Here is a 57,671-nt window from a genome sequence, read left to right as displayed (position 1 = left end):
CAAGATGTACGTTATAATGCCGAGCGCGATTTATTACTGGGAGATGGATTTACCATGTGGAAATCATTTAATCATCCAACCTATGGAGAAGTTGAAATCGGAGGATTTAAAAAGAATTTTGGTAGAGCTACACCAGGATTTTTATTAGAAGAAGAATGTCACCGTAATATGGTGTTTACATTTTACCATGCGTATCATATGCCAAATATATCTGTAGATAAGATTACTAAGAAGTCTCTTGGTGGTGGTTTAACAGAAGTAACGGCTATTATTAAAAATGATCGTTTAATGCCGACACATGCGAGTCAAGATCTAAAATATAAGATTGAGCGTCCAGATTTTATTTCATTGTCTGGTGGCAAGGTAATAGCAGGAATGATTGTTAATAATGACGATTTTAATGTGACTACAGAACAAAAAGTGAATCCTGAAAAGTTGCGAATAAATAATATTAGTGGTAACAGTACTGTAAAAGTACGTTGGATTGTAAAAGGCGGAAATAACTACAAAGTTACTGTAGATAGCGCAAAAGGTGGATTAGTGAGTAAATCACTTTAAAACGCTAATGTCAGATTGAGCGTAGTCGAAATCCATATATTCTCAACTACGCTCAAATTGACAGTAATTTATATTAAGAATTCACTTCGAAATTAATACCGTTTTTAACTGTATTAACAGAAATACAACCTTGTTCAGCAATCTGTAATAATTTAGAGAATTCTTCAGGATGGCTACATTTATCATGTGAGACATTCAATGAAATATCTGTAAACCGTTTAGGAAGTGTTTCACTTAATTCTGCGGATACGGTAACACTAAGACCGTCTATTTGTATATCTCTCGCAATGGCAGCAGCAAATAAAGTGCTGCAAAAACAACCACCTACACCTGCTAACATGTATTGTCCACCCATTAAGCCTTTTCCATTTCCGCCTTTAGATACAGGTCTATCGATAGTAATATTAAATTGATCATGTTGTAGTTCTACTGAAGTTTCAGAATTCTGATGTAATTGTATTTTTATCGTTGGCATACGTTATTTTTTATAAATTTATTTAATTATACTATTAATATCTTTAGTAGTTTCTTCTTCTTTTTTAGGATATAATTTTGAAAAAATCCACCCAAATAGCATAGCAACTACAAAGGAGGGAGCAAGAACATCTAATGCTACAAAATAATCTCCTACACTTTCCATATTCTGAAACACAAACTTAACAACAATAACAGATATAAATCCAGAAATCATAGAAGCAATTGCACCTTTTTCAGAATAGTCTTTCCAAAATAAGCTGAGAATAATAACAGGGCAGAATGTAGCAGCAATACCAGACCAACCAAAGATAATAACCCAAAATACTTGCCGATCTGGAGATACTAGTGCTATTGTCATAGCAATACCTAAAGCTACAATAGCCATAATAATAGTAACAATACGAGAAATCTTGGTAAGCTCGTTATCTTTTAAATCTGGACGAAATATTTTCTGATAAAAATCTCTAGTAATAGCGCTAGAAGCAATAATAAGTAAAGAATCTATGGTAGACATAATAGCGGAAAGGACTATAGCGATATAAATAGCTACAACAATATAAGGCAGAAAATTTTCCGTCATAACATTTAAAACATCAGTAGCTCCAGTTCCAAAAACAGTTTCAGGATCTTGTCCTGTTTCCGTAAATAATACTCTGGCTAAAACCCCAATAGTTACTGCTGCAGCATCGGTAAGTAATGTAAATACAATAGCTACCCATTTGCCTTTATCGATTTCAGCTTCATTTTTTATAGACATAAAACGTACATAAACTTGTGGGGAGCCTAAAAAGCCAAGACCTATCATAGAGAAACCAAGAATAGTAAAGACATTCATCCATACATCATCATTACCTCCCCAAATATTTGTAAGCGCTGGATCTATAGTATGTAAACCTTGCACTATAGATTGTCCATGATCCATAGAGAACCAAACGACAATAGGAAGCAGAATAAGGCCAAAAAACATGAGTAAGCCTTGAAACAAGTCTGACCAAACTGCTGCTACAAAACCACCAAAAAAGATATAGATAAGAACGATAAAAAAACCAATTAAAGCTCCAGCAAAATAATTGATGCCAAGAAAGGATTCAAAAGCAATACCAGTAGCATCAATTTGAGAACTCACATATATAATAACAAAAATGGAAAGTACAGAGGCTGCAAGGATTCTTAGAGTATGCGTTGTAGACTTAAAATGGCTTTGTAAATAATCAGGTACAGTAATAGAGCCATAGGAATCAGATTGCCGTTTAAAGCGTTTTGCCATAAAAAACCAGGATACAAAGACACCTAATAATTCACCTAAAACGACCCAATAAGCAGATAGTCCTGCAATAGCGCCCATGCCCGTTAAACCAATTAATAACCAACCAGATTCTCCTGTTGCTCTTGCCGAAAATGCTACAGCCCAGAATCCCATTTTTTTACCACCGACATAAAAATCACTCATGCCTTTAATACGACGAGAAGCTACAATACCAATTAAAAATAATATAGAAACATAAATTGCAAGTACTATGATTTTAGTAGCCATGGTGGTTTAGTTAGATTAAAACAAAGGAATTATTTTTTCAAGGTCGGTTATTTATATTGTAATATCAAATGTGATTTGATAAAATGATTCTTTAGAAAAATATAGAAATTACAAGGAAGCTTTATAACTACAGTTGATTAAGATTAACCCAATCCAAAAACATCTTACCTTTTTAATGTAAAATGTCCTGAAAAAACAATTTCATCATTTAGTTTTGCACTAAACCAATAATCATTTGTTGGCATGTAAGTACCTTTATACATTCCATCCCAACCGATATCAGTATGTGATAGCTCAGTTATCAACTTCCCATATCTATCATATATTGATATTTTTGAATTAGGAAATCTACTAACACCTCTAATTTGCCAAAAATCATTAACTCCATCATTATTTGGTGTAAAGAATTTAGGATAGTCTACTAAGACAACTTCTTTTGTATCTTCACCGCAACCTTCTTTATCTCTTACAGATACAGTATATATTCCACCTCTAATGTTCTCAAATATATTACTGTCTTGATAATTTATACCGTCTATAGAATACTCAAAATCGCCATCTCCAGTAACTATTATTTCAATAAAATTATTCCCTAACTCACCTTGGTTTACTTGAAGAATCTCTGGTAGAGTAGAGCGAATCAATTCAAATGAAAATGAATTTTCACATACAATTCCATTTTCTAGTTTAGTAATTGTTAATGTATAAATACCTTGTTCAATTATTTCTGCTGAGTTACTAGAAGAAATAGAAGGGCCACCTTCATAAACCCAATCATAAGAATTATAATTCGGATCTACAGATAAGTTAATTGAAGGATCTAGATTACATATAGAATATGTTTCTTCCAGATTTATTTCAGGTAGAGGATTAACTATTAAATTAAACTCTGTTTCAGAATAGCATTGATTGTTAGTCTCATTTTCTACTCTTACAATTATTTTTTGATTCCAAGCTTCTGTATTCAGAAAATTTGTGGAAACGAAATTAGAGATAGTGTTACCATTTATATCGAGATATGTTATTGATAATCCAGATTGATTACCTATAATTTCATTTTCTATATTAGATGTGTCAAAATTCGCAAACCCATTATCCTCATCACAGGCATATATGCTTGTAGGAGTATTAATTTGCGGTTGAGATGAAGTTCTTAATGTTAATAGTGTTTCACTAAAACAATTAGTAGATGTGTTAGTAATTCGTACTGTTAATGTTTCTATATTATTTGTAGAGTTAGTATAAGGATTTGGTAAAGGACTAGGTAATATATTCCCTGAACTGTCAAAATATGATACTTGAACTCCTGTTTGGCTGCCTATAACGTCAGATTCTATATGTGATGTATCAAAGTATTCTGAAATCCCATCATTATTATCGTCACATCCAACTATATCTGATAATGGGTTTGCTATTGGAGTAGGGTTAACGATTAATTTAAAAGTGGATTCTACATGACAAGAGGTGTTGGTATTTATAGTTCTAATAGTTATGTTCTCTTCATTTATTACATTATTACTTATAAAATTCAGAGGTTCTTGAATTAGAGAACCATCTTCGTAGTAAAATTCCACATCTATATTAGTTTCATTTTCTAAAATTGATGTTTTTACTTGTTCTAGATCAAATAGAGCAAAACCATCATTATCATTATCACACTCATTTAAATCTATCACAGAAGTTAAGTTAGGTAATTTATTGACTATTAAATCAAAACTGATTTCTGAATAACAACACTGATTATTATCGTGAGCAACTCTTACTACAATAGTTTCTCTATCTATTACAGTGTTAGTGAACCCATTAGGTAAGGAATCATATTCGTTACCACTACCATCTATAAAAGTTATAACAATATCAGTTTGATTACCAACAATCTCTTGAGTAATATTTGAAAGATTAAAAGAAGAGGAAAACCCTGATCCGAAATTATCTTCACAAGCATGTACATTTTCTATCCCAAAAGCCTCTGGCGGCTCAATAACATTGATAGTTTCAGTTATAGTTTCTGTGTTTCCATTTATATCTGTTACTAATGCTGTTATAATATAGATTCCATCTTCAGAAAAATCATGAAAAGGGCTTAAATCTAATGATGTATTACTAGTTCCAGAATTTGGATCTCCAAAATTCCATTGAACTGAGGCTAGATTAGAAGGGTTTGTTATACTAAATTCTTTAAAAAATTCAGAGCATATATTAGAAATATTCATTTGAAAAGTATTAGTCAAATGATTAACACTTCCTGTTACATTTATATAGAAATTAGCATTAGGTTGACCAAATTCAGCAGTAGAAACATATTCATTATTGTCAAAGGTGGTACCACCGGCTACATTAGTACAACTTCTTTGCCAAGATATGTCATTATCTTGAGTAGAACCTGCTATGAATGCAATACCATCTCCAGAAACAATGCCTTTATGTACCTCTACTAAAATTTTTTCAACATCAGAAGGAACCAGTATGGGGGTTTCAAAGTCTACTTGTATAATTTGAGAATTACGCCTTATGTTTGAAGAAATAGTCTGATATTGACTACTCCCTATTAAATCTGATTCTGAAAATGAATTAGGAAAGTTATCGTCTATTTTATAAACATTAAAACTAATTTCTGGCAAATAACCTGTTTTATTTATTCCAACTTGACCAGAGTTTATAGTGAATTTTTCATCAGTTGAAATTCCAAAATCTGCTAATGTAAATGTTCGAGCCCAATAAATAAATGAGGACGAACAAGAATGTATATCTGTTTCTATAATATCATCACATAAATTATGAGTTAATCTTGTTGTTGAACCTAAATTGTTTACATTAAACTTTTCACCAGTAACATTTATATAAAAATTGGCATTAGGAACTGAAGGGGATAAATTAGAAGTTGGAGTTAAGCGAAAAGTATCTTCACAACCTTTATACCAAGAAACATCTGTGTCCTCTTGAGTTCCAGCAATAAAAATTTTTGCAGATGATGTATTGTTGAAATCCTCAATTTTATCAATAGATACCATAATTCTTTCAATACCAGCTGGTATTATAATTGGCTCATCAAAATTAACCTGTACAACTTCCGGTTCATTTAAAACAGGAGACCTACCCATTGGACGACTACCTATTAAATTACTAGAGAATGGTGTATCAGAAAGATTGGGGAAATTGTTGTCTGCATTATAGACCCTTAAAAACAGGTAGGCTCCATCATTAGATTCACTTAATCCTATTTGACTAGATGTAATCATAAATTGCTCATTAGGTAAAATACCATAATCAGACAGTTTAAATACACGAGACCAACTTTCATCAGTTTCACAAGAAAACATGTCTGTCTTAATAGGGGTATTACCTATATTATGACTCAGAATAACTTGTGCATTAGAATTATATATTGTAATAATTAACAACACAAACATTATATTTCTTAGTCTACAATGCATAATTATAATATTTTTAAAAGATACTTTTTTTCGAATATTGGATTATATCTATTGATTTTAAGAGCAAAAAAGCTAATAAGTATTAATATTAGTTAATATCAATGAATTATTAAAATTTATTTTTTTTAGCCGTCAATTCCGCAATCTTACAAATGACCTCAGTTGCTTTAATCATACTTTCAACAGGAACATATTCATACCGACCATGAAAATTATGTCCACCAGCAAAAATATTAGGGCAAGGTAAACCCATGTAAGACAATTGAGATCCGTCAGTGCCACCTCTAATGGCTTTTATTAAAGGTGTAATACTTAATTGTTTCATAGCTTCTTCAGCAATATCTACAATATGCATTACGGGTTCTACTTTTTCTTTCATATTAAAGTATTGATCTTTAATTTCAATTTCAAAAATAGATTTACCATACTTTTTGTTTAAATCATCTACTACATTTTGCATTAAAGCTTTACGAGCTTCAAACTTAGAAAGATCATGATCTCTAATAATATACTCTAAAGTGGTTACTTCAACAGAACCTTTAATATCATATAGATGGAAAAACCCTTCATAACCTTCAGTATGTTCAGGCACTTCTTGTTTTGGTAAAGCATTAATAAATTCTGTAGCATGGTACATACTATTTACCATTTTTCCTTTTGCATAGCCAGGGTGTACAATTTTTCCGTTGACTTTTACAATTGCTCCTGCGGCATTAAAATTTTCGTATTCTAATTCACCAATTTGACTACCATCCATAGTATATGCCCATTCTGCTCCAAATTTTTCAACATCAAACTTGTGCGCACCACGACCAATTTCTTCATCTGGTGTAAAGCCGACTTTTATAGTGCCGTGTTTAATTTCTGGATGTTGTATTAAATACTCCATAGCACTCATAATTTCAGTAATTCCAGCTTTATCATCAGCTCCTAAAAGTGTAGTGCCATCTGTTGTGATTAATGTTTGCCCTTTATATAGAAGTAAGTCTTCAAAATAATCTGGAGATAGTACAATGTCTTGTTGAGCATTTAAAACCAGATCTTGCCCTTGGTAATTCTCTACAATTTGCGGATTTATATTAGCACCTGTAAAGTCAGGCGAGGTATCAAAGTGTGAAATAAAACCAATTACAGGAACATCATGATTTACATTGCTTGGTAATGTAGCCATAATGTAGGCATTCTCATCTATGCTTACATCAGTCATACCAATTGCTTTTAATTCTTCAACAAGTTTATTGGCTAAATCCCATTGTTTCTTGGTACTTGGAGTAGTATTAGAGTTGGGATCGGATTCAGTATCTATAGTAATGTAACTTATAAATCGGTCTATGAGGCGTTGTCTATGTATCATATTAAAATCAGTGTTTCTTCAAAAATAGAGAACCTAAATAGAAGCTACAAGTCTCGTTTTAGTTTCTTTTATTTTGAAAGGATTTACAGTATTTTTGCAAAGCAAAACACAGTACATGTATAAGTTATTAATCCGACCAATTTTATTCTGTTTCGATCCAGAAAAAGTACATTATTTTACATTCTCCTTAATTAGAACAATTTCAAAAATCCCGGGCTTTAAATCATTATTTAGAAACCTTTATTTGATTAATGATGAACGTTTAGAACGTCAATTATTTGGATTAACATTTAAAAATCCTGTTGGCTTAGCTGCTGGGTTCGATAAAAATGCTGTGCTTTACAAAGAACTTTCAAACTTTGGATTTGGATTTATAGAAATAGGGACAATAACTCCTAAGCCACAAGACGGAAATCCTAAAAAACGATTATTTCGTTTAAAAGAAGATTCAGGTATTATTAATCGTATGGGATTCAATAATGGAGGAGTAGAGGTTGCTGTAGAGCAATTAAAAAAGAACAAAGGAGTACTTATTGGCGGAAACATTGGTAAAAATAAAATAACACTAAACGAAAATGCTGTTGATGATTATGTCATTTGCTTTAATGCATTATTTGACTATGTTGATTATTTTGTGGTTAATGTGAGTTCACCAAATACACCTAATTTAAGAGCTCTGCAAGATAAAGAACCGCTAACGGCACTTTTAATGGAGTTGCGAAAATTAAATGTAGTTCATACTGAGCGCAGTAGAAGTGCAAAGCCAATACTTTTAAAGATTGCACCAGATTTATCAGACGATCAATTATTAGATATTATTGAGATTGTTGCAGAAACTAAAATAGATGGAGTTATAGCTACTAACACAACAATAGCTAGAGACGACTTACAATCGTCTAATAAAAAAGAAGTTGGAGGTTTAAGTGGTAAACCTTTAACCAATAGATCTACTGAAGTGATTCGTTTCCTTTCTGAAAAATCAAACAAAGCATTCCCAATCATTGGAGTAGGAGGCATTCATTCTGTAGAAGATGCTATAGAAAAGATTGAAGCTGGCGCAGATTTGTTACAGATTTATACAGGTTTTATTTACGAAGGACCAAAACTGATAAAATCGATTAATAAAAGACTTCTTAGTGAATCGTAAAATTATATTACTTTTCTATTTTGGATTTTTAGATTAATTTAGAAGAGTGATAAACTTTAAATTCCATGCAAAATTCTCAGTTGTAATTATTATAACATTTGTATGCTTTACCATTATAGGAACGTTATCTCATGAGTTAGGACATATTCTAGTAGCTAAATCATTAGGATACGATACAAAACTGGATTATGGAAGTATGACCTATTATCCAAAAGGGTTTAATGAATTAGAAGAAGTAAAAGTACTTAAAAAACTTAATGAAACATATAAAGATGTTGACTATGAAAATTTAAGTGAAGAGGTAAAGGATAAATATAAGAGACTTCAAAGTGTAATAAATAGTAAATATAATTATGGAGAAAATGATAGTTTATTAGTGAGCATTGGTGGTCCAGCACAAACTATTTTAACCTGTTTTATTGGACTATTGATTCTATATCTAAGACGAAAAATAGTAGATTTTAAAATTATAGATTGGCTCGGTGTTTTTCTATCACTTTTTATTCTTAGAGAAGTATTCAATTATATAATGGGAATTTATGATTATTTAATTTATCCAAAATCAAATTTTAATGGTGATGAATATAGAATTTCCAGAATACTTGGTTATAATGAATGGATTATACCTTCAATAACCATGGTATTTGGATTGATGATTTCTCTTTATATTATTTTTAAAGTTATACCTCTAAAATTTCGTTTTAGTTTTATTATTTCAGGCTTAATAGGTGGCGTAGTAGGTTTCTCTGTTTGGTTTGGATTTTTAGGACGACTATTTTTTCCGATAGATTGAATTTAATTTTCAAAACCATTAGCAATACTTATCTTTGAGCTCTATGACTAACAAAGCTGTAAAACTTATTGAATGTCCTAGAGATGCTATGCAAGGCATTAAGGACTTTATACCTACAGAAAAGAAGGTGCAATACATACAATCGTTATTGCGTGTGGGCTTTGATACTATAGATTTTGGAAGTTTTGTATCTCCAAAAGCCATACCTCAAATGATAGATACTGCTGAGGTTTTGGCACAGTTAGATTTAAGTAAAACACAAAGCAAGTTATTAGCAATTATAGCTAATACTCGTGGTGCTAATGATGCATCAAAGCATGCTGAGATCGACTATTTAGGATATCCGTTTTCTATTTCAGAAAACTTTCAAATGCGTAATACGCATAAAACTATTGCACAATCGGTAGTAACTTTATCAGAAATTTTAGAGATTGCTAATGCTACTAATAAAGAAGTAGTAGTCTATATTTCTATGGGATTTGGTAATCCTTATGGTGATCCATGGAATGTTGATATTGTTGGTGATTGGACAGAACGTTTATCTAAAATGGGAGTAAAAATCTTGTCATTAAGTGATACCATAGGAAGTTCTAATCCAGAAAACATTGACTATTTATTTTCTAATTTAATCCCTGCTTATCCAACTATTGAATTTGGAGCACATTTGCATACAACACCAACCACTTGGTTTGAAAAAGTAGATGCAGCATATAAAGCAGGTTGCCATCGCTTTGATGGAGCCATTCAAGGATTTGGTGGATGTCCTATGGCAGCAGATGAACTTACAGGAAATATGCCAACCGAAAAGATGTTGTCTTACTTCACGGAAAAAAGAGTTAGTAACCTCAATGCTATGCCTTTTGAAAGTGCATATAATGAAGCTACTAAAATCTTCACGCAATACCATTAATTTTTTATTTACTCTAATTTACTTATTTAGAAAAGGTTGAAAACTTTATTTAAATTTAATCTAAATAAAGTTTGATAAACTTAAATTCTATTTTAAATTTGCAATCGAATTTTAAAATCTATTTATAATAAGTCTAAATAAAAGTAATGAAGAAAATAACATTAATACTAGTTCTATTTGTAGGTTTATATACTTACTCGCAAACTGTTAGAGATTCCATAACATTTGATCCTCAAAAACAGCAAAATGCTGCCCAGAGTATATTATCAGGAAATTATGGTAAATCGGTTATCGTTAGTGCTTATGGTGAAATTACATATAACCAACCAGAGGCTGATAACGGAGAGTTAGACATACAAAGGTTAGTACTGTTATTTGGTTATAGATTTAATGATGAAGTTCAATTTGTAACAGAAGTAGAAATAGAGCATGTTAATGAGGTATTTGTAGAACAAGCATTTGTAAATTATGCTATTGAACCTAATGTAAGTTTAAGAGGTGGATTAATGTTGGTGCCTTTTGGTATTATAAATGAGTTTCATGAGCCCACTACGTTTAATGGTGTAGAAAGGCCAGCTGTAGATAATATTATAGTTCCTACCACTTGGAGAGAGCTTGGAGTTGGTGTTGTTGGTCGTTTTAACGATTTGTCATTAGGCTATCAAGCTTATGTTTTTAACGGATTTAGATCTGCGACTCCTGATGGACAAGGAGGTGTAAACGGTCTACTAAGAGGTAGTAATGGGTTAAGAGGCGGACGCCAACGTGGTATACAATCTACTGTAAATAGTCCTACTTTTTCTGCAAAATTAGATTATTACGGATTGCCAGGACTTCGTATAGGTTTATCAGGTTATTATGGACAAACCCAACCAGAAGATGAAATTGATACTATTGACGGTACTGAAATTGGAGTAGCTATGGCTGGTTTAGATGCACGTTATGCTTATCAACGTTTTACAGCTAGAGGACAATTTGTTTACGGTTCTCTTTCAGATACTGAGGCATATAATAATTTAACAGGAAGAGATTTAGGTAGTAATTTGTTGGGTTGGTATTTAGAAGCAGGATATAATTTATTACCAATAGGAAACAAACAAAGATTATTTGCCTTTGCTCGTTATGAACAATATGATACACATGCTAGTACTTCTGGAAGCCTTGTTAGAAATGATGCTTTTAATAGAAATGACTTAACAACAGGTTTAAGTTATCATATAGCACCAGGAGTTGTTGTTAAAGGAGATTATCAGTTTAGAGATAATGCATTATCAGGAGCTGATGTGGCGGATAGACTAAACTTTGGGATAGGAGTTTGGTTCTAGAAAATGATTTAAAATAGTGTTAGTTGGTCAATATTTTATAGCTGGTATTAAAAGTAATTTTAGTATTAGCTATTTGGCTTTTAATGCTATTAAATAACTTGAACTAAATTTGCAATTCAGTAAAAAAGATAAAAATGAAAATTAAACAGCTTACCATTCTTTTATTTACAGTACTAAATTTTACATCTGGACTTCCTCCAAAGCTTCAAAAAAAAGTAGATAAAGTTATTAAATCAACATATGAAATTGAAGATTTTTCATTTAATGCTATCACTATTTCCCCTAAAGTTGCAAAAGAATTACCCTCTAAATTTGGAAACGATAACCTTTTTAAAATAGAATCTCAAAATATGGATCACGGTTATGCTTATGTTGCTAAAGCTCCGAGTAAAACAGCACAATACGATTATTTAGTATTAATAAATCCAGAGTTATCGGTAGTAAAAGCAAAAGTATTGATATATCGTGAAGAGTATGGAGGAGAAATAGGAAGTAAACGTTGGTTAAAACAATTTATTGGAAAAACTCAAAACGACCAATTTCGTTACGGAGATAATATTGATGCCATTGCTGGTGCAACAATTTCGGTAAGATCAATGACTAATGCTATGAACGATTTAATGCAGTCCTTAAAAATATTAAATGCTAAGGGTATTTTATGATAAAATTAAATGGCCTTATAGAGACTTTCCCTAAAGAATTAAAACTACTTATACTAGCTTTTATTACTGTTTTAAGCATAGGGTTTTATACAGGATTGTTATTTGTAAATGAGACATCTTCTACAAATCCTGAAGGTATAGAAACACAGTATTTGGGTAATGAAGAAAACCCTGAAGCTAAAGTAATGAAGTTCAAAAAGAATGAACAACAGATGCTTACTTTAATACATGGACATGTTCTATCAATGTCTATCATCTTTTTTTTAACAGGACTAATACTGATAACAACCCGTTTAAATATTAAATTAAAGCTTTTTTTACTTATAGAACCTTTTATTTCAGTTATACTTACATTTGGTGGGCTTTATTTCTTATGGAAGGGAATGTTATGGGTTAAATTTATAGTTATGTTTTCTGGTATTTTAATGACGTTTTCATATTCAATAGCCGTTTTAATAATTCTAAAACAATTATTAAAAACTAGAGTTAAACTCAGATAAAAAGCCTAAATTTGCACGCAATTATATTTTAATTGCACCATGACAGCACACGAAAATAAAGTTTTAGGAGAAGGTCTTACTTACGATGACGTTTTATTAGTCCCAGCTTTTTCTGAAGTACTTCCAAGAGAAGTTAGTATTCAAACAAAATTTACTAGAAATATTACAATAAACATACCTGTGATTTCTGCAGCTATGGATACTGTAACGGAGAGCAAAATGGCTATTGCTATGGCTCGAGAAGGTGGTATTGGAGTGTTGCATAAAAACATGACGATTGAGCAACAAGCTGCTAAAGTGCGTAAAGTAAAACGTGCAGAAAGCGGTATGATAATAGACCCGGTAACACTACAAATGGATGCGGTTGTAGCAGATGCGAATAATGCGATGCGAGAACATAGTATTGGAGGGATTCCTATTGTTGATGCTAATGGCACTTTAAAAGGAATTGTTACCAATAGAGATTTACGTTTTGAGCATGATAATAATCGTCCTATTGTTGAGGTAATGACGAGTCAAAATTTAGTAACAGCACCAGAAGGGACTTCATTAAAAGATGCTGAAAAAATACTTCAAGAGCATAAAATTGAAAAATTACTTATTGTTAAAGGAGATAAATTAGTAGGGCTAATTACATTTAGAGATATTACTAAAGTGACTCAAAAGCCAATTGCTAATAAAGATACTTATGGACGATTGCGAGTAGCAGCTGCAATTGGTGTAACGGGAGATGCTGTAGATAGAGCAGAAGCTTTAGTAAATGCAGAAGTAGATGCAGTAGTCATAGATACAGCTCATGGCCATACCAGAGGAGTGGTTTCAATTTTAAAATTAATTAAAGCAAAGTTTCCGACTTTAGAAGTTATTGTAGGCAATATAGCTACAGGTGAAGCTGCTAAATATTTAGTAGAAGCAGGAGCAGATGCTGTAAAAGTTGGTATTGGACCAGGTTCAATTTGTACAACACGAGTAGTCGCTGGTGTTGGTTTTCCTCAATTCTCTGCAGTATTAGAAGTTGCAGCAGCTATAAAAGGAAGTGGAGTACCAGTTATCGCAGATGGAGGTATTCGTTATACAGGTGATATACCTAAAGCTATTGCTGCTGGTGCTGATACTGTAATGTTAGGGTCACTCTTAGCAGGAACTAAAGAAAGTCCAGGAGAAACCATTATTTACGAAGGACGAAAGTTTAAATCGTATCGCGGTATGGGTTCTGTGGAAGCGATGAAACAAGGGAGTAAAGATCGTTATTTTCAGGATGTTGAAGATGATATTAAAAAGTTAGTGCCAGAAGGTATTGTTGGTCGTGTACCATATAAAGGAGATTTATACGAGAGTATTCATCAGTTTATAGGAGGTTTGCGAGCAGGAATGGGTTATTGCGGAGCAAAAGATATTGAAACATTGAAAGAAAATGGTCGTTTTGTAAAGATTACCGCAAGTGGTATTAATGAAAGTCATCCTCATGATGTAACAATTACTAAGGAAGCGCCTAATTATTCGAGATAACAAATTCCTGCGCAGGCAGGAATCTTTTATAGGTAACTTATATTTAGATTCTGAAACAAGTTCAGAATGACACAAGACACGTATTTTGGCAAAATTGATTTGTTATCCTGAATTTATTTCAACATCTCGAAGTTTGTCTAAATCACCCAGCAATATTTTTCAATGCCTTCACCAAATCATCAATATCTTTTTTGGTAATGTACATGCCAAAAGAGATACGTACTCCATTTAGTCCAAAAGTTGACATTGGCCGTGTGTCAATACCGTAATCGTTAGTTAATTGATTTTTTACATCAGCAACATTTTTACCAACCAATTCTACAGTTTGTATAGCGCAAGATAAACGATCATCTTCAGGCGATTTTAATTTAAACTTAGGATTATCTTTTAATTGATCTCTAAAATAATGCTTTAGCTCATAAGACCGTTTGGTAATTTTATCTTTTCCTATCGCATTATGAAATTCTACAGCTGCTCCCAAGCCTAAATATTCAGGTAGATTTCTAGTATTGTAGTTTTCTAGCCTACGAATAGTTTCATTCTCATAGCCATGAGCAACAATTAGAGGTTTTAAATGATGTTGGCTACTCTGTTTGGCATAAAAGACACCTATGCCTTTGGGTGCAAACAACCATTTATGCGCACTAGCTGTAAAAAAGTCACAACCTAAATCGTGTAAATCAATAGAGAACATACCTGCACTTTGGGCTCCATCTACAGCAACTAAAATGCCTTTTTTGTGTGCCATTTCACTAACTTCTTTTACAGGTAATATCATGCCATTAGTATTTACAATATGGCACATAGAAATAATTTTTGTTTTCGGTGTAATTGCTTTTTCATATACAGCAACAATTTCCTTTACTGTTTTAGGCGTAACAGGTAAAACAGGGCGCACTAATTTTACCCCTTTTGTTTCTTGCCAAGCTTTCCAAGGAATAGTGCCACTAGCGTGCTCGTGATTAGCAAGTATAATCTCGTCTCCGGCCTTTAGGTCAAAACTTTTAGCTATGAGGTTAAACCCTTCAGTAGTATTATGTGTAATTGCAATTTCTTCTTCAGAGACAGAGAATAAACCTGCTACTTTTTCACGTACCCTTTCTTTTTCATTACTCCAACCTCCCCACATATATTTAGAAGGAAATCCATTTAAGGTTGCAGTAAAAGCATCCGTAGCCTCTTTTATTGGTTTTGGAGAAGATCCTAAAGAGGCATTATTAAAGTAACGCAATCCAGGAGCAAAATGAAATTGAGATTTTATATTTTCCCAAAACGTTTCAGAATCATCTTTTGTTTTTTTAAGATCAAATGCTTCAAGAGTGCCTGTAGAACCTTGAGCAGTTAAATGTGGAAATAATATAGAAGCTGCAGTGCCTGTAGCTATAGTTTTTATAAATGAACGACGATTAGATAAATTCATAATTAAGTTTTATACGAAGCTTAAATGTATTGAATAAAATTGAATCTAATAAAACCATGACTATATTTTTAAACTAAGACATTGTATCTTTACTTCTTAAATGAAACATTCATTATTAAATTTTGATCACACAGCGAGATGGTAATTTGAATGTTACATCTGACAATTAAGAAACAATAAGTATTATCAGATGAAAGATTACGATTACATTATAACTGGGGCTGGAGCATCAGGATTATTATTAGCCTATCGTATGGCTAAAGATTCTTTTTTTGATGATAAACAGATTCTTATTATAGATCAATTAAAAGATAAAGGTAATGACAGAACTTGGTCCTATTGGGAAGAAGGTAAAGGAGAATGGGATAACCTTATTAGTAAAAGTTGGTCTAAAATCTATTTTGGAAGTCCTTGGTTTTCTAAAACCATTACATTAGAATCTTACAGCTATAAAACATTGCAAAGTGGTGTTTTTTATAAAACATTATGGAAGATAATCAATGCAAAAGATAACTTTTCATTTATTAATGATGAAATCAAATCTTTTAAGCCTTTAGATAAAGGTGTCTTAGTTTCTGGAGTAAATGGAAATTACTCTGCATACAAATTGTTTAATAGTCTTGTTTTAAATAACAGCTATTTAACACAGCAAAAATATCCAGTATTACAACAACATTTTTTAGGTTGGTTTGTAAAAACAAAGTCAAATGTTTTTGATGACACAAAAGCTACATTTATGGATTTTAGCGTAGAACAAAAACAGAATACACGCTTTATGTATGTGTTGCCATTTGCTAAAGATTATGCCTTGTTTGAATATACTTTATTTTCTAAAGATCTTTTAGAAAAATCTGAGTATGAAGATGTAATTAAAGAATATTTGCAAAAAGAAGGAGTAGAAGATTATAACATATCAGAAAAAGAATACGGCACTATACCAATGACAGCTTATAAGTTTAAGCAATACAATTCAACCCATATTTTAAATATTGGCACTGCTGGCGGTTGGACCAAAGCAAGTACAGGTTATACCTTTAATAATACTTCTAAGAAAACAAAAGAAGTTATTTCGTATTTAAAACAATCGTCCGATTTGTCAAAATTCACTAAGAAAACAAAGTTCTGGTTCTATGATCTTATTTTCTTAGATGTTTTAGCGAATCATAATAAAAGTGGAGCAAAACTGTTTTCGAGCTTATTTAAAAAAACCAATGTAAAAACCATTTTCAAATTTCTAGATGAAGAATCTTCTTTGTTACAAGATTTAAAAATTATATTGGCTGTACCTCCAAAGCATTTTATTAGTGCTTTTTTTAAGCGCCTATTTTAACTTTGATATACTTGACCGCGATGTGGTTTTAATGCATCTCGTATGGGTTTCATCTCAGATTCATCTACAACTAAAAATGCCAAACTATGCATATCACTTAGGGTTTCAACACCTGTAACTGTTATATCTAATTGCTCTGCTTTTATGTATTCTTTTAGATGAATTAAATGATGTTCTGCCACTTTTTTTGCCGTAGGACCTCTAAAATCCCAAATCAATTTTAACCTACGCATTTGCAACTGAAATTCCGTGTTCTACAAAGTTTTTAAAGTCTGTCATATATTTTAGAGATTGCTTTTTAAACGATCTAGGCATTAATAAAAGCATTAACGACATTTTTAAGTTTGTTGAACTAAACTCGATATGTGATGTCCATTTGGTAAAACCTTCTGGGGTCGTTTCAAAATAGTTGTGCTGTATATTTCTAACTCCTTTAGTGGTATAATTAACATGAAACTCATTAGGAAAGTTTCGTTTTGTAATGGTTTCTGTAAGTTCCATATTTCTTTTTCCAAAACGATAAATAAGTTTCATTTTTCCTCCAAGTTCCCTAAGCGTTCCAGACATATGTTCAACACTAATTAATCCTTCTTGCCAATGTTTAAGATTATCTGTAGCATCTAATTTTTCAATAACTTCTATTATTGGTTTTTCAATAATAATATTATGAGTGTATTTCATAGTTTATAAAGATAATTGTTTCAAAATTAAAAAGTATTAAAATATAAATTGAAAATAGTGGTTATCATTATGGTTATAAAACTAGTTTTTTTAGGTATTTATGTTATTTTTGAAGCTATAACTTATGTCGGTGTTTATTCTAATAAGATATAAGAATTACCGATATATTTTCAATATAACATAACTGAATTATTATTATGAATATTAGAAACATATGTATTGTTCTCTGTGCGTTTTTATCGTTCGTAGTATCATCTCAGAATGATAACGAAACCTTATTGACTATTGAAGGAGAAGCGATTAATGTAGGCGAGTTTTTAAGATTATATAACAAGAACTTAGACCTAGTTAAAGACGACTCACAGAAAGATATTAATACGTATTTAGAGTTATTTATAAATTATAGGCTAAAGTTAAAAGAAGCGCAACGTTTGGGTCTAGACAATGATGCCAATTATAAAAAAGAATTCACCAGTTATAGAAAACAATTGGTAAAAAATTATATATCAGAAAATAAAGTTACGGATCAATTAGTAAAAGAGGCCTATGATAGATTGCAATACGATATTAAAGCATCTCATGTACTAATATTAAAAAATCCAGAGCAGCAAGATACATTAACAGCTTATAATGAACTATTAAAGCATAGAGATTTATTACTCAAAGAAGGTTTTGAAGCAACGAAGAATAAAATCCATAATGGATCTTCAGTTTTAGTCGAAGATTTAGGGTATTTCTCTGCCTTTAAAATGGTTTATGATTTTGAGTCTGTTGCATATAAAACCAAGCCAGGTACAGTATCTATGCCTTTTAAAACAGATTTCGGGTATCATGTTGTAAGAGTAGATGAAAAAAGACCTTCTCGCGGTACGGCTACTGCAGCACATATAATGATTAGTTTAAATCAAAAAGATTCACTTGTAGATCCTGAAACTAGAATCAACGCGGTTTATAAGAAATTACAACAAGGAGAATCTTTTGAAGCATTAGCAAAGCAATTTTCGGATGATAAAAGCTCATCTAGAAATGGAGGAGAATTAAGACCTTTTAAAAGTGGTCAGCTAAGCTCAATTGCTTTTGAAGATGCAGTATTTGGTATTAAAAAACCTGGAGATTTAATTGGGCCTATACTAACAGATTACGGTTGGCATATTATTAAACTAATTAAAATAGAGCCTATACCTAATTACGAAGAAGCTAAAAGAAACATACAAGCGCAAGTTAAAAGAGACTCACGTTCTAAATTAATTAATAGCGCAATGGTAAAAGAATTATCACAGCGTTATACTATTAACAAAAATGACACTACAGAAGACTATTTTATTAACACGATTAAACCGAGTTATTTTGCAGGACAACTTCAATTACCAGAAGATTTTGATGCAAATACTTTAGTCCTTTCTGTAAACGATTCTATATATACTTATGGCGATTTTATACAACACTTAAAATCTAAACAACGAACTTATATGCGAAAAAAGGTTGCTATAAAAGACTTAGTGAGTAAAGAATTAAATTTATTTATAGAAAATAGCATATTAAAATATAGAGAAGATAATTTAGAAGATGAAGATGAAGCATTTGCAGAAGTCCTTCAAGAATATAGAGATGGATTACTACTTTTTGATTTAATGGAAAAAGAAATTTGGAACAAGGCGGCCAAAGATACTGTAGGACTTAAATCGTATTATGCAGAACACACATCTAACTATATATGGAAAGACCGTATTGATATGATAATGGCATCAACAAGTGATAATGAAACAGCTGTTAAAGTTCAAAATTATTTAAAAGTAGGTAAAAAAAATACCGAAATTGAGAAGATTTTAAACTCTGATAAATCCCAAAAAGTCATTTTCACGAAAGGAATCTTCGAAACTTCTAATGATAAACTGCCACAGACATTGGTTTTAGAAGAAGGTGTTTCTAATGTGTATGTACATAACGAAGGATTTCATGTATTACAAATTAATAAAGTTTTAAAATCTAAGCCTAAAACTTTAGAAGAGACTAAAGGAACGGTTATTAACGATTATCAAAACCATATTGAAAATCAATGGATTGATGGATTAAAAAAACGATTTAAAGTTAATGTCAATAAAGATGTATTGTTTAAACTTAAATCTAAAATCAACAATTAAATTGAAAAATTTAGTAATCATTATTTTAATACTTACTGTTTTTACTTCGTGCAATTTTTATAAAAATGAAGCTAAAGAAAATGCTATAGCCCGTGTTGGTGACAATTATTTATATACTTCTGATTTAAATGGAGTTATTCCAGAAAATGCATCTAAAACGGATAGTGCTATAATTGCTAATAGTTATATTAACAGATGGGCTAGTGCGCTATTATTAATGGATAAAGCACAAGTTAACCTTCCGGTTAGTCAACAAAATAATTTTGAAGATTTGGTGAGTCAGTATAAAAATGATTTATATACTAACGCCTATTTAGAAGCTTTGGTTACTAAAACAATAGACACTTTAGTAGGAGATAGTGAAGCTAAATTATTTTATGAAAAGAATAAAGAATCATTTAAACTAAATGATGATTTAATAAAATTCAGGTACGTTAATATTCCGCAGAATGCGGTAAATATAGAAGAGATAGAAGATAGGTTTAAAAGCTTTGAATATAAGGACAAGATGTTTTTAGATTCTATTTCGGTTCAGTTTAAAACCTATTCACTAAATGATTCAACCTGGATCAAAGCTAATCAGGTGATTGTCAAAGTTCCTGTAATAACTCAAAAAAATAAACAAGAACTGTTAAAAAAATCTAATTTTATAAGGCTCAAAGATTCATTAAACCTATATTTGATTCAAATTAATGAGGTGCTTTCGCAAAATGATTATGCACCGCTAGATTATGTTAAACCATCCATTAATCAAATTGTGATTAATAAACGTAAACTAGAGTTAATTAAGGAATTAGAAAATGATATTACCAAAGATGCTATTAAAAACAAACAATTCGAAATTTATGATTAAAGAAGTGGCGCTACTAGTTTTTGCACTTTTTTTTAATTTCAGTTTAGGGCAAGAAATTATAAAAGAAGAGAAAAAAATTGCAAGTTTAAATAAACCTAAATCTGATAGTAATAGAGTAAAAGCCGATGGTGTGGCTGCTGTTGTAGGAGGTAATATCATTTTAGAATCTGATTTAGACCGAAGTATAGCACAAATTAAGGCCCAAGGAGGTGATCTAGGAGAGACAACGAGATGCCAACTTTTTGGTAAAATTTTAGAAGACAAGCTCTATGCACATCAAGCGGTGCAAGATAGTATTACGGTTAACGAATTACAGATACGATCTCAAATAGATCAGCAAATAGAAGGCATATTGCCTAATTTCAATGGTTCAATGGCAGACTTACTTAAGTACTATAAAAAGAACTCAGAAGATGAACTTAGAGAAGAGATTTATGAGATTAATAAGAGTACTTCTTTAGCAAATCAAATGCAAGAAAAAATTCTTGCAGATATAGAGATTACACCAGAAGAAGTACGTCAATTCTATAATAATCTTAAAAAAGAAGGATTACCTACATTTGGTGTAGAACTTAATGTTGCTGAGATTGTAGTTATTCCTGAGGTTACAGAGGCTTCTAAGCAAGAAGTAATAAATAAACTCAAAGAATACAAAAGAGATATTGAAGAAAATGGTGCCAGTTTTACAACAAAAGCTTTGTTTTATTCGCAAGATGGTTCTAAAGTTGATGGAGGAAAGTTACCTACCATGAATAGAAAAAGACCAAGAATGGTTAAAGAATTTAGGGATGTTGCGTTTTCTCTTAGAGAAGGAGAAATATCAGAGCCTTTTGAGTCTCCTTTTGGATATCATATTGTTTTTCTAGAAAAAATTAGAGGACAAGAGTATGATGTGAGACATATTTTATTACGCCCTGAAATCACCCAAGACGCTATTGAAAAAGCTAAGAAAGAGATTGATGAAGTAAGAGCTAAAATTACTGATGGCTCTATAAGTTTTGCTGACGCAGCTAGAGAATTTAGTGATAGAAAAGAAACAAAGTTTGAAGGAGGGAAATTAATAAATCCTGTAACTCAAGATTTTAATTTTGAGTTAACAAAGATGGATACAGATATATATACACAAATTCAAGATTTAAAAGATAATGAGATTAGCGATGTAATTCAAGATCAAGATCGTGAAAATCCTATTTTCTTTAAATTAGTAACAGTTACAGATCGTATAGACGAACATGAAGCAGATTTTGCTAGAGATTATTTAAAAATTAAGCGTTTAGCATTGCAAAACAAACATTTTGATGCTATAGGAAAATGGCAAAAGGAGACTATAGAATCGACATTTATTAAAATAAATGGAGAATATAGAGATTGTGAGTTTACTAGTAATTGGTTAAAAAAAGAATAGTACATGTCAGATGTCTCTACTATTGAAAGCTTTGTAAAAAAATATAAAAGCTTAAAAAAGGAAATCGCTAAAATTATTGTTGGACAAGAAGATGTAGTAGATCAGATACTAATCTCAATTTTCTCAGGTGGTCACTCACTTTTAATCGGTGTACCTGGTTTAGCAAAAACTCTAATGGTTAATACTATTGCTAAAGTCTTGGGGTTAGATTTTAAACGCATTCAGTTTACACCAGATTTAATGCCGAGTGATATTCTTGGTAGCGAAATATTAGATCAGAATAGAGAATTTAAGTTTATAAAAGGGCCAATTTTCGCTAATATCATTTTAGCGGATGAAATTAATAGAACACCTCCAAAAACACAAGCTGCTTTGTTAGAAGCAATGCAAGAGAGAGCTGTTACAGTTGCAGGTCATCAATATAAATTAGCATTACCTTATTTTGTTTTAGCAACTCAAAACCCAATAGAACAAGAAGGAACTTATCCCTTACCAGAAGCACAATTAGATCGCTTTATGTTTGCAATTAATTTAGAGTATCCTTCGTTTCAAGAAGAAGTAGATGTTGTGAAAGCAACAACGACAGATATTCAGTTAGAGGTAAACGCATTGTTCACTGTGCAAGAAATTATAGATTTCCAGAATGTCATAAGGCGTATTCCTGTAGCAGATAATGTTATAGAGTATGCGGTGTCTATGGTAAGTAAAACGAGGCCAAATACATCTACTGCTGCAGATTTAGTTAAAGAGTATGTAGATTGGGGTGCAGGCCCAAGAGCATCTCAAAACCTCATACTAGCGGCAAAAACACACGCGGCAACTCACGGAAAATTTTCACCAGATATAGAAAATGTCCAAGCTGTAGCAACTTCTATATTGCGCCATAGAATTATAAAAAATTATAAGGCAGAAGCCGAAGGTATTTCAGATCAAAAGATTATAGAAAGCTTATTTTAATAGTAAAGACATAGTATTACATTTGTACTATGTTAGAATCTCGTCAACGAATATATGGTTTAGACCTAATTAGGGCATTAGCTATTATATTAGTTATTGTTTCTCACTGCACTTATATCTTACCAGAATTTAATTTACAACTAACCAGAGCTATTCGACTTTTAGGAGCGACAGGAGTTGATATATTTTTTGTTTTAAGTGGTTATTTAATAGGAGGTTTATTAATAAGAAACCTAGAAACTGGTAAGACTAGATTTAAAGATTTATTCTATTTCTGGAAACGTAGATGGCTGAGAACATTACCAAATTATTTTGTGGTTTTAATACTAAATATATTAATATTGATATTTTTAGGAGCAGATTTAGTTGAAAATTTATGGCTTTACATTCCATTTTTTCAAAATTTCACAAATGCACATCCAGATTTTTTTACTGAAGCCTGGAGTTTGTCTATAGAAGAATACGCCTATATAATATTACCTTTAATTATTTATGTAATTCTTAACTTAAGAAAATATAAAGATCCTGTAAAGTGTTTTTTTTATACCACACTTGTTGTAATTATTGTATTGTTTATTTTAAAAATAAAGTTCTATAATACTACGTATTTATCATCCTATAGTGAGTGGAGTAGTATGTTTAGGAAAGTAGTCATCTACCGTTTAGATACTATATATATTGGTTTTATTCTTGTATATTTTAATAAAACATTCTCACAGTTTTTAAGAAAAAACAAAACGGCTTTATTATTACTAGGAGTATTTATTTTTGTAGGATTACATTTATTAATAATAATCAATAACTATCAACCGGAGACTCATTTGCTTTTTTATTCGTATATCTATCTTATAGCAATAAGTATAAGTATAGCTTTGGTATTTCCTTTTGTAATTTATTTAAAAAGTCAAGAGAGGATAAGACCTTTAATTCAGTATATAAGTATAAGATCTTATGCTATTTATTTAATTAATTACTCATTGGTTTTATTAACATTAAAACGATTTTTCAATTCATCATTAATGACTTTATTTCTATATATTATGCTTACAATAGTACTGTCAGAATTATTGTTTAGATACGTAGAATTAGCATTTTTAAAATACCGAGATCGAAAATTTCCTAAATAGAGCAATTCTAAAACTAGTAATTAAAAATGATAATTTTCATAATTGAAATCATATCATTAATTATAAAATCGAAAGTGTTCATTTTCACTATTAAATAATAAAAATTATTAAATTATGTGTAATGATTTTTTGCTTCTATTAGATATTTTTTAAAACCCCATATAATTTGTAAATTTGTAAGACTAAAAATTATAAATAACCTTATTAAACCTTATATTCTATGGCATTCGATATTAACATGATTAGAAACGTTTACTCACAAATGGCAGAGCGAATAGATACAGCTCGAAATGTTGTTGGTAAACCATTAACGCTATCTGAGAAAATTTTATACAATCATTTATGGGATGGTAAAGCGACTTCGGCTTTTAAACGAGGTAAAGACTATGTTGATTTTGCACCCGATCGTGTAGCGTGTCAAGATGCGACTGCTCAAATGGCACTTTTACAGTTTATGCAAGCTGGTAAAAATAAAGTAGCTGTACCTACAACGGTACATTGTGATCATTTAATACAAGCTAAAGAAGGAGCAGCTACAGATTTAAAAAATGCAAATGATGTTAGTAGTGAAGTTTTTAACTTTTTAGAATCGGTATCTAATAAATATGGGATTGGTTTTTGGAAACCAGGAGCTGGTATTATACATCAAGTGGTTTTAGAAAATTATGCATTTCCTGGAGGAATGATGATTGGTACAGATTCTCATACAGTAAATGCAGGTGGATTAGGAATGGTAGCTATTGGTGTTGGTGGAGCAGATGCAGTAGATGTTATGGCTGGTATGCCTTGGGAGCTTAAATTTCCTAAATTAATTGGTGTAAAGTTAACAGGAAAACTTTCTGGTTGGACAGCGCCAAAAGATGTTATTTTAAAAGTAGCAGATATATTAACAGTTAAAGGTGGTACTGGAGCTATTGTAGAATATTTTGGACCAGGTGCAACAGCAATGTCATGTACAGGTAAAGGTACTATTTGTAATATGGGCGCTGAGATTGGTGCAACAACATCAACATTTGGTTATGACGAGTCTATGGAACGTTATTTACGTGCCACTGAAAGAGCAGATGTTGCAGATGCAGCCAATGAGGTAAAGAGCTACTTAACAGCTGATCCAGAAGTATATGCAAATCCTGAAAATTATTTCGATCAAGTTATTGAGATTAACCTTTCAGAATTAAATCCTCTATTAAACGGACCATTTACACCAGATTTATCAACACCTGTTGGTACTGATATGACAGAGAAAGCAGCATCTAATGAGTGGCCATTGCAAGTAGAATGGGGACTTATAGGGTCTTGTACAAATTCATCATACGAAGATTTATCAAGAGCTTCATCTATAGCACAACAAGCCATAGATAAAGGAATAAAAATGAAAGCAGATTTAGGTATTAATCCAGGTTCAGAACAAGTAAGATATACTGCTGAAAGAGATGGTATTCTTGGTATATTTGAAAACTTAGATGCTAAAATTTTCACAAATGCTTGTGGGCCATGTATTGGGCAATGGGCTAGATATAGTGACCCTAAAAATGCACCTAAAAATAGTATAGTACATTCTTTTAATAGAAACTTTGCTAAACGTGCAGATGGAAATCCTAATACACATGCTTTTGTAGCATCACCAGAGATTACAGCAGCTATTGCTATATCTGGACGTTTAGATTTTAACCCAATGACAGATAGTCTTATTAATGAAAATGGGGAAGAAGTAAGATTTGACGAGCCTACAGGATGGGAATTACCGCCTAAAGGTTTTGATGTAAAAGATAATGGGTATTTAGAACCTGTTGAAGATGGAAGTGGAGTAGAAGTTACAGTAAGCCCTACATCGGAGCGATTAGAATTATTAACACCTTTTAAACCTATTGGGAACACTATTACTGGAGCTAAATTATTAATAAAAGCTTTTGGTAAATGTACTACAGATCATATATCAATGGCGGGACCATGGTTACGTTTTAGAGGACATTTAGATAATATTTCTAATAACTGTTTAATTGGAGCTGTTAATGCTTTTGGCAAGAAAACAAATTTTGTTAAAAATCAATTAACTGGTGAGTTTGGAGGAGTTCCAGATACGGCTAGAGCATATAAAGCTGCTGAAGTGCCAAGTATTGTTATTGGCGATCATAATTACGGTGAAGGTTCTTCTAGAGAACATGCGGCAATGGAGCCTCGTCATTTAGGAGTTGTGGCAGTAATTGTAAAATCTTTTGCACGTATACACGAAACCAATTTAAAGAAACAGGGAATGTTAGGGTTAACATTTGCTAATGAAAATGATTATGACTTAATACAAGAAAATGATACATTTAATTTTAAAGATTTAGATCAGTTTGCACCAGGAAAACAATTAACATTAGAAATTGTTCATGCTGATGGAAGTGTAGATACTATATTATTGAATCATACATATAACCAATCTCAAATTGAATGGTATAATGAAGGTTCTGCATTGAACTTAATTAAAAAAGAGAACGCAGCATAAATTGATGTATTCATATAATTTAAAAAGGCTTTGATAAAATCAAAGCCTTTTTTAATACTAGAATTTTTAAAGCATAAAAAAACCTTTCAAAAAATGAAAGGCTTTTAAATTATATTTAAATATAAAACTATAAAGCAGTAACGTGCTTAGTTAATTGCGATTTTAAATTCCCAGCCTTGTTAGAATGAATAACATTCTTTTTAGCTAATTTATCAATCATACTAATAACAGAAGGTAACATACCCTGAGCTTCTTTAGCATCTGTTAATTCACGTAATTTCTTAATCGCATTACGAGTTGTTTTGTGTTGATATCTATTTAACACTCTTTTTTTCTCGTTGCTTCTAATTCTTTTTAAGGCTGACTTATGATTTGCCATTTTTTTCTTTATATTAAAATTGTAGCCCGTAGGGGAATCGAACCCCTCTTACCAGGATGAAAACCTGGCGTCCTAGCCGATAGACGAACGGGCCATTTAGTACTATAAATTCTATATTTTAGAATCTATTATTATTTAAATGAACTAGCAACGTTTCCATTGCGGATGCAAAAATACAACTATTTTTAAATGTTGCAACACTAAAACAATTTTTTTTAAAAATTAATAAGCTTTAGCAAAAAGCACGCGTTGTCTTGAAGGTTTTCCAGTATAGATGCATAATCCATCTTCAATAGGACTGTTATGCGGAATACACCTAATTGTAGCTTTTGTAAGTTCCTTTATTTTATTTTCAGTTTCAGCAGTACCATCCCAATGCGCAGATATAAAACCTGTTTTTGTTTCTAATACGGTTTTAAACTCATCAAAAGTATCTACTTTAGTAGTATGTTCTTCTCTAAAATCATAAGCCTTCTGGAATAACTCTTTCTGTATAGTTTCTAATAATTGAGGAATATGATTTTCAATTCCTTCAATATCTACAACTTCTTTTGTGAGATTATCACGTCTTGCTAATTCAATAGTGCCATTTTCAATGTCTTTAGGTCCAATTGCAATTCGTAATGGAACACCTTGTAGTTCATGCTGTGCAAATTTTGCACCAGGGCGTTGAGTATCTCTATCGTCAAATTTAACACTTACTCCATTATCTTCTAGTTTTTGTTTTAAAGTGTTTACAACATTTCTAATTATATTATGTTGTTCTTCTGTTTTGTATATAGGTACAATAACAACTTGATTTGGTGCTAAGTTAGGAGGCAATACTAAACCTTTGTCATCACTATGTGTCATAATAAGAGCTCCCATTAAACGTGTAGAAACACCCCAAGATGTCGCCCATACGTAATCTTGCTTCCCTTCGTTATTAGTAAATTTTACATCAAAAGCCTTAGCGAAATTTTGACCTAAAAAATGAGATGTTCCTGCTTGCAATGCTTTTCCATCCTGCATAAGAGCTTCTATACAGTGTGTGTCTAATGCACCAGCAAAACGTTCACTTTCAGTTTTAACTCCTTTAATTACAGGTATTGCCATAAAATTTTCAACAAAAGTTGCATATACTGTATTCATTTGCTCAGTTTCAGTAATGGCTTCAGCCATAGTGGCATGAGCAGTATGTCCTTCTTGCCATAAAAACTCGGCGGTTCTTAAAAATAAACGTGTACGCATTTCCCAACGCACCACATTAGCCCATTGATTAATAAGTATTGGCAAATCTCTGTAACTTTGTATCCAACCTTTGTATGTATTCCATATAATGGCTTCACTAGTAGGTCTTACAACAAGTTCTTCCTCTAATTTAGCTTCTGGATCTACACGTAATTTCCCTGGATTATCGGGGTCGTTTTGTAACCTATAGTGTGTAACTACTGCACATTCTTTTGCAAAACCTTCTGCGTTTTTCTCTTCGGCTTCAAATAAACTTTTAGGAACAAAAAGAGGGAAATAAGCATTTTGATGTCCAGTAGCTTTAAACATTTTATCCAATTCTGCTTGCATTTTCTCCCAAATAGCAAAGCCATATGGTTTTATAACCATACAACCTCTAACAGCAGAATTTTCTGCTAAATCAGCCTTTACTACCAGTTCGTTATACCATTTAGAATAATCTTCTGACCTTTTTGTTAAATTTTTACTCATTGGTGTTATTTTGGCACAAATATTGTGACTATGTTAAAAAATAAAATAGTCTGGCAAAACTAACTATTTTTGTATTGTTCAACAATTAAATCAAAAGAGATATGCGATTTACTACCCTACACACTAATAAAACATCAATTTTTGGAGTTTTAACATTATTTTTAATGCTCGCATCATGTGGGTCATATCAATATATTGGTTATGATAATGATGGTATATATGCTTCTGATGAAGTTACAGTAGATGTAGAACGTGCATCTAATGCTAGAGTAGGTAATCAATATTACGAAAATTATTTTGCCGATGTAGCAAGAGAGGCAGAGGAGGTTATTGAAGACTCAGAAATTTTTACAGATATAGATAGTTATACAGGTGTTGAAGTTGACTCTACAGTAGTAGTAGAAGATTTTTCAGTTAATAATGGTGGTTGGGGACAAGTTAATGAAGAAGTTATAGTATATGTTCATAATAATGGTATTTATAATACAGGGTTTTATAACGGATTTGGATACGGGCTAGGCTTTGGTTTTGGATTCTATGATCCTTTCTATTATAATGGAGGTTTTGGATTTGGTTTTAACCGTTTTGGTTTTGGAGGTTTTGGTTTCAATCGTTTTGGTTTCAATCGTTTTGGTTTTGGAGGTTTTGGATTTAATCGCTATGGGTTTGGAGGTTTTGCTGGATTTGGATATAATAGATTTGGGCAATTAGTATATAATCCAAGATTTGGTAATAGTCGTTTCGGATATAATAATGGGATAGCTTTTAATAACAGAGGAAGAGGTGTTTTCGGAAGAAATAATTCTATAAATAATAGAAGATTAGGTAGTTTGTCTGAAAGAAGATCAGTAGCGGGACGTAGTAATTCTATTTCTGAATCACGTAGATCAAGAACAACCGAGGGTAGAACTTTAACTACTACTGAAGGTAGAAGAACAAGATCTACATTATCTTCAGATGGAACTAGAACTCGTATTACTAGAAGTGGTAATGGTACAGGTATTGTTAGGTCTAATGGAACAAGAACTCGTATTACCAGAAACAGTAATGGTAACGGAACAATTAGATCTAATGGTAGTAGAGTAAGAATTAATACTAATAATGGAGGATCTAGGACAAGTACGAGAACACGCCCTAGTGTATCAAGTAATAATAGATCATCATCATCGAGAAGTAATACAGTTAGTAGAAGCTCTAATAGAAGTAGAAGTTCAAGTACAAGATCATCAAGATCATCAAGACCATCTAGTTCTAGATCATCAGGAGTTAGTCGATCTTCTTCAAGATCATCTAGCTCATCAAGATCATCAGGTGTTAGCCGATCTTCTTCAAGATCTAGCTCTGGTTCATCTAGTCGTTCATCATCATCATCTAGAGGAGGAAGAGGATAAGAAAATAGAATAGATTTTCCAAAACAAATAAGCAACCACATTAAAATCATCAATTAAAAACATTTATAAATAATATGAAGAAAGTAATTTTACTATTCATAGCTGTCTTACTTATGTCTAATGTTAACGGACAAGACATTACTGACGCAGTTCGTTATTCTATAGATGAAATAGAAGGTACAGCACGATTTAAAGCTATGGGTGGTGCTTTTGGAGCATTAGGTGGAGATTTATCAGCAATAAATATTAACCCGGCAGGTTCTTCAATTTTCACTAACAGTCATGCTTCAATTTCTTTAGGAGTTTTTGGGAAAGACAATACAGTCAGTTTTTTTAATACTACAAATTCGTCTACTGATACTAATGCAGATCTTAATCAAGGAGGAGCAGTATTTGTTTTTCAGAATGCAAATCCTAATTCTAAATGGAAAAAGTTTTCTCTTGGTATAGCATATGACCGTACTGGGAATTTTGATGATGATTGGGTGGCAAGTGGTATAAACCCGACAAATACAATAGGACAATATTTTGAAGAATTTGCTAATGGTCAACGATTAGATGAAATCTCTGCACTAGATGGAGAAACGATTGGTCAAGCTTATTCAGAAATAGGGTCTATTTTTGGATTTGGAAATCAACAAGCATTTTTAGGGTTTGAATCATTCATTCTAGACCCTGTAAATAATAGCGATGATAATACTGAGTATATAAATAATATAACAGGAGGTAATTATAATCAACGTTACTTTTTATCTAGTACAGGATTTAATGGAAAACTTGGATTTAATGTTTCTGGCCAATATGGTGAGAAGATCCACTTAGGACTGAATGTAAATACACATTTCTTAAATTATGAACGTTCTACATTATTGATTGAGAACAATTCAAATATTGGTTCTTTAATTAGTAGAGTCGGTTTTGAAAATAATTTGCGCGCAACTGGGAGTGGAGTTTCTTTTCAATTAGGTACAATTATTAAAGTTACTAATGAATTGAGATTAGGATTAGCTTATAATTCCCCAACATGGTTTCGTATTTCTGAAGAAACCTCTCAGTCAGTCGAAACTACACGTCGTTTAGATCCATTAGGACCTAATCCATTTACGGTTATAGACCCTAATGTAATTAATATTTTTCCTGAATATAGATTGCAAACACCAGGCAAACTTACTGGGAGTTTAGCTTATGTTTTTGGGAGTAGAGGGCTTTTAAGTTTTGATTATTCTCGAAAAGATTTCGGTGAAGCTAAGTTTAGACCACAATCAGACCCGTTTTTTCAATTTCAAAATGACCAGATAGAAAATGTATTAGATGTTTCTAATACTTATAGATTAGGTGGCGAGTATAGGTACAAACAAATGAGTTTTAGAGGTGGTTATAGAATGGAAGAAAGTCCTTATAAAGATGATAGTTTTTTTGGAGATCTTACAGGTTATTCTTTAGGCTTTGGATACAAATTTGGTAACACCTCATTAGATTTAGCATTTAGTCAATCAGAAAGGGAAGTTAATACATTATTATTTTCTAATTCTTCAGCTTTTACTGATGCGGCTGAAATAGATACTACATTTACTGATGTAGTATTAACACTAGCATTTAGTTTATAAAATAGCAAATATAGAATAAGGAGCTCTTAATAATTTATTAAGAGCTTTTCTTGTAAGGAAATTCATCAGTTTACGACTAGACAGCAATATTTGCTGTAGATATGAGTTCTATATGGGTTTTTGAAGATGTTAATTTATTTGGGTTATTATGCCCTCATAAATATAAGGCATATACACAAGTGCATGACTTTGATGCCTATAAAAAGCAGGATTATATTTACTTTGAAAAAGACGCAGCTAATAAAGTTTATCTTATAGAAAAAGGTAAGGTTAAAATTGGGTATTATAATGAAGATGGTAAAGAAGTTGTAAAAGCCATTTTAAAACGTGGGGAACTCTTTGGGGAAAAAGCTATTCTTGGAGATAATATAAGAGATGAATTTGCTCAATCTTTAGATAATAACACTTCAATATGTCCAGTAGATGTTAAGACTGTACATGGTTTAATGCGAAATAATCAAACACTTAGCTTTAAAATTTACAAGTTTATTGGATATAAGATAAAAAAACTAGAAAGAAGACTTCAGTTATTATTATTTAAAGATGCAAAGACACGCTTATTAGACTTCTTAGATGAATTATGTGCCGATTACGGCTATAATTGCGACGTTACAGGTGATGATATTATTTTACATCCATATACACAAAAAGATATTGCTTCACTTATAGGTATTTCTCGCCCTACATTAAATACATTACTTAATGATTTAAAAGAGAAAAAAATTATAGATTTTAATAGAAAAGAGATTAGAATATATAAAGGCATCGTATAATTATAACTAATTGATTTTTTATGATAATCATATATTGTTAAAAGCATACAAATAACTTAGTTTATGTTTGGTTAATAGTATAGTTTTGACTTAGAGATTATGTTTATTATTTATTATGAAGAAGGCTAATAAAACAAGAAGAAACAATATTATATTTTTATTGATTATTATGTTGTTAATTTTGCCGCAGACAAGGCAACCAATACAAGTAATGTTGCATAAAGGACTGTCTTATATTAATTCTGCTAGTAGTATTGATGTTTCAAAGAGAGAGTCGTTAGAAAACTATAATTGGAAATTGTTAGATGAATCAGGATCGATTTATGACCTTAATGATGCTAAAGGAAAAGTAATTGTAATTAATTTTTGGGCAACATGGTGTCCGCCATGTATAGCAGAAATGCCAAGTTTAGAGAAACTTTATGTTAAATATAAAGAAGATGTTGTGTTTCTATTTGTAACAAATGAAGATAAAGAATTAACAACAAAATTCAAAGAAAACAAAAATTACACATTTCCTTCTTATCAACCCGTTACTGATGGTTTATTTGAAGTAAAGTCTATACCTAGAACTTTTGTCATAGATAAAAAAGGTAAAATAGCTATTGATAAGTCAGGAGCTCTAGATTGGTTTAGTACATCTATACAAGAAGAAATAAAGACACTACTTAAATCGTAGAAAACTATTTAAAATATTTAAAAGGAACAATTAGCATTCCAAAATTTTCTCCTTTATGCTTTCCTAAATGTTTATGATGTATTTTATGAGCTCTGCGTACTCCTCGAGCATATTTATTATCAATATTACGTAACCATTTAAAACGCTGATGAATAAAAATATCGTGTACTATAAAATAAGCAGCGCCATAAACTAAAATACCTAGACCTATTGGTAAACAGTACCAAACGTTGTAAAAACTCCAGATATACCAACAACTCATACTAATAAGTGCATAAAATAAAAAGAAAGCATCGTTACGCTCAAACCAACTTTTATGATCTTTTTGGTGATGGTCTTTATGGAGATTCCATAAAAACCCGTGCATAATATATTTATGCGTAAACCATGCATTAAATTCCATCATTAAAAAAGTACCAATAAAAATGAGTATCCAAAAAAATGTATGCATATTTAAATGTATATATTATAATAAGTTAAGTTGGTATTTAACATAGCTTCTGGTTAAAAGCTCTACTTTTTTATAATCAGGAACTCTAATACGAGCAGATTTTATTTCTAGTGCAGGAGTCTTTTTTAATTTTTCTAGTAGCTTGTTATAGTATCTATACGCCATAAATACACCAAACTTAGCTTCTAGCGGTAATTGTTTTATGCCTACTAATCCTTTTTTAAAATCGTTTTCTATATCGTTTATAATAGCTTTTTTAGAAGTTTCATCTAATTGACTTAAATCGGTATTAGGGAAATATGTTCTGTTTAAATCTTCAAAATCGGCTTTTAAATCTCTTAGAAAATTAACCTTTTGAAAAGCTGAACCTAAACACATTGCAGATTCTTTTAAAGCATTATATTTTTCTTCATCACCTTTTACAAAAACTTTCAGGCACATTAAACCAACAACATCGGCAGAACCATAAATATATTCTTTGTATTCTAAATCAGTTAAATAATTTTGTTTATGTAAATCTTGGTGCATACTTTTCATAAAAGCATCTACCATATGTTTATCTAAACCATATTTATGATACGTTTCTTGAAAAGCATTTAAAATAGGATTTAAACTAATTTTTAAATCTAAAGCTTTCTCTAAATCTTTAGAGAAGTCATTAAATAACTGTTCTTTATTATAATCATGAAATGTATCAACAATTTCATCTGCAAAGCGAACAAAACCATAGATATTGTATATATCTTGTCTTATACTTTTAGAAAGCATTTTTGTTGCCATAGAGAACGACGTACTATAAGACGTGGTAACTATTTTACTACATTGATGAGAGACGTTATCGAAGAGTGATTTCATAATAGGGTTTAATTTGAATGATGTTTGTGTATTAAATCAGCTACAAGTTTTCCTGAAATTATTGCTGGTGGCACACCAGGTCCAGGAACGGTTAATTGTCCAGTAAAATAAAGATGATTAACTTTTTTACTTTTCAATTTAGGTCTTAAAAATGCAGTTTGTAATAGCGTATTAGCCATCCCGTATGCATTTCCTTTATATGAATTGTATTCTTTTTTAAAATCTTTCACACAAAAAGATTCTTTAAAGATAATATTATTTTTTACAGTTTGTAAGGTTTTCTTTTCAAAACGGTCAATAATTATATCGAAATATTGTTGTCTTAAGGCTTCTGTATCTTCCAAACCAGGAGCTATAGGAATAAGGAAAAATCCAGTTTCACAATTAGCAGGAGCCATAGTTTTATCTGTCACAGAAGGGAAATTGACATAAAATAAAGGATTGTCAGGCCATTTTGGGTTATCGTATATGTCTTGTGCATGTATTTCAAAATCTGTGTCAAAAAATAAATTATGATGTTCTACGTTTTTTAATTTTTTGTCAAAACCTACATAGAATAATAAGGACGATGGCGCAAATGTTTTTTTAGACCAATAAGATTCTGAATATTGTCTGTATTGATCATCTAGTAATGTTTCAGAATGGTGGTAATCAGCACCACTAAGTATATAATCTGATTCTATAATTTTACCATTTATGGTAATACTTTCAGCTTTGCCATGAGTTACGTTTATTTTATCTACTGTAGCATTGGTATGTATTTTAACACCTAAACTTTTTGCTAATGAAGACATTCCATTAATAACTTTATACATTCCACCTCTTGGGTGCCATGTACCCAAACCAAAATCAGCAAAATTCATAAAACTATAAAACGAAGGAGTATTACTAGGCTTAGCGCCTAAGAATAGCACAGGAAACTCTAAAGTTGAAATCAACTTTGGGTTTTTAAAGTTTCTACGCACTTCTGTACTTATGGTTTTGAAGAATTGATCAACTCTTGTAATGGTATCTTTAGTAACCAATTCTATAGGAGAAATACCAGGTTTTAGTACAATTTTATTTATAGCAATATTGTAATTATCTTGAGCTTTAGTTATAAATTTTCTAAGTGGTTTAGAGCTTCCTGCTTCAATACGCTCAAATTCTTGACAGATTTTATCCATGTGATCTCCAATAGTAATCACATCGTCAGAAAAGAAAATCTTATATGCAGGACTTAATTTATCTAACATATAAAAATCGCTAGTAGTTTTATTAAAATCTGAAAAAAACTTTTCAAAAATATCAGGCATCCAATACCAACTAGGACCAATATCAAAAGTAAATCCATCTTTCTTTAATTGTCTTGCTCTACCACCAATGCTTTCATTTTTTTCATAAATAGAGACATCGTAGCCTTTTTTTGCTAAATAACAAGCTGCAGATAATGATGAAAAACCAGAGCCAATAATAGAAATTTTAGTCATTTTTAAATTAAAGTATTGAGACTACTGATTTTATAGATTTAAATGTTTTGATGTTTTTAGGTAATTTCTCTATATCTATATGGTTTAGCATTTGACCAAGAATCCAGAATTCAGAATTAGAGTTTTGGAGAATAGTTTCACTAAAATTTTTAATATACTTATCTAAATCTTCTTTATAAGGTTTAACAGTAAAATAAGATAAGAAGACAATGTCATCATAATAATTAAGAACGTCTTTAAGGCTTTCTTGAGGGACACTTTGCCCTAAGAAAATACTATGATAACCTTTAGAAACAATTTCGTAATTTAAAAACATTAAACCCAATTCATGTATTTCATTACTAGGTAAATAGAGAATAAATGTTCTTTTAGATTTGTTAATTTTATTAGACTGAATATTTTCAATATTAACTAATATTTTTTGACGTATCAGTGTTGTCAAAAAATGTTCGTGAGCAGGTGTTATTGTATCCGTTTGCCACAAGAGTCCTATTTCTGTTAAAAGTGGAATGAAAATATCGTAGAAAATTGATGTAAATGATTTTTCTTTTAATAAAGACTCGTATGTATTATAAAACAAAATCTGATCGAAATTAAGCATCGATAATTTAAAAGAGTTGATAGCATGCCCTTCTACATTGTTTTGTGATGCTATCTCTCTAACTAAAACAGGTATTTGATGATTGTCTAATGTTGCTATTTTAGAAATCTTATAACCATTGCTATTTAAATAAGTAACATTTAATAGTTTCTGAAAACTAGCTAAATCGTAATACCTTATGTTTGTATCTGTACGTTTAGGTTGTAATAAATTATAGCGCTTTTCCCAAATCCTTATAGTATGTGCTTTAATACCAGTGAGATTTTCAAGGTCTTTAATGCTAAACTTATTTTTAATATTGTTCATTTATTAATAGAAATGTTTAAACAAAAATAAGTTTTTCAATCCAGAATATATGAGATTTAACAAAAAATAAATAAAATGTATATGATATAGTGCGCACGAGAAGATTCGAACTTCCACATCCTAAACGGATACTGGCCCCTCAAGCCAGCGCGTCTACCAATTCCGCCACGTGCGCATTTTTAGATAAGTAAAGGTAAAAAAAAAGTTAAGCAATATGCTTAACTTTTAGTGACCAGTCTGGGGCTCGAACCCAGGACCCTCTCCTTAAAAGGGAGATGCTCTACCAACTGAGCTAACTGGTCAAAAATGTTTTTCTCTAACGAGGCTGCAAATATAAAATGATTAATTAATAAAACAACACTTTTTTATTGATTTTTTCGTTTTTTTGTATTCAAATTATGTAGGTGTTTAACAATCAATTTATAAGTGTAAATGATTATTGTTTTAATAGGATATATGGGGTCAGGAAAATCAAGTATTGGTCAAAAATTGGCTAAAGTTTTATCCTATGATTTTATAGACTTAGACAGCTATATAGAAAGTAAAGAGGATTTATCTATTTCGGATATATTTTTTAATAAAGGAGAAATTTATTTTAGAAAAAAAGAAGGCCAATATTTAAATGAAGTATTAAAAGATTCAAAGCATACTGTTTTAGCATTAGGAGGTGGTACACCATGTTATGGATATAACATGAAAAACATTTTAGAAAAAGATAATGTTACTTCTATATATCTTAAAACTTCTATACCAGAATTAGGGAGGAGATTGATGAAAGAAAAGTCTAAAAGACCACTAATTAGCCATTTAGAAACAGAGGAGGAGCTAGTAGAGTTTATAGGTAAGCATATTTTTGAAAGAACAAGTTTTTACACACAAAGTAATAAAACGATTTCTACAGACAATCAGACAACTGATTTAATAGTAGAAAAGATAGTAATAGAATTAATTTAAGAAAGCCTCATAGGGCTTCTTGTCTAGTTTTACATTAACATGCTCACTTAAAGATGTAGATAGAGATATCCCTTTAAAATCAGCTTTTACTGGATATTTTTTATGGTTTCTATTTACTAAAACAGCAGTTTTAAACTGTTTAATAGGTACATCTAAAAAATGTTTTACACCATACATTAAGGTACTGCCAGAATTTAAAACATCGTCTACTAAAACAATAGATTTATTTTTATAATCGTCGGAATTAATAGACGTAACTATTGAATTTAAAGGTTTTTTCTTGTCAATATTTACTTTGCATAAAACAATTTTAATATCTGATATAGTAATTAAACAAGTTTTTAATTTTTTGGCTAAAAGGTAACCATTGCTTTCTATACCAGCTAGAACAAGTTCTTTTTCATTAACATTACTTTCGTATACTTGATAAGCTATGCGCTTAATTTTGTGTTCTATTTCTTGATGGTTTAGAATAATATTTTTCATTAAAATTTAATTATTTGTGTCAAAGATATAAAAGAGAAATGTAATTAAACAAAGAGATAAATTTAAATCTATTCTTCTTCATCTATATAACTTTCAATAGATCTTCGGTCTTTTTTAGTAGGCCTTCCCATTCCTTTTTTTCTATAATAATCTTTACTATATTTAAGGAGTTCTTTTGCTTCAAAGGCCTCTTTGGGAGTAATATCTATTCTATAAATATCTACTAATTTTGCTCCAACTCTATTAGTAGGCATCGCTATAATTCTTAACTTATAATTAATTTGATTTTTACGTAATTCAATAATATCGTCTATATAAACCTCTTTCCCAGGTTTAACAACATGATTATTAACCTTAATTTGACCTTTTTTACAAGCTATGGTTGCTTTATTTCTTGTTTTATAATATCTGACACACCATAAAAATTTGTCTATGCGCATACACTTTTAACTAAAAACTACGTTAATATTATTTAAAAAAAATTATAATATCGTATCTTGCAAAGCAAAAATAAGCTATAAAGAACAATAATTTACAATAAGCTATGATTGTAAATTTTAAATTTATTAATGACTATGAAAATTAAAAACTATTTTGGTTTATTTGGAGCACTAGCTATCTTGTTTATAGCTTGTTCACCTGATGACCCTTTATTTATTCCTGTTGAAGACAGAGATCGCACAGAGCAACAAGAAACAGATCGAGCATTATTACAATTTTATTTAGACACTCATTTTTATAATAGTGCTTTTCTTGAAAGTAATATTAATAGTACTGTTGATGATATTGTCATAACAGAATTGCAACAAGGATCTTCTGTTCCTGACGGACATACTTTATTATCTGAATCTCCTAATTTAATTACAAGAACATCAACGTTTGAAGACACTGAATATGAACACTATATTTTAATGATTAATAGAGGTGGTGGTGAAAGTTTAGGTTTTACAGATAAAGTTAGAGTTGAATATGAAGGAAGTTTGGTTACAGATGCTTCAGTTTTTGATAGTGCTGTTACACCGATAGATTTTGATTTAGTAGGCTTTGGTGTTGGTAGTGAAGGAGTAATAACAGGTTGGCAACGTGTTTTTCCGGAATTTAATGCAGCGGCAGATTTTTCATTTGGAGCTAATGGAGTAGAATACAATGATTATGGATTGGGAGTTATGTTTTTACCATCGGGATTGGCATTTTTTTCTAGACAATTAATAGGTATCCCATCTTATTCTAATCTTGTTTTTAAATTTTCATTATTTCAAACAGAAGCTAATGACCACGAAAACGATGGCGTACCTTCTCTTGTTGAGGATCTAAACAATAATCAAGATGTATTTGATGACGATACTGATGGAGATGGTTTAGTTAATTACGTTGATCCAGATGATGATAATGATGGTGTATTAACTATAAATGAAGATATAAATAATGATGGAGATCCTACTAACGATGATACAGATGGTGATGGTATTCCTAACTATTTAGACGAAGATTCTGCTGAGTCTAATGAAGATGATAATTAAAATTACCTAAATAATATAATATTATAAATAATAAAAAATGCCACTAAATTTTAGCGGCATTTTTTATTTTAAATCTTAATTGATAAACTAAGTATTAATTGATCAGATCTAGCATCTAATCGATCAGCACTTAAAAGATTATTATTATCTAGAAATGTAGCTTCGTTATTACTAAAGCCACGTTCGTACCTTAGGTCTAATCCAAAACTATTAAAATTGAGAGCTACTCCAAAATTAAAACCAACTGTAAAGTCATTTTCAATATCATTAACATTTAACCTTTCAAAATCACTGTCAATAATATATTCTATTGCAGGTCCAGCAAAGATACTTATAGGACCTAATACTTTAATACCTACCAGTAAAGGAGCATCTATTTTTTGAACATCAAATTCACCAGAGTCAAAATCACTTTTAGTTTTGGTATATACTAATTCTGGTCTAAAATAGAGGCGATTGCCTATTTTGCCATATATGCCTATATGATATCCAATATTTCTATCTGGAGATTCAAAATTGGTTGAAATAGATTCAAAATAATCGCCATTTCCAGTATAGTTTAAGCCAACTTTGAAGCCATAACCACTTCCAGTTTGCCCAAAAGATGTTAAAGAAAATAATGTACAGATAAATACTGTAAGAACTAATTTTTGCATAATATTCGTTTTTTTGATTTCGATTACTAGTACAAAAACGTTGCCAAACTCAACTTATTTTCTTTTCAGTACGTTTTCAGTAGCTTTTATAATAGCATTACTATTTAATCCATACTTCTCCATGAGTTGAGCTGGTGTGCCAGATTCACCAAAAGTATCATTTGTAGCAACATATTCTTGTGGAGTGGGTAAATGCTTAGCTAAAACTCTAGAGACACTTTCTCCTAAACCACCTAAATAATTATGCTCCTCAGCTGTTACAATACAACCAGTTTTGCGAACAGAATCTAAAATAGCTTTATCATCTAAAGGTTTAATGGTGTGGATATTTATAACTTCAGCGGAAATGCCTTTTTCATGTAAAACCTTAGAAGCTTTTAAAGCTTCCCAAACGAGATGACCTGTAGCTACAATAGTTACATCCGTTCCTTCGGTAAGTGTAACAGCTTTACCTATCTCAAAAGTTTGATCTTCATTAGTGAAATTGGCTACTTTAGGTCTTCCAAACCTTAAATATACAGGTCCATTATGTTCTGCAATAGCTAAAGTAGCAGCTTTTGTCTGGTTATAATCACAGGTATTAATTACAGTCATGCCAGGAAGCATTTTCATTAATCCAATATCTTCTAAAATTTGATGAGTAGCACCATCTTCTCCTAAAGTAATACCAGCATGAGAGGCACATATCTTTACATTCTTACCCGAATAAACTACACTTTGACGAATCTGATCATATACACGCCCGGTAGAGAAATTAGCAAATGTACCAGTAAAAGGAATTTTGCCACCAATAGTAAGACCAGCAGCAATGCCAATCATGTTTGCTTCAGCTATTCCTATTTGAAAAAAGCGCTCAGGATGATTGTTTTTAAAATCATCCATTTTAAGAGATCCTATAAGATCGGCACAAAGCGCTACTACATTCTCATTAGTTTTTCCTAATTCAGTGAGTCCAGCTCCAAATCCTGAACGTGTATCTTTATTACCTTGGTTTTCGTATGTTTTCATAATGTAAAAATCGTAATTTGTGTAGCTAATTGAATTAGTAATCTCCTAAAGTTTCTGGATTTTGTGCTAAACCAATAGCTAGTTGTTCGTCATTTGGTGCTTTGCCGTGCCAAGCATGCGTATGCATCATAAAATCTATACCATTACCCATTACTGTTTTTAGTAATACACAGACAGGTTTTCTTTTACCAGTTTTAGATTTTGCATCAGCCATACCTTCTAGTATTGCATCAATATTATTACCTTCTTCTATTTCAACTACGGACCATCCAAAAGCTTCAAACTTATTTTTAATACTTCCCATTGGTAAAACATCATCAGTAGCTCCATCTATTTGTTTACCATTAAGGTCTATTGTAGAAATTAAATTATCAACTTTTTTTGCTGAGGCGTACATTATGGCTTCCCAATTTTGGCCTTCTTGTAATTCACCATCTCCATGCAAACTATAAACTAAATGATTGTCTCCATTTAATTTCTTTGCTTGAGCAGCACCTAATGCAACAGACATGCCTTGGCCTAAAGAACCAGAAGCAATTCTAATACCAGGTAAACCTTCATGTGTAGTAGGATGACCTTGGAGACGAGAATCTAATAATCTGAATGTATTTAACTCATCTATAGAGAAATATCCCGAGCGTGCCAAAACACTATAATATACAGGTGAGATATGTCCGTTCGATAAAAAGAAAATATCTTCATCACGTCCATCCATGTTAAAAGTAGCATTAGTATCCATAATTTCATTATAGAGAGAAACAAAAAATTCCGCACAACCAAGAGAACCGCCTGGATGCCCAGAATTTACTTTGTGGACCATACGTAAAATGTCTCTGCGTACTTGTGTGGTTAAGTCTTTTAAATGTTTTGTGTCTGGCATGATTATTTACTTAAATTTAAAGCCCAAAAATAGACGATTATAACAGCTTAACAAAGTTAGAAGTATTACACTTATTAACGATTTATGGTAATTGCTAACAATTTTAATTTTAATTAAGATGTAATGTGTTTGAGTTATTTATATTTGCTAATTCATAGATATTTTAATGAATTTCCACCGATTAGCTAAAGATCCTAATAGTAAAGCCAGAGCAGGCGAAATTACTACTGGTCATGGTAAAATAAAGACACCTATCTTTATGCCTGTAGGCACTGTAGCTTCCGTAAAAGGAGTACACCAGCGAGAATTAAAAAATGATATTAATCCAGATATTATTTTAGGTAATACCTACCATCTTTATCTACGTCCACAAACCCCAATATTAGAAAAAGCAGGAGGTTTGCATAAATTTATGAATTGGGATCGAAATATCTTAACGGATTCTGGTGGCTATCAGGTTTATTCTTTATCAGCTAATCGTAAGATTAAGGAAGAAGGTGTTAAGTTTAAATCTCATATTGATGGGAGCACTCATATATTCACTCCTGAGAATGTTATGGAGATTCAGCGTACAATAGGAGCAGATATTATTATGGCTTTTGATGAATGTACACCGTATCCTTGTGATTATAATTATGCTAAACGCTCTATGCATATGACACATCGCTGGTTAGATCGTTGTATTAACCATCTAGAGAAGACTCCATTAAAATATGATTATAACCAAGCTTTTTTTCCTATAGTACAAGGCAGTACATATAAAGATTTAAGACAACAGTCGGCTGAATATATAGCAAATTCAGATGCAGTTGGTAATGCTATAGGTGGATTATCTGTAGGTGAACCAGCTGAAGAAATGTATGCAATGACTGACATTGTGTGTGATATTTTACCAGAAGATAAGCCACGTTATTTAATGGGTGTTGGGACTCCAATCAATATATTAGAAAATATTGCGTTAGGTGTAGATATGTTTGATTGTGTTATGCCTACACGTAATGCCAGAAATGGAATGCTCTTTACGGCTCATGGTACAATTAATATAAAGAACAGAAAATGGGCTGATGATTTTTCTCCTATAGATGATATGGCTATTACTTTTGTGGATACAGAATATAGTAAGGCTTATTTAAGGCATTTGTTTACAGTAAATGAATTATTAGGAAAACAAATAGCCACAATCCATAATTTAGGCTTTTATTTATGGTTGGTAAGAGAAGCAAGAAAACATATTCTCCAAGGTAATTTTAGAACTTGGAAAGATAAAATGATAAAGCAAATGGATAAGCGTTTGTAAAGCATGAAAATTTTAGATTGGTACATATTAAAGCGTTATTTATTAACATTTCTTACAATGTTATTGCTCTTTATACCTATAGCTATAATGGTCCATTTAGCAGAGAAAATAGGTAAAATATTAGAGAATGATGTGCCTTTTGGTGAATTAGCTTTATATCTATTAAATTTTACAATTTACTTTGCTAATTTATTGTTTCCAATGTTCTTGTTTTTATCGGTAATCTGGTTTACATCTAAACTAGCTAATAATACAGAAATTGTTGCTTTCTTAAGCTCTGGAGTTTCCTTTTCTAGATTCTTAAGACCATATATTATTGGAGCAACAATAGTCGCTTTTGCAGCGTTAATTTTAGGGTTATATCTTGCACCTAATGCTAGTAAGGGGTTTAATGAGTTTAAATACAAGTACCTTAATAAAGGTAGAAAAATTCAAGAAACTAAAAATGTGTATAGACAGATTAATGAAAATGATTATATCTATGTAAGTTCTTTCGATCCCAAACGTAATGAAGGGCAGAATTTTACATTAGAACATTTTGAAGATAGTCGATTGACGTATAAGATTTTCGCAAATAGAATTCGTTTTATAGAAAAAGATTCTATATACAAATTGACCACTTATTATAAAAGATCCTTTGATAGTTTGGGTAATGAGACAATAGAAGATAGTCGACGTAAGAATATAGATTTTGAATTTGATATTGACGATTTAACTCCTGTAAATTATATTGCAGAGACTAAATCTTATGGTGAGTTAATTGATTTTATAAAAAAAGAAAAAGCAAGAGGCTCTTCAAGTATTGGACGTTATGAGGTTGTTAAATATAAAAAATGGAGTATTCCGGTTTCAGTATTTATATTAACCATAATAGCCGTAGCCGTATCATCTATTAAAAGACGTGGTGGTATGGGAATAAATTTAGCATTTGGTATTTCTATAGCAATGATTTATGTTTTTTTCGACAAAATATTTGGGGTTTTAGCAGAGCAATCTAATTTTAGTCCTTTAATTGCTGTCTGGCTGCCTAATGTTGTTTTCGGTATTTTAGCAGTATACTTACTATACAATGCCAAACGCTAAACTTAAGCATTATTTACACTTACATTTTCTGGTATTTATTGCTGGCTTTACAGCTATTTTAGGTGAGCTTATATCTATTAGTTCATTCTCATTGGTATGGTTTAGAATGGTTATAGCTGGTATATTAATGCTTTTGTATATAATAATAACCAAAAAGCAACTTAAAATACGTCCTAAAGTTATTATACAACTTTTTGTTGCAGGAATTATAATAGCTGCACATTGGGTTACTTTTTTTGAGTCTATAAATCAATCTAATGTTTCAATTGCACTGGCTATGTTTTCTTCAGGTGCTTTTTTTGCTTCTTTTTTAGAACCTCTATTTTTTAAGAGACAAATTTTATGGTATGAAATTTTATTTGGTTTCTTAGTTATTGCTGGAGTGTTTTTAATAACTCAAGGAGAATTAAAATACATCAATGGCATTATATTAGGGCTATTATCTGCAGTATTTTCAAGTTTATTTGGTGTTATTAACGGAAAATTTATCCTCAAACACAAAGCAAGTGTTATTTCGTTATATGAATTTGCAAGCGGAATTATTTTTTTAAGCCTTTTTATATTTTTGTTTAATGATGGTTTTGATTCATCATTTTTTAGCTTATCTCAATCAGATTGGTTTTACATTTTTATATTGGCTTCAATTTGTACAGCTTATGCTTTTATAGCCGCTGTAGAAGTAATGAAATACATATCTCCTTTTACCGTAATTTTAAGTTATAATTTAGAACCCGTTTACGGAATTACTTTAGCTTTAATACTCTTCCCTGAGAAGGAACAAATGTCTTCACAATTCTATTATGGTGCTGTCTTAGTGATATGTGCAGTTGTTTTAGATGCTGTTGTTAAAAATTATAAATCAAGGAAAATAAAAGCTGTTAAGTAACCCAATTAAAGTTATTATATTTGTACCCTAACTAATGAATTAAATACCTTCAAATTTATATGGAATATTTAGAGTTTGAATTACCTATAAAAGAACTAGAAGAACAATTAGATAAGTGTAAAATTATTGGAGATGAAAGTGAAGTGGATGTAACAGAAACCTGTAAGCAAATACATAAAAAACTAGAAGACACCAAAAAAGAAATATATAAAAACTTAACTGCATGGCAACGTGTTCAGTTGTCTAGACATCCAAATAGACCTTACACATTAGACTACATAAAAGCATTATGTGGAGATACATTTTTAGAACTGCATGGTGATAGAAATGTTAAGGATGATAAAGCTATGATTGGTGGCTTAGGAAAAATTGGTGATCAGAGTTATATGTTTATTGGTCAACAAAAAGGATTTAATACTAAGACCAGACAATACAGAAATTTTGGTATGTCTAATCCAGAAGGTTATCGTAAAGCTTTGCGTTTGATGAAATCTGCTGAAAAATTCGGAATTCCTGTTGTAACATTAATAGATACCCCAGGTGCATATCCTGGTTTAGAAGCAGAAGAACGCGGTCAAGGAGAAGCTATTGCGCGTAATATATTAGAAATGGCACGGTTAAAAGTACCAATTATAACCATTATTATTGGGGAAGGAGCATCTGGAGGTGCATTAGGGATTGGAGTAGGTGATAAGGTAATGATGCTAGAGAATACTTGGTATTCTGTAATTTCACCTGAATCTTGTTCTTCAATTTTATGGAGAAGTTGGGAATATAAAGAACAAGCTGCAGAAGCTTTAAAATTAACTGCTAAAGACATGAAGCGCATGAAATTAGTAGATCAAATTATAAAAGAACCTTTAGGTGGTGCACATAATAATAGAGAAAAAACGTTTTTAACTGTTAGAGATGCAATAGAGAAATCTTACGAAGAGTTTAAAAACTTATCACCAAAAGAATTAGTGAAGAAACGTATGAATAAATACGATGAAATGGGAGTTTATAAATCCTAAATCTACTATTAACAAGGTACTTAAAAAACTGAAGCTATTTGCTTCAGTTTTTTTTAGCTCTATTAACAATATATTTAACTTATTAACAGTTCAATTGTTAACGAACTGTTGAGATTGTAAATACGTATACACATAATTTATAATACTGTTTAGTTATTTTCGTAAGCTATGAAACAACCAAACCCTATACAAGGATACAAAGTCGATAAAAGCACAATTATCAATTTAGAAAAAGGCAAAATACCACCTCAAGCAATTGATTTAGAGGAAGTTGTAATTGGAGCTATGATGATTGACAAAAAAGGGGTTGATGAAGTAATTGATATTTTAAGTCCTGATGCTTTTTATAAAGACGCACATAAATATATATTTGAAGCTATTTTTAAATTATTTGAAAATAGTGAACCTGTCGATTTATTAACGGTTTCAAGTCAGCTTAAAAAAGATTCTAAATTAGATTTGGTTGGTGGGGATTTTTATTTAATTTCTTTAACTCAACGCGTATCATCTTCGGCGCATATTGAGTTTCATGCGCGCATTATTCTTCAAAAATATATTCAACGTAGTTTAATAAAGATTTCTAACGAAATTATAGAAGAAGCTTACGATGAAACTAAAGATGTATTTGATTTATTAGACAATGCAGAAGCTAAACTATATGAAGTTACTCAAGGCAATGTAAAAAAGTCAACAGAAACTGCTCAGAGTTTAGTAATTCAAGCAAAAAAGAAAATTGAAGAAATATCAAATAAAGATGGACTTAGTGGTATACCTACTGGGTTTGATAAGTTAGATAAATTAACTTCAGGCTGGCAACCAAGTGATTTAATAATTGTAGCAGCACGTCCAGGTATGGGTAAAACAGCATTGACGTTAACTATGGCCAGAAATATTGCTGTAGATTTTAATCAAGCAGTAGCATTTTTCTCTTTAGAGATGTCTTCAGTACAATTAATTACACGGTTAATCTCTAGTGAAACTGGCTTATCTTCAGAAAAGTTGAGAACAGGAAAATTAGAAAAGCACGAGTGGGAACAGCTTAACGTTAAAGTAAAAACGTTAGAGAAGGCACCTTTGTTTATTGATGACACGCCATCGTTGTCCATCTTTGACCTTAGAGCTAAAGCGCGTAGATTAGCATCTCAGTACGGTATTAAGGTAATAATGATTGATTATTTACAATTGATGACGGCTGGTGGTAGTCAAAAAGGAGGTAATCGTGAGCAAGAAATTTCTATGATTTCACGTAATCTTAAAGCACTAGCAAAAGAATTAAGTGTACCAGTTATAGCATTATCGCAACTTTCTCGTGCTGTAGAAACACGTGGAGGAAGCAAGCGTCCATTATTATCAGATTTAAGGGAGTCTGGTGCTATTGAACAAGATGCAGATATTGTATCATTTATTTATAGACCAGAATACTATAAAATTGATGAATGGGATGATGAAGAACGCTCGCCTACAGAAGGTCAAGGAGAGTTTATTGTAGCAAAACATAGAAATGGTGGTTTAGATAATATTAGATTGAAATTTATTGGTCACTTAGGTAAATTCGATAATCTTGATGATTTTGATACTCCTTTTGGTGAATATCATTCTAAGATGAACGCTGCAGCTAATGATGATACATTTAAGACCGATCATTTCCCATCTGCTAATGATGCGTTTGATGCACCCGATGATGATGGTGTTCCATTTTAATTTTAAGTTTTTAGTAAGATAATTATGCTTTATTTAAACTAACTTTGAGTTTACTCTTTTAAAAAGTTAAGCATGCCAATGTTAGAGCAAAGACGGACAACAAATATTCTCTTAATAATTATAGTGATACCACTAGTATTTTATATTCTTAAAATACTATCCTTTATATTTATTCCATTAATATTTTCAATGTTTATTGCATTGTTGTTTTTGCCATTAATGCGTTTCTTAGGAAGGCGAAAAGTCCCTAAACTTATTAGTATTATAATTATTTTGCTATTAGTTATAGGAGGTTTAAAAATTGGGATAGAGCTCATTCAATTATCTAGCAAACAAATCTTGGCAAGTGATACGGAATTTTTTAGTAAAGCTGAAGTAAAAATTGGAGAGCTTAAGGATTACTTATCCGAAAATTTTGGGATTGAAACAGGAGAAGATAAAAATATAGTCTCGCGTTTTTTTCAAAAAGAAAACATTGGATCTACGTTAGGATTTTTGAATCGATTTTTAACTACAATTTTAATGACAGTATTTTTTGTAGTCTTATGGTTGGCAGAATCAATCAACGTCCATAAGCTGCTTAATAACACGTTGTTAAAACAAAAGTACACTTCTATAAAAGCATTTATGAAGATAGAAAAAGATCTTATCAAGTTCATTAAAGTAAAATTTTTAATGAGTTTATTGACAGGGATTTTTACAGGACTAATGTGTTTGTTCTTTGATGTCAGTTTTCCAATATTTTGGGGTTTATTTGCCTTTGTTATTAATTTTGTGCAAATGGTAGGCTCGTTTATTTCTGTAATATTGCTTTCTATTTTTGCTTTTGTAGAACTCGATCCAACAAGTAGTTTATTATTCTTCATTTTGTCAATAACAGGTGTTCAAGTATTATTTGGTGCTATACTAGAACCTATATTTATGGGTAAATCATTTTCAATAAATATCATTGCTGTTTTAGTGATGTTGATGTTCTGGGGATTTTTATGGGGAATACCAGGTCTTATTATGGCAATTCCTATTACTGTTTTTATTAAAATAATTTTAGAACAGTTGCCAAATACTAAAGTTATAGCCAGTTTGCTTTCAGGAAAGTCTTAAAAGAATAATAAAGCAAGTACAGACAGACTAAATTTTGACTATATTTCGTTTAAATTCTATGAACTTGAAAAATATCCTTACATTTTTAATTACTGTCTTATTTGGTTTGCAATCGTATGCATCATATATTTTAATACCTATGGATGCAGAAACACAAGCAAATCATTTAAAAGCTTACGGTGTTACATATTGGACTTTAGAACGAGAGCTTAAAGTCAATTGGTTACTCAATTACAGAGGTGGTTCTTTTTTATTACCTGATGCAGATATTATTCAGCGCGAATGCCAAATTAGAGGAGTCTCGTTTGAAGTTATTTCTGATGCTAAAGCTGCACAAATTTTAGAAGATATATCTAGTCCATCGATGAATCAAGAAGCCGTAGTTTTAGAAAAGGCGCCTAAGATTGCAGTGTATACACCGTATGGTAAGCAGCCTTGGGATGATGCTGTTACTATGGTATTAACTTATGCAGAAATTCCTTATGAAACCATATATGATGAAGAAGTATTAAAAGATGAATTGGTATTGTACGATTGGTTACACCTTCATCATGAAGACTTTACAGGGCAATATGGTAAGTTTTATAGAAGTTATAGATCTGCGGCATGGTATATTCAAGAGAAAAAAGATGCTGAGGCTTTAGCCAAACGGTTAGGTTATAGTAAAGTATCTGATGCAAAGTTGGCTGTGGCCTTAAAAATAAGAAATTATGTAGCTGGTGGTGGTTTTATGTTTGCCATGTGTTCAGCTACAGATAGTTTTGATATAGCACTTTCTGCAGAGAATTTAGATATATGTGAGCCTATGTTTGATGGAGATGGTAGTGATCCAGGTTATCAAAATAAAGTAGATTTTTCTAAAACATTTGCATTTAAAGATTTTTTATTAGAACAAAGTCCAAATGTTTATGAGTTTTCATCTATAGATATGACTCGTAAACGACGCATACCTAAAACTACAGATTATTTTTCTTTAATGGAATATTCAGCTAAATGGGATCCTATTCCAACAATGTTAACTCAAAATCATACAGCTTTAGTAAAAGGTTTTATGGGACAGACAACATCATTTACTCGAGACCAGATAAAATCTAATGTGTTGGTTATGGGTGAAAATAGAACAAATGGTGAGGCTAAATATATACATGGCATAAAAGGAAAAGGATTCTTTACATTTTATGGAGGTCACGATCCAGAAGATTATACACATCGTGTAGGCGATCCTAAAACAGAATTAGATCTGCATCCTACATCACCTGGTTATCGTTTAATACTTAATAATGTATTATTTCCCGCAGCTAAGAAGAAAAAACAAAAAACATAAAAATGGAGATATTTATAAAATTAAAATCCCTAATAAGTTAAACTAGGGATTTTTTACATTTAATATTTAGTGTGTGCCTACATTACATCCGCAGGCTTGTCTAGTAAAGCTTTGGCTTGCTTCATGCCATGGAAATGCTTGATTGTATTTTGAATTTTCCCAATAAAACTTAGTGCGTTCTTTTGGGTTGTTTCCTATTTCGTTCATAGTTTCAGTATCATATAAGCGTCCATTAATCATAGTATAAATTATGCTTTCAGAATTTCTGATGTTCTCTAATGGATTTTTATCTAAAATAATTAAATCAGCTAGCTTCCCTTTTTTAAGTGAACCGATATCATTTCCAGCTCCAATATAGTTTGCACCATTAATAGTTGCGGCTTTTAAAGCTTCGTGATTTGTCATACCACCTTGTTGTAATAACCAGAGTTCCCAATGCGCACCTAGACCTTGTAATTGACCATGCGCACCTAAATTTACTTTTACACCAGCATCGGTTAATGTTTTGGCAGTTTCAGAAACTAAAATATGCCCATTTTTATATTCTTCTTCAGGCACCATAGTTCTATAACGTGATCTAGAATCTATAATAGCTCTAGGAGTATATTTTAAAAGTTTTTCGTTTTCCCAAACATTCGTATGCTGATACCAATAATACTCACCATTAACGCCTCCATAATTAACAATTAGAGTAGGAGTATAGCCAACATTACTATTTCCCCAAAGCTCTATAACATCTTTATAAACCGGCGCAACAGGAATGTTATGTTCTACGCCAGTATGCCCATCCATAACCATACTGATGTTAGTATAAAATGTAGAACCACCCTCAGGAACAACAAAAATACTTTCTTCCCTTGCAGCTTGTAATACTTGTTGGCGTTGTTCTCTTCTTGGTTGATTGTAACTCTTTACAGATAGGGCTCCAAAAGCTTTGGTACGTCGTATAGAAGAACGTGCATCATCTAGATTGTTAATTACAGCTTTAAAATCTCCATCTGCACCATAAAGAATAAATCCTGTGGAGTAGAGACGAGGCCCAACTAATGTTCCATTTTTCTGTAATTCAGATAAAGCAAATACAGTTTCAGAATGTGCCGAAGGGTCATGAGATGTTGTAACTCCAAAAGCTAAATTCGCATAAAATTGCCAGTGTTTTTGAGTGGTTAAGCCATATCTAAACCCACCAATATGGGCATGTGCATCAACAATACCAGGCATAATAGTTTTTCCTGACACATTGTAAACTTTAGCATTAGAAGGAATAGAAACATCAGAAGCGTTACCTATGGCTTCTATTTTATTTTCATTGATGATAATAGTACCATTTTCAATAACTTCATTACCTTCCATGGTTATGATTCTTGCATTTGTAAATGCAATTCTACCTTCAGGCTTATCTGTTTTTACATTCAGGTTTATTTTAATACTTGTTTCTATAAGCTTTGTATTTTCAGATGCTTTTGCGGAAAAATATTCATTTCCGAGAGTCCAATGTATGGTTTTACTATCTCTAGACCAGTGTAGATTGATACCAGCATCTTTAGACAATTGTGTTATTGGAATAAACTTTGTTTTATCAGTTAGATCTAAAGTTTTACCTGCTTTTGGCATTGGAGCCATATAAACCTTGTGCAAGTGTACAAAGGCTATCCACTTACCATCAGGGCTAGGTACTAATATATTTCCATGTTTAGACTTTATAAGCGTTCTTTCATTAAAACCGTTGAGTTCTACGCTTTTCAGTTCTTTAGTTAAGGCTCCAAAAAATTGACCTCCATTTTGGTATATAATTCTATCGTTAGTAGCATTAAAAATAGGATAATCTCCTTGTTGGGTTATAAACTTAGTATTAGAACCATCAGCGTTCATAATATAAAGTCCTGTCTTTTTTGTAAAAGTTCGACCTTGTTCGTTATTGCCTCCTTCTTTTCTATAAACAATTTTCTTACCATCATGTGAATACGAAGGATTTCTATAAATTCCTTTTTCAGAAGTTAATTTAGTTAGTGTTCCTCCTGATGATGATACGGATTTGACCGCTCCAAGTTCGGTATCATTCCAAGTCACAAAACTTATCGTTTTTCCGTCTGGAGAAAATGCAGGTTCAAATTCAAAATCTGTTCCAGTGGTTAAACGTTTAGGAGTTCCGTTTGGTAATTTTTGAATCCATAAATAACCAACAGCATTAAATACTATAGATGTTTCATCAGGTGAGGTAACGACATGTCTAATGGCTTTTGCATCAAAACTATCAGGTGCAACAGGAGTATCAAACTTAACTACTTTAGCAATTTTAATAGTAGCATCAACTTGAAAAGGAATATCTTTTACTTTTAATGTATTTATATTTAGTGCATTTATTTTTCCGCCAGACCAAAACACAATGTCTTCATTATTAGGCATCCAATTAAAATTTGTGTACACTCCAAAAATGGCCCATGCTTCTTGTTGATCTTTATTGAGTTGATCATAAACTGGCCATTCTTCACCAGTTTCTAAATCATGGATATATAATACCGATTTTGTACGTACACGTTTTACAAAAGCCAACTTTTTACCATCTCTAGATATTTGAGGTCTAGCAGCTCCGCCTGGACCACCTGTAACACGATCTATTTTGCCGCTTTCCATGTTATACCTATTGATGACATATATTTGATTATTTGGATCTTTGTTATATTGAAAATTTCCTCCAGGATAAACATCTTCACTATAATATAGATATTTACCATCTGATGAAATAGAAGGCTCATTAACATCTTGCTGGTCATTTTTTCGTTTAGTTAACTGAATACCGTTACCACCAGTTTTATGATACATCCATAGTTCCCCAGCACCCAAAGAACGTGATGAGGTAAAATGTTTTCTTGCAATTAAAAAATTACTATCTGGAGTCCAAATGGCGTTGTTTAATAACCTGAAATTTTCTTTAGTAATTTGTTTAGCATTAGAACCATCTGTATCCATTACCCAAATATTATCACCACCACCTGCATCACTAGTAAAAGATATATGCTTACCATCTGGACTAAAACGAGGTTGAACTTCAAAGGCCAAACCTTCTCTTAGTATAGTAGCATTTCCGCCATTACTACTTATTATATAAATATCTCCCAATAGATCAAAAACAATAGACTTGCCATCAGGACTTACATCTATATTCATCCATGTACCTTCATTTGTAGATAATTTTAAATCTTTAAAATTCCAATCTCCTTCAGGGTTAGAGACATCCCATGATTTCTCTTTTTTTTGATTTTGACTAAAAAGATTGAATGTAATAAATAGAGCAAGAATGGATAAGCGTTTAATAGATGTCATATAGATTAATTTTAGTGGCTTAAAGGTAAATATAAAATTCTAAAATTTCAGTTATATTAGAGTACTTGAAAATGAGGTAAATAAAAAACCCGACTCTATGAGTCGGGTTTTTTTAAGCGAAATGTTGTTATTAATTTGGCTAAAAGCCTTATTTAACTTTGTTAATTATTGCTTCAAAAGCTTCAGGATGATTCATAGCTAAATCTGCAAGAACCTTACGGTTCAATTCAATATTGTTAGCTTTTAGTTTACCCATAAACTTTGAATAGCTCATTCCATGTTGTCTTGCACCTGCATTAATACGCATAATCCATAACGCACGGAATGTTCTTTTTTTGTTTCTACGGTCTCTGTACGAATATTGCATCGCTTTGTCAACCGCATTTTTTGCTACTGTCCAAACGTTTTTACGACGTCCGAAGTAACCTTTTGCTTGCTTAAGAACTTTTTTTCTTCTCGCTCTTTTTGCAACTGAATTTACTGATCTTGGCATTTGTTTAATTGTTTTTTGTAGTAGGCGATCATTAAAATGATACTTGCTAAATTGTTTTGCCTAACTCCAGGGTTTATAAATTAGTTTAACCGATTAAAACGGTGTTACTTTAAACGTAACATCGTTTTAATATTATCTTCGTCAGCCTTATGTACTAATGTATCATGGGTTAACGCAAGCTTACGCTTTTTCGATTTTTTAGTCAATATATGACTTTTAAAAGCGTGCTTTCTTTTAATTTTACCAGTGCCAGTAAGTTTGAAACGTTTCTTAGCACTCGATTTTGTTTTCATTTTAGGCATTTTCTCCTATTTTTAATTACGTTTCGCTTATCTTTATGCTGAACTTGGTTCAGTATCTTTTTATTTTAAAATCAACTACCTTTTTGATAATTGAACGTAGTTTAAACTACTTTTTCTTAGGAGCGATGAACATAATCATTCGCTTTCCTTCTAATTTTGGTAATTGTTCAACTTTACCAAATTCTTCTAAATCTTGAGCCAATCTTAATAATAAAATTTGCCCTTGCTCTTTAAAAACAATTGAACGTCCTTTAAAAAATACAAATGCTTTTAATTTAGCACCATCTTTTAAGAACTTCTCTGCATGTTTTTTCTTAAACTCATAATCATGATCATCGGTTTGTGGACCAAAACGAATCTCTTTAACAACAACTTTTGTTGCCTTAGATTTTAGAGCTTTCTCTCTCTTTTTTTGTTCGTAAAGAAACTTTTTATAGTCCATAACTTTACAAACAGGTGGATTCGCATTTGGCGAAATCTCTACAAGATCTAATCCTTGCTCATCGGCAATGCTTAATGCTTGTTTAATAGGATATACTCCTATTTCTACATTGTCTCCGACTAATCGAACTTCTTCCGATCTGATCTTAGAATTAATACGGTGTTTATCCTCTTGGACAACGCGCCTTTGATAATTCTTTCTGCTTCTACGTATTGCTATGGCTTATATTTTTTAATTAAACAATTATTATTTAAAAGTTTTTAAACTTTTCTTTACACGTTCTGTTACAATAATTATAAATTCATCAACACCAATAGATCCTAAATCTTCACCACCATGTTCACGAACAGTTATTGTATTATTTTTTTCTTCTTGCTCACCTACAATAATCATAAACGGAAGCTTATTCATCTCAGCTTCACGAATTTTCTTACCTACAGTTTCGTTTCTGTTGTCTGCGAGGGCGCGAATTTCGTTATTTTCTAGCAAATTTAAAACTTTTTCAGCGTATTTTTCATATTTCTCACTTACAGACAATACAATAGCTTGTTCTGGCATTAACCAAAGTGGGAAGTTTCCTCCTGTATGTTCAAGTAAAATAGCTACAAAACGTTCCATGCTTCCAAAAGGAGCACGATGTATCATTACAGGTCTATGAAGCTCGTTATCACTACCTTTATAAGATAATTCAAAACGCTCGGGTAAATTATAATCAACCTGTATTGTTCCTAATTGCCATTGTCTGCCTAATGCATCCTTAACCATAAAATCTAGTTTAGGGCCATAAAAAGCAGCCTCGCCTTCTTCAACAATAAAATTAAGACCTTTATCTTTTGCAGCATTAAGAATAGCATTTTCTGCTTTTTCCCAGTTCTCAGTACTACCAATATATTTTTCTGGTGTTTTAGGATCTCTTATAGAAACTTGAGCTGTAAAATTTTCAAAACCTAAAGATCCAAACACATAGAGTACAAGATCAATAACTTCTTTGAATTCAGTATCTAATTGACCTGGAGTACAAAATATATGTGCATCATCTTGTGTAAACCCTCTAACACGAGTTAAGCCATGTAGCTCACCACTTTGCTCATACCTGTATACAGTGCCAAATTCAGCGTAGCGTTTAGGTAGTTCTTTATAGGAAAACGGACGTGCATTATAGATTTCACAGTGATGTGGACAATTCATTGGTTTTAATAAAAACTCTTCACCTTCAGATGGAGTTGAAATAGGCTGAAAACTGTCTTCACCATATTTGGCATAATGACCAGAAGTAACATAAAGTTCTTTTTGACCTATATGTGGTGTAACTACCATTTCATAACCTGCTTTCTTTTGCGCAGCTTTTAAGAAATTCTCCAAACGTTCACGCAAAGCAGCACCTTTTGGTAACCATAAAGGTAAACCTTGACCTACTTTTTTAGAAAAGGTAAACAACTCTAATTCCTTACCTAGTTTTCTATGGTCTCGTTTTTTAGCTTCTTCTAATAAATGCAAATACTCTGTTAGCTCTTTTTGTTTAGGAAAAGAAATACCATAAACACGAGTGAGTTGTTTATTGTTTTCATCACCTTTGTAATAAGCACCAGCAACGCTTAATACCTTAACAGCTTTTATTATCCCTGTATTTGGTATATGTCCACCACGACATAAATCAGTAAAAGAAGAATGGTCGCAAAAACTAATAGTACCATCTTCTAAGTTTTCAATAAGGTCAACTTTATAATCGTTTTTATCTTTGTAAAAAGCTAGAGCGTCTGCTTTAGAGATGGATCGCATTTTAAAATCATGCTTTCCTCTAGCGATCTCTATCATTTTAGATTCTATAGTTTTAAAATCTTTTTCAGAAATAGTACCTTCTCCTAAATCTACATCATAATAAAAACCATTTTCAATCGCGGGACCAACCCATAACTTTACATTAGGGTATAGCTCCTCTAAAGCTTGAGCCAAAATATGTGCAGAAGAGTGCCAAAATGCTTTTTTACCATCAGCATCTCTCCATGTATATAATAAAAGACTACCATCTTCGGTTAATGGAGTGGTGGTTTCAACAACTGTATCGTTGAATTTTGCAGATATGACATTACGAGCAAAGCCCTCGCTAATATCTACAGCCACTTCATAAGGAGTTACATCTTTACTAAAAGATCTAACGGAACCATCAGGTAGAGTAATTTGTATCATTATATATATTATAAATTTTGAACTGACAAAGATATATGTATATCAATAATTAGCAAAGATTAAAAGTTATTATATATAATATCCTAACTTTCTCAATATTACATTTATGATTTTTTGATTGATAAAAGTATTAGTGTATGAGGGATTAAAGTGTAAGAGGGTATTGAGTTAAGTAGGTGTGTTAGGTTTATATT

General features: G+C 31.4%; 51 protein-coding genes and 3 tRNA genes (1 of these 54 running past the window's edge). 28 read left to right on the top strand and 26 right to left on the bottom strand.

The window, feature by feature from the left end:
- A protein-coding gene (locus K8Z87_RS10660; RefSeq protein ID WP_227477543.1) for a M14 family metallopeptidase crosses the window boundary here: on the top strand, nucleotides 1-558 show its 3' portion. 1,176 nt of this gene lie to the left of the window's left edge; only the last 558 of its 1,734 coding nucleotides appear in the window; its start codon lies beyond the left edge, outside the window; the stop codon is at nucleotides 556-558.
- 73 nt (nucleotides 559-631) lie between these two features.
- Here K8Z87_RS10660 and K8Z87_RS10655 read toward each other — a convergent pair whose 3' ends face one another.
- The 4 genes from K8Z87_RS10655 to pepT all read right to left on the bottom strand — a co-directional run bounded on the left by K8Z87_RS10655 (nucleotide 632) and on the right by pepT (nucleotide 7,357).
- Complete coding sequence (locus K8Z87_RS10655; RefSeq protein ID WP_227477542.1) at nucleotides 632-1,033, bottom strand: OsmC family protein; 402 nt, start codon at nucleotides 1,031-1,033, stop codon at nucleotides 632-634.
- An 18-nt stretch (nucleotides 1,034-1,051) separates the two neighbouring features.
- The gene (locus K8Z87_RS10650; RefSeq protein ID WP_227477541.1) at nucleotides 1,052-2,569 is read right to left on the bottom strand and encodes a sodium/proline symporter; all 1,518 of its coding nucleotides are present in this window, start codon (nucleotides 2,567-2,569) and stop codon (nucleotides 1,052-1,054) included.
- A gap of 164 nt (nucleotides 2,570-2,733) precedes the next feature.
- A complete protein-coding gene (locus K8Z87_RS10645; RefSeq protein ID WP_227477540.1) occupies nucleotides 2,734-6,003 on the bottom strand; it encodes a T9SS type B sorting domain-containing protein in 3,270 nt (1,089 codons plus the stop codon).
- Nucleotides 6,004-6,112: 109 nt separating this feature from the next.
- On the bottom strand, nucleotides 6,113-7,357 hold the full coding sequence (gene pepT, locus K8Z87_RS10640) for a peptidase T (RefSeq protein ID WP_227477539.1): 1,245 nt from the start codon (nucleotides 7,355-7,357) through the stop codon (nucleotides 6,113-6,115).
- A gap of 115 nt (nucleotides 7,358-7,472) precedes the next feature.
- Between pepT and K8Z87_RS10635 the strand changes: the two genes are divergently transcribed.
- From K8Z87_RS10635 to guaB, 7 genes are all read left to right on the top strand, one after another.
- Entirely contained in the window at nucleotides 7,473-8,504 is a 1,032-nt protein-coding gene (locus tag K8Z87_RS10635; protein WP_227477538.1) for a quinone-dependent dihydroorotate dehydrogenase, read from the top strand.
- A 46-nt stretch (nucleotides 8,505-8,550) separates the two neighbouring features.
- Entirely contained in the window at nucleotides 8,551-9,297 is a 747-nt protein-coding gene (locus K8Z87_RS10630) for a hypothetical protein (protein WP_227477537.1), read from the top strand.
- A 43-nt stretch (nucleotides 9,298-9,340) separates the two neighbouring features.
- Nucleotides 9,341-10,207, top strand: a complete 867-nt coding sequence (locus K8Z87_RS10625; protein WP_227477536.1) for a hydroxymethylglutaryl-CoA lyase — start codon at nucleotides 9,341-9,343, stop codon at nucleotides 10,205-10,207.
- A gap of 146 nt (nucleotides 10,208-10,353) precedes the next feature.
- Nucleotides 10,354-11,532 carry a porin family protein gene (locus tag K8Z87_RS10620; protein ID WP_227477535.1) on the top strand — a complete coding sequence of 393 codons (1,179 nt, stop codon included), beginning with the start codon at nucleotides 10,354-10,356 and terminating at the stop codon, nucleotides 11,530-11,532.
- Nucleotides 11,533-11,666: 134 nt separating this feature from the next.
- On the top strand, nucleotides 11,667-12,194 hold the full coding sequence (locus tag K8Z87_RS10615; protein WP_227477534.1) for an FMN-binding protein: 528 nt from the start codon (nucleotides 11,667-11,669) through the stop codon (nucleotides 12,192-12,194).
- Complete coding sequence (locus K8Z87_RS10610) at nucleotides 12,191-12,694, top strand: hypothetical protein (RefSeq protein ID WP_251059577.1); 504 nt, start codon at nucleotides 12,191-12,193, stop codon at nucleotides 12,692-12,694. Before K8Z87_RS10615 ends, K8Z87_RS10610 begins: the two co-directional genes overlap by 4 nt.
- Before the next feature lie 39 nt (nucleotides 12,695-12,733).
- Entirely contained in the window at nucleotides 12,734-14,203 is a 1,470-nt protein-coding gene (gene guaB / locus K8Z87_RS10605) for an IMP dehydrogenase (protein ID WP_227477533.1), read from the top strand.
- 142 nt (nucleotides 14,204-14,345) lie between these two features.
- Here guaB and K8Z87_RS10600 read toward each other — a convergent pair whose 3' ends face one another.
- Complete coding sequence (locus K8Z87_RS10600; RefSeq protein ID WP_227477532.1) at nucleotides 14,346-15,623, bottom strand: aminotransferase class V-fold PLP-dependent enzyme; 1,278 nt, start codon at nucleotides 15,621-15,623, stop codon at nucleotides 14,346-14,348.
- Between the two features lie 190 nt (nucleotides 15,624-15,813).
- On the opposite strand from K8Z87_RS10600, the gene K8Z87_RS10595 reads away from it, so the two are divergent.
- Nucleotides 15,814-16,953, top strand: coding sequence for a lycopene cyclase family protein (locus tag K8Z87_RS10595; protein ID WP_227477531.1), 1,140 nt, complete (start codon nucleotides 15,814-15,816; stop codon nucleotides 16,951-16,953).
- Here the strand turns inward: K8Z87_RS10595 and K8Z87_RS10590 are convergent.
- Complete coding sequence (locus K8Z87_RS10590) at nucleotides 16,950-17,186, bottom strand: hypothetical protein (RefSeq protein ID WP_227477530.1); 237 nt, start codon at nucleotides 17,184-17,186, stop codon at nucleotides 16,950-16,952. The two genes, K8Z87_RS10595 and K8Z87_RS10590, sit on opposite strands and share 4 nt — an antisense overlap.
- Entirely contained in the window at nucleotides 17,179-17,634 is a 456-nt protein-coding gene (locus K8Z87_RS10585) for an SRPBCC family protein (protein WP_227477529.1), read from the bottom strand. The genes K8Z87_RS10590 and K8Z87_RS10585 overlap by 8 nt, the downstream gene beginning before the upstream one ends.
- A 197-nt stretch (nucleotides 17,635-17,831) precedes the next feature.
- On the opposite strand from K8Z87_RS10585, the gene K8Z87_RS10580 reads away from it, so the two are divergent.
- From K8Z87_RS10580 to K8Z87_RS10555, 6 genes are all read left to right on the top strand, one after another.
- Nucleotides 17,832-19,775 (top strand): peptidylprolyl isomerase, encoded by a 1,944-nt coding sequence (locus tag K8Z87_RS10580; protein WP_227477528.1) that lies wholly within the window; start codon nucleotides 17,832-17,834, stop codon nucleotides 19,773-19,775.
- A 1-nt stretch (nucleotide 19,776) separates the two neighbouring features.
- Complete coding sequence (locus tag K8Z87_RS10575) at nucleotides 19,777-20,628, top strand: peptidyl-prolyl cis-trans isomerase (RefSeq protein WP_251059576.1); 852 nt, start codon at nucleotides 19,777-19,779, stop codon at nucleotides 20,626-20,628.
- Nucleotides 20,621-22,033: a peptidylprolyl isomerase gene (locus tag K8Z87_RS10570; protein WP_227477527.1), complete on the top strand. Its 1,413-nt coding sequence runs from the start codon at nucleotides 20,621-20,623 to the stop codon at nucleotides 22,031-22,033. Before K8Z87_RS10575 ends, K8Z87_RS10570 begins: the two co-directional genes overlap by 8 nt.
- Before the next feature lie 3 nt (nucleotides 22,034-22,036).
- Nucleotides 22,037-22,990 carry an AAA family ATPase gene (locus tag K8Z87_RS10565; protein ID WP_227477526.1) on the top strand — a complete coding sequence of 318 codons (954 nt, stop codon included), beginning with the start codon at nucleotides 22,037-22,039 and terminating at the stop codon, nucleotides 22,988-22,990.
- A gap of 29 nt (nucleotides 22,991-23,019) precedes the next feature.
- The gene (locus K8Z87_RS10560; protein WP_227477525.1) at nucleotides 23,020-24,117 is read left to right on the top strand and encodes an acyltransferase family protein; all 1,098 of its coding nucleotides are present in this window, start codon (nucleotides 23,020-23,022) and stop codon (nucleotides 24,115-24,117) included.
- A gap of 220 nt (nucleotides 24,118-24,337) precedes the next feature.
- Nucleotides 24,338-26,608, top strand: coding sequence for an aconitate hydratase (locus K8Z87_RS10555; protein WP_227477524.1), 2,271 nt, complete (start codon nucleotides 24,338-24,340; stop codon nucleotides 26,606-26,608).
- A 127-nt stretch (nucleotides 26,609-26,735) separates the two neighbouring features.
- On the opposite strand, the gene rpsT is transcribed toward K8Z87_RS10555, so the two are convergent.
- From rpsT to proS, 3 genes are all read right to left on the bottom strand, one after another.
- Nucleotides 26,736-26,987 (bottom strand): 30S ribosomal protein S20, encoded by a 252-nt coding sequence (rpsT, locus tag K8Z87_RS10550; RefSeq protein ID WP_227477523.1) that lies wholly within the window; start codon nucleotides 26,985-26,987, stop codon nucleotides 26,736-26,738.
- A 22-nt stretch (nucleotides 26,988-27,009) separates the two neighbouring features.
- Nucleotides 27,010-27,081, bottom strand: a tRNA-Glu gene (locus tag K8Z87_RS10545).
- A 128-nt stretch (nucleotides 27,082-27,209) separates the two neighbouring features.
- Nucleotides 27,210-28,688, bottom strand: coding sequence for a proline--tRNA ligase (gene proS / locus K8Z87_RS10540; RefSeq protein WP_227477522.1), 1,479 nt, complete (start codon nucleotides 28,686-28,688; stop codon nucleotides 27,210-27,212).
- A 101-nt stretch (nucleotides 28,689-28,789) separates the two neighbouring features.
- On the opposite strand from proS, the gene K8Z87_RS10535 reads away from it, so the two are divergent.
- The 4 genes from K8Z87_RS10535 (at nucleotide 28,790) to K8Z87_RS10520 (ending at nucleotide 33,138) form a co-directional block, all read left to right on the top strand.
- Nucleotides 28,790-30,079: a hypothetical protein gene (locus K8Z87_RS10535; protein WP_227477521.1), complete on the top strand. Its 1,290-nt coding sequence runs from the start codon at nucleotides 28,790-28,792 to the stop codon at nucleotides 30,077-30,079.
- Between the two features lie 74 nt (nucleotides 30,080-30,153).
- Nucleotides 30,154-31,686, top strand: a complete 1,533-nt coding sequence (locus tag K8Z87_RS10530; RefSeq protein WP_227477520.1) for an OmpP1/FadL family transporter — start codon at nucleotides 30,154-30,156, stop codon at nucleotides 31,684-31,686.
- Between the two features lie 101 nt (nucleotides 31,687-31,787).
- Nucleotides 31,788-32,459 (top strand): Crp/Fnr family transcriptional regulator, encoded by a 672-nt coding sequence (locus tag K8Z87_RS10525; protein ID WP_227477519.1) that lies wholly within the window; start codon nucleotides 31,788-31,790, stop codon nucleotides 32,457-32,459.
- Between the two features lie 211 nt (nucleotides 32,460-32,670).
- Complete coding sequence (locus K8Z87_RS10520; protein WP_227477518.1) at nucleotides 32,671-33,138, top strand: TlpA family protein disulfide reductase; 468 nt, start codon at nucleotides 32,671-32,673, stop codon at nucleotides 33,136-33,138.
- Between the two features lie 4 nt (nucleotides 33,139-33,142).
- Here the strand turns inward: K8Z87_RS10520 and K8Z87_RS10515 are convergent, their stop codons facing one another.
- The 6 genes from K8Z87_RS10515 to K8Z87_RS10490 all read right to left on the bottom strand — a co-directional run bounded on the left by K8Z87_RS10515 (nucleotide 33,143) and on the right by K8Z87_RS10490 (nucleotide 37,122).
- A complete protein-coding gene (locus K8Z87_RS10515) occupies nucleotides 33,143-33,589 on the bottom strand; it encodes a sterol desaturase family protein (RefSeq protein ID WP_227477517.1) in 447 nt (148 codons plus the stop codon).
- 15 nt (nucleotides 33,590-33,604) lie between these two features.
- Nucleotides 33,605-34,444, bottom strand: a complete 840-nt coding sequence (locus K8Z87_RS10510; protein WP_227477516.1) for a phytoene/squalene synthase family protein — start codon at nucleotides 34,442-34,444, stop codon at nucleotides 33,605-33,607.
- An 8-nt stretch (nucleotides 34,445-34,452) separates the two neighbouring features.
- Complete coding sequence (locus K8Z87_RS10505) at nucleotides 34,453-35,913, bottom strand: phytoene desaturase family protein (RefSeq protein WP_227477515.1); 1,461 nt, start codon at nucleotides 35,911-35,913, stop codon at nucleotides 34,453-34,455.
- 7 nt (nucleotides 35,914-35,920) lie between these two features.
- Complete coding sequence (locus K8Z87_RS10500; RefSeq protein ID WP_227477514.1) at nucleotides 35,921-36,820, bottom strand: MerR family transcriptional regulator; 900 nt, start codon at nucleotides 36,818-36,820, stop codon at nucleotides 35,921-35,923.
- Nucleotides 36,821-36,910: 90 nt separating this feature from the next.
- A tRNA-Leu gene (locus tag K8Z87_RS10495) sits at nucleotides 36,911-36,995 on the bottom strand.
- A 54-nt stretch (nucleotides 36,996-37,049) separates the two neighbouring features.
- Nucleotides 37,050-37,122, bottom strand: a tRNA-Lys gene (locus tag K8Z87_RS10490).
- A gap of 130 nt (nucleotides 37,123-37,252) precedes the next feature.
- Here K8Z87_RS10490 and K8Z87_RS10485 point away from each other — a divergent pair.
- On the top strand, nucleotides 37,253-37,774 hold the full coding sequence (locus tag K8Z87_RS10485) for a shikimate kinase (RefSeq protein WP_227477513.1): 522 nt from the start codon (nucleotides 37,253-37,255) through the stop codon (nucleotides 37,772-37,774).
- Here K8Z87_RS10485 and K8Z87_RS10480 read toward each other — a convergent pair.
- Complete coding sequence (locus K8Z87_RS10480) at nucleotides 37,766-38,260, bottom strand: phosphoribosyltransferase family protein (RefSeq protein ID WP_227477512.1); 495 nt, start codon at nucleotides 38,258-38,260, stop codon at nucleotides 37,766-37,768. The genes K8Z87_RS10485 and K8Z87_RS10480 overlap by 9 nt on opposite strands.
- 68 nt (nucleotides 38,261-38,328) lie before the next feature.
- Nucleotides 38,329-38,700 (bottom strand): RNA-binding S4 domain-containing protein, encoded by a 372-nt coding sequence (locus tag K8Z87_RS10475; protein ID WP_227477511.1) that lies wholly within the window; start codon nucleotides 38,698-38,700, stop codon nucleotides 38,329-38,331.
- A 135-nt stretch (nucleotides 38,701-38,835) separates the two neighbouring features.
- Here K8Z87_RS10475 and K8Z87_RS10470 point away from each other — a divergent pair, with 135 nt between their 5' ends.
- Nucleotides 38,836-39,780 (top strand): FKBP-type peptidyl-prolyl cis-trans isomerase, encoded by a 945-nt coding sequence (locus K8Z87_RS10470; RefSeq protein WP_227477510.1) that lies wholly within the window; start codon nucleotides 38,836-38,838, stop codon nucleotides 39,778-39,780.
- A 68-nt stretch (nucleotides 39,781-39,848) separates the two neighbouring features.
- Here the strand turns inward: K8Z87_RS10470 and K8Z87_RS10465 are convergent, their stop codons facing one another.
- From K8Z87_RS10465 to K8Z87_RS10455, 3 genes are read right to left on the bottom strand one after another with little or no spacing between them, the layout of a single operon-like run.
- A complete protein-coding gene (locus K8Z87_RS10465; RefSeq protein ID WP_227477509.1) occupies nucleotides 39,849-40,436 on the bottom strand; it encodes an outer membrane beta-barrel protein in 588 nt (195 codons plus the stop codon).
- A 54-nt stretch (nucleotides 40,437-40,490) separates the two neighbouring features.
- Nucleotides 40,491-41,444, bottom strand: a complete 954-nt coding sequence (locus K8Z87_RS10460; RefSeq protein ID WP_227477508.1) for a transketolase family protein — start codon at nucleotides 41,442-41,444, stop codon at nucleotides 40,491-40,493.
- A 34-nt stretch (nucleotides 41,445-41,478) separates the two neighbouring features.
- Nucleotides 41,479-42,324: a transketolase gene (locus tag K8Z87_RS10455; protein WP_227477507.1), complete on the bottom strand. Its 846-nt coding sequence runs from the start codon at nucleotides 42,322-42,324 to the stop codon at nucleotides 41,479-41,481.
- A 166-nt stretch (nucleotides 42,325-42,490) separates the two neighbouring features.
- Between K8Z87_RS10455 and tgt the strand changes: the two genes are divergently transcribed.
- The 7 genes from tgt (at nucleotide 42,491) to K8Z87_RS10420 (ending at nucleotide 50,729) form a co-directional block, all read left to right on the top strand.
- Complete coding sequence (gene tgt / locus K8Z87_RS10450; protein WP_227477506.1) at nucleotides 42,491-43,621, top strand: tRNA guanosine(34) transglycosylase Tgt; 1,131 nt, start codon at nucleotides 42,491-42,493, stop codon at nucleotides 43,619-43,621.
- A 3-nt stretch (nucleotides 43,622-43,624) separates the two neighbouring features.
- Complete coding sequence (locus K8Z87_RS10445) at nucleotides 43,625-44,704, top strand: LptF/LptG family permease (RefSeq protein ID WP_227477505.1); 1,080 nt, start codon at nucleotides 43,625-43,627, stop codon at nucleotides 44,702-44,704.
- Entirely contained in the window at nucleotides 44,691-45,590 is a 900-nt protein-coding gene (locus K8Z87_RS10440; RefSeq protein WP_227477504.1) for a DMT family transporter, read from the top strand. The genes K8Z87_RS10445 and K8Z87_RS10440 overlap by 14 nt, the downstream gene beginning before the upstream one ends.
- A 59-nt stretch (nucleotides 45,591-45,649) precedes the next feature.
- Nucleotides 45,650-46,603 (top strand): acetyl-CoA carboxylase carboxyltransferase subunit alpha, encoded by a 954-nt coding sequence (locus K8Z87_RS10435; RefSeq protein ID WP_227477503.1) that lies wholly within the window; start codon nucleotides 45,650-45,652, stop codon nucleotides 46,601-46,603.
- 168 nt (nucleotides 46,604-46,771) lie between these two features.
- Complete coding sequence (dnaB, locus tag K8Z87_RS10430) at nucleotides 46,772-48,304, top strand: replicative DNA helicase (RefSeq protein ID WP_227477502.1); 1,533 nt, start codon at nucleotides 46,772-46,774, stop codon at nucleotides 48,302-48,304.
- A gap of 72 nt (nucleotides 48,305-48,376) precedes the next feature.
- Nucleotides 48,377-49,405, top strand: coding sequence for an AI-2E family transporter (locus K8Z87_RS10425; RefSeq protein WP_227477501.1), 1,029 nt, complete (start codon nucleotides 48,377-48,379; stop codon nucleotides 49,403-49,405).
- Between the two features lie 139 nt (nucleotides 49,406-49,544).
- Nucleotides 49,545-50,729 carry an asparagine synthetase B gene (locus K8Z87_RS10420; RefSeq protein WP_227477554.1) on the top strand — a complete coding sequence of 395 codons (1,185 nt, stop codon included), beginning with the start codon at nucleotides 49,545-49,547 and terminating at the stop codon, nucleotides 50,727-50,729.
- Nucleotides 50,730-50,795: 66 nt separating this feature from the next.
- Here K8Z87_RS10420 and K8Z87_RS10415 read toward each other — a convergent pair whose 3' ends face one another.
- The 5 genes from K8Z87_RS10415 to thrS all read right to left on the bottom strand — a co-directional run bounded on the left by K8Z87_RS10415 (nucleotide 50,796) and on the right by thrS (nucleotide 57,477).
- Complete coding sequence (locus tag K8Z87_RS10415; RefSeq protein ID WP_227477500.1) at nucleotides 50,796-54,053, bottom strand: amidohydrolase family protein; 3,258 nt, start codon at nucleotides 54,051-54,053, stop codon at nucleotides 50,796-50,798.
- Nucleotides 54,054-54,201: 148 nt separating this feature from the next.
- A complete protein-coding gene (gene rplT / locus K8Z87_RS10410) occupies nucleotides 54,202-54,546 on the bottom strand; it encodes a 50S ribosomal protein L20 (RefSeq protein ID WP_227477499.1) in 345 nt (114 codons plus the stop codon).
- 104 nt (nucleotides 54,547-54,650) lie between these two features.
- On the bottom strand, nucleotides 54,651-54,848 hold the full coding sequence (gene rpmI, locus K8Z87_RS10405; protein WP_019388182.1) for a 50S ribosomal protein L35: 198 nt from the start codon (nucleotides 54,846-54,848) through the stop codon (nucleotides 54,651-54,653).
- Nucleotides 54,849-54,954: 106 nt separating this feature from the next.
- Nucleotides 54,955-55,503: a translation initiation factor IF-3 gene (gene infC, locus K8Z87_RS10400; RefSeq protein WP_227477553.1), complete on the bottom strand. Its 549-nt coding sequence runs from the start codon at nucleotides 55,501-55,503 to the stop codon at nucleotides 54,955-54,957.
- Nucleotides 55,504-55,536: 33 nt separating this feature from the next.
- The gene (gene thrS / locus K8Z87_RS10395) at nucleotides 55,537-57,477 is read right to left on the bottom strand and encodes a threonine--tRNA ligase (protein WP_227477498.1); all 1,941 of its coding nucleotides are present in this window, start codon (nucleotides 57,475-57,477) and stop codon (nucleotides 55,537-55,539) included.
- Nucleotides 57,478-57,671 lie beyond the last annotated feature (194 nt).

The sequence above is a fragment of the Winogradskyella immobilis genome, assembly GCF_021887715.1.
GTDB classification, from domain to species: domain Bacteria; phylum Bacteroidota; class Bacteroidia; order Flavobacteriales; family Flavobacteriaceae; genus Winogradskyella; species Winogradskyella immobilis.
Note: the sequence above shows the minus strand (reverse complement) of the source record. Positions and strands in the feature narration are given on the sequence as shown.

What these genes read in the sequence shown, in the direction of transcription:
- K8Z87_RS10655 (WP_227477542.1), bottom strand. Translation starts at nt 1,033, where the DNA reads ATGCCAACGATAAAAATACAATTACATCAGAATTCTGAAACTTCAGTA.
- K8Z87_RS10650 (WP_227477541.1), bottom strand. Translation starts at nt 2,569, where the DNA reads ATGGCTACTAAAATCATAGTACTTGCAATTTATGTTTCTATATTATTT.
- K8Z87_RS10645 (WP_227477540.1), bottom strand. Translation starts at nt 6,003, where the DNA reads ATGCATTGTAGACTAAGAAATATAATGTTTGTGTTGTTAATTATTACA.
- pepT (WP_227477539.1), bottom strand. Translation starts at nt 7,357, where the DNA reads ATGATACATAGACAACGCCTCATAGACCGATTTATAAGTTACATTACT.
- K8Z87_RS10635 (WP_227477538.1), top strand. Translation starts at nt 7,473, where the DNA reads ATGTATAAGTTATTAATCCGACCAATTTTATTCTGTTTCGATCCAGAA.
- K8Z87_RS10625 (WP_227477536.1), top strand. Translation starts at nt 9,341, where the DNA reads ATGACTAACAAAGCTGTAAAACTTATTGAATGTCCTAGAGATGCTATG.
- K8Z87_RS10620 (WP_227477535.1), top strand. Translation starts at nt 10,354, where the DNA reads ATGAAGAAAATAACATTAATACTAGTTCTATTTGTAGGTTTATATACT.
- K8Z87_RS10615 (WP_227477534.1), top strand. Translation starts at nt 11,667, where the DNA reads ATGAAAATTAAACAGCTTACCATTCTTTTATTTACAGTACTAAATTTT.
- K8Z87_RS10610 (WP_251059577.1), top strand. Translation starts at nt 12,191, where the DNA reads ATGATAAAATTAAATGGCCTTATAGAGACTTTCCCTAAAGAATTAAAA.
- guaB (WP_227477533.1), top strand. Translation starts at nt 12,734, where the DNA reads ATGACAGCACACGAAAATAAAGTTTTAGGAGAAGGTCTTACTTACGAT.
- K8Z87_RS10600 (WP_227477532.1), bottom strand. Translation starts at nt 15,623, where the DNA reads ATGAATTTATCTAATCGTCGTTCATTTATAAAAACTATAGCTACAGGC.
- K8Z87_RS10595 (WP_227477531.1), top strand. Translation starts at nt 15,814, where the DNA reads ATGAAAGATTACGATTACATTATAACTGGGGCTGGAGCATCAGGATTA.
- K8Z87_RS10590 (WP_227477530.1), bottom strand. Translation starts at nt 17,186, where the DNA reads ATGCGTAGGTTAAAATTGATTTGGGATTTTAGAGGTCCTACGGCAAAA.
- K8Z87_RS10585 (WP_227477529.1), bottom strand. Translation starts at nt 17,634, where the DNA reads ATGAAATACACTCATAATATTATTATTGAAAAACCAATAATAGAAGTT.
- K8Z87_RS10580 (WP_227477528.1), top strand. Translation starts at nt 17,832, where the DNA reads ATGAATATTAGAAACATATGTATTGTTCTCTGTGCGTTTTTATCGTTC.
- K8Z87_RS10570 (WP_227477527.1), top strand. Translation starts at nt 20,621, where the DNA reads ATGATTAAAGAAGTGGCGCTACTAGTTTTTGCACTTTTTTTTAATTTC.
- K8Z87_RS10565 (WP_227477526.1), top strand. Translation starts at nt 22,037, where the DNA reads ATGTCAGATGTCTCTACTATTGAAAGCTTTGTAAAAAAATATAAAAGC.
- K8Z87_RS10560 (WP_227477525.1), top strand. Translation starts at nt 23,020, where the DNA reads ATGTTAGAATCTCGTCAACGAATATATGGTTTAGACCTAATTAGGGCA.
- K8Z87_RS10555 (WP_227477524.1), top strand. Translation starts at nt 24,338, where the DNA reads ATGGCATTCGATATTAACATGATTAGAAACGTTTACTCACAAATGGCA.
- rpsT (WP_227477523.1), bottom strand. Translation starts at nt 26,987, where the DNA reads ATGGCAAATCATAAGTCAGCCTTAAAAAGAATTAGAAGCAACGAGAAA.
- proS (WP_227477522.1), bottom strand. Translation starts at nt 28,688, where the DNA reads ATGAGTAAAAATTTAACAAAAAGGTCAGAAGATTATTCTAAATGGTAT.
- K8Z87_RS10535 (WP_227477521.1), top strand. Translation starts at nt 28,790, where the DNA reads ATGCGATTTACTACCCTACACACTAATAAAACATCAATTTTTGGAGTT.
- K8Z87_RS10530 (WP_227477520.1), top strand. Translation starts at nt 30,154, where the DNA reads ATGAAGAAAGTAATTTTACTATTCATAGCTGTCTTACTTATGTCTAAT.
- K8Z87_RS10525 (WP_227477519.1), top strand. Translation starts at nt 31,788, where the DNA reads ATGAGTTCTATATGGGTTTTTGAAGATGTTAATTTATTTGGGTTATTA.
- K8Z87_RS10520 (WP_227477518.1), top strand. Translation starts at nt 32,671, where the DNA reads ATGTTGCATAAAGGACTGTCTTATATTAATTCTGCTAGTAGTATTGAT.
- K8Z87_RS10515 (WP_227477517.1), bottom strand. Translation starts at nt 33,589, where the DNA reads ATGCATACATTTTTTTGGATACTCATTTTTATTGGTACTTTTTTAATG.
- K8Z87_RS10510 (WP_227477516.1), bottom strand. Translation starts at nt 34,444, where the DNA reads ATGAAATCACTCTTCGATAACGTCTCTCATCAATGTAGTAAAATAGTT.
- K8Z87_RS10505 (WP_227477515.1), bottom strand. Translation starts at nt 35,913, where the DNA reads ATGACTAAAATTTCTATTATTGGCTCTGGTTTTTCATCATTATCTGCA.
- K8Z87_RS10500 (WP_227477514.1), bottom strand. Translation starts at nt 36,820, where the DNA reads ATGAACAATATTAAAAATAAGTTTAGCATTAAAGACCTTGAAAATCTC.
- K8Z87_RS10485 (WP_227477513.1), top strand. Translation starts at nt 37,253, where the DNA reads ATGATTATTGTTTTAATAGGATATATGGGGTCAGGAAAATCAAGTATT.
- K8Z87_RS10480 (WP_227477512.1), bottom strand. Translation starts at nt 38,260, where the DNA reads ATGAAAAATATTATTCTAAACCATCAAGAAATAGAACACAAAATTAAG.
- K8Z87_RS10475 (WP_227477511.1), bottom strand. Translation starts at nt 38,700, where the DNA reads ATGCGCATAGACAAATTTTTATGGTGTGTCAGATATTATAAAACAAGA.
- K8Z87_RS10470 (WP_227477510.1), top strand. Translation starts at nt 38,836, where the DNA reads ATGAAAATTAAAAACTATTTTGGTTTATTTGGAGCACTAGCTATCTTG.
- K8Z87_RS10465 (WP_227477509.1), bottom strand. Translation starts at nt 40,436, where the DNA reads ATGCAAAAATTAGTTCTTACAGTATTTATCTGTACATTATTTTCTTTA.
- K8Z87_RS10460 (WP_227477508.1), bottom strand. Translation starts at nt 41,444, where the DNA reads ATGAAAACATACGAAAACCAAGGTAATAAAGATACACGTTCAGGATTT.
- K8Z87_RS10455 (WP_227477507.1), bottom strand. Translation starts at nt 42,324, where the DNA reads ATGCCAGACACAAAACATTTAAAAGACTTAACCACACAAGTACGCAGA.
- tgt (WP_227477506.1), top strand. Translation starts at nt 42,491, where the DNA reads ATGAATTTCCACCGATTAGCTAAAGATCCTAATAGTAAAGCCAGAGCA.
- K8Z87_RS10445 (WP_227477505.1), top strand. Translation starts at nt 43,625, where the DNA reads ATGAAAATTTTAGATTGGTACATATTAAAGCGTTATTTATTAACATTT.
- K8Z87_RS10440 (WP_227477504.1), top strand. Translation starts at nt 44,691, where the DNA reads ATGCCAAACGCTAAACTTAAGCATTATTTACACTTACATTTTCTGGTA.
- K8Z87_RS10435 (WP_227477503.1), top strand. Translation starts at nt 45,650, where the DNA reads ATGGAATATTTAGAGTTTGAATTACCTATAAAAGAACTAGAAGAACAA.
- dnaB (WP_227477502.1), top strand. Translation starts at nt 46,772, where the DNA reads ATGAAACAACCAAACCCTATACAAGGATACAAAGTCGATAAAAGCACA.
- K8Z87_RS10425 (WP_227477501.1), top strand. Translation starts at nt 48,377, where the DNA reads ATGCCAATGTTAGAGCAAAGACGGACAACAAATATTCTCTTAATAATT.
- K8Z87_RS10420 (WP_227477554.1), top strand. Translation starts at nt 49,545, where the DNA reads ATGGATGCAGAAACACAAGCAAATCATTTAAAAGCTTACGGTGTTACA.
- K8Z87_RS10415 (WP_227477500.1), bottom strand. Translation starts at nt 54,053, where the DNA reads ATGACATCTATTAAACGCTTATCCATTCTTGCTCTATTTATTACATTC.
- rplT (WP_227477499.1), bottom strand. Translation starts at nt 54,546, where the DNA reads ATGCCAAGATCAGTAAATTCAGTTGCAAAAAGAGCGAGAAGAAAAAAA.
- rpmI (WP_019388182.1), bottom strand. Translation starts at nt 54,848, where the DNA reads ATGCCTAAAATGAAAACAAAATCGAGTGCTAAGAAACGTTTCAAACTT.
- thrS (WP_227477498.1), bottom strand. Translation starts at nt 57,477, where the DNA reads ATGATACAAATTACTCTACCTGATGGTTCCGTTAGATCTTTTAGTAAA.